The 57671-nt window shown below is 52.9% G+C and carries 54 protein-coding genes and 1 other RNA gene (2 of these 55 only partly in view); 12 read left to right on the forward strand and 43 right to left on the reverse strand.

The window, feature by feature from the left end:
- Window positions 1-460 carry the 5' portion of a lysophospholipid acyltransferase family protein gene (locus tag R8377_RS04520; protein WP_317642304.1) on the reverse strand. Its footprint begins 224 nt before the window's first position, so only the first 460 of its 684 coding nucleotides appear in the window; it begins with the start codon at window positions 458-460; its stop codon lies off the left edge, out of view.
- Window positions 461-498: 38 nt separating this feature from the next.
- Here R8377_RS04520 and R8377_RS04525 point away from each other — a divergent pair, with 38 nt between their 5' ends.
- Window positions 499-1083: a hypothetical protein gene (locus tag R8377_RS04525; RefSeq protein ID WP_317642305.1), complete on the forward strand. Its 585-nt coding sequence runs from the start codon at window positions 499-501 to the stop codon at window positions 1081-1083.
- A gap of 28 nt (window positions 1084-1111) precedes the next feature.
- Here R8377_RS04525 and secA read toward each other — a convergent pair whose 3' ends face one another.
- Complete coding sequence (gene secA / locus R8377_RS04530; protein WP_317642306.1) at window positions 1112-3988, reverse strand: preprotein translocase subunit SecA; 2877 nt, start codon at window positions 3986-3988, stop codon at window positions 1112-1114.
- Between the two features lie 386 nt (window positions 3989-4374).
- Window positions 4375-5031: a ribosome hibernation-promoting factor, HPF/YfiA family gene (gene hpf / locus R8377_RS04535; RefSeq protein ID WP_317642307.1), complete on the reverse strand. Its 657-nt coding sequence runs from the start codon at window positions 5029-5031 to the stop codon at window positions 4375-4377.
- 184 nt (window positions 5032-5215) lie between these two features.
- On the opposite strand from hpf, the gene rnpB reads away from it, so the two are divergent.
- Window positions 5216-5579: RNase P RNA component class A (rnpB, locus tag R8377_RS04540), an RNA gene on the forward strand.
- Here rnpB and R8377_RS04545 read toward each other — a convergent pair.
- The 10 genes from R8377_RS04545 to miaB all read right to left on the reverse strand — a co-directional run bounded on the left by R8377_RS04545 (window position 5573) and on the right by miaB (window position 16123).
- Complete coding sequence (locus R8377_RS04545; RefSeq protein WP_317642309.1) at window positions 5573-6379, reverse strand: regulatory protein RecX; 807 nt, start codon at window positions 6377-6379, stop codon at window positions 5573-5575. The genes rnpB and R8377_RS04545 overlap by 7 nt on opposite strands.
- 10 nt (window positions 6380-6389) lie before the next feature.
- Window positions 6390-7553 (reverse strand): recombinase RecA, encoded by a 1164-nt coding sequence (gene recA, locus R8377_RS04550; protein ID WP_317642310.1) that lies wholly within the window; start codon window positions 7551-7553, stop codon window positions 6390-6392.
- A 184-nt stretch (window positions 7554-7737) separates the two neighbouring features.
- Window positions 7738-7971, reverse strand: coding sequence for a DUF3046 domain-containing protein (locus R8377_RS04555; RefSeq protein WP_317642311.1), 234 nt, complete (start codon window positions 7969-7971; stop codon window positions 7738-7740).
- Between the two features lie 131 nt (window positions 7972-8102).
- Window positions 8103-8621, reverse strand: coding sequence for a helix-turn-helix domain-containing protein (locus R8377_RS04560; protein ID WP_317642313.1), 519 nt, complete (start codon window positions 8619-8621; stop codon window positions 8103-8105).
- Window positions 8622-8776: 155 nt separating this feature from the next.
- Window positions 8777-9334 (reverse strand): CinA family protein, encoded by a 558-nt coding sequence (locus tag R8377_RS04565; RefSeq protein ID WP_425604984.1) that lies wholly within the window; start codon window positions 9332-9334, stop codon window positions 8777-8779.
- Between the two features lie 82 nt (window positions 9335-9416).
- On the reverse strand, window positions 9417-10031 hold the full coding sequence (gene pgsA, locus R8377_RS04570) for a CDP-diacylglycerol--glycerol-3-phosphate 3-phosphatidyltransferase (RefSeq protein WP_317642315.1): 615 nt from the start codon (window positions 10029-10031) through the stop codon (window positions 9417-9419).
- Between the two features lie 133 nt (window positions 10032-10164).
- Window positions 10165-12966 carry an FtsK/SpoIIIE family DNA translocase gene (locus R8377_RS04575; RefSeq protein WP_317642316.1) on the reverse strand — a complete coding sequence of 934 codons (2802 nt, stop codon included), beginning with the start codon at window positions 12964-12966 and terminating at the stop codon, window positions 10165-10167.
- A gap of 123 nt (window positions 12967-13089) precedes the next feature.
- A complete protein-coding gene (locus tag R8377_RS04580) occupies window positions 13090-13584 on the reverse strand; it encodes a MerR family transcriptional regulator (protein WP_317642318.1) in 495 nt (164 codons plus the stop codon).
- Window positions 13585-13644: 60 nt separating this feature from the next.
- Window positions 13645-14694: a tRNA (adenosine(37)-N6)-dimethylallyltransferase MiaA gene (gene miaA, locus R8377_RS04585; RefSeq protein ID WP_425604985.1), complete on the reverse strand. Its 1050-nt coding sequence runs from the start codon at window positions 14692-14694 to the stop codon at window positions 13645-13647.
- Complete coding sequence (gene miaB / locus R8377_RS04590) at window positions 14678-16123, reverse strand: tRNA (N6-isopentenyl adenosine(37)-C2)-methylthiotransferase MiaB (RefSeq protein WP_317642319.1); 1446 nt, start codon at window positions 16121-16123, stop codon at window positions 14678-14680. The genes miaA and miaB overlap by 17 nt, the downstream gene beginning before the upstream one ends.
- A gap of 132 nt (window positions 16124-16255) precedes the next feature.
- Between miaB and R8377_RS04595 the strand changes: the two genes are divergently transcribed.
- Entirely contained in the window at window positions 16256-17038 is a 783-nt protein-coding gene (locus R8377_RS04595; RefSeq protein ID WP_425605038.1) for a GTP pyrophosphokinase, read from the forward strand.
- A 110-nt stretch (window positions 17039-17148) separates the two neighbouring features.
- Here the strand turns inward: R8377_RS04595 and R8377_RS04600 are convergent, their stop codons facing one another.
- Window positions 17149-17988, reverse strand: a complete 840-nt coding sequence (locus R8377_RS04600; RefSeq protein WP_317642322.1) for an aldo/keto reductase — start codon at window positions 17986-17988, stop codon at window positions 17149-17151.
- Window positions 17989-18187: 199 nt separating this feature from the next.
- Here R8377_RS04600 and R8377_RS04605 point away from each other — a divergent pair, with 199 nt between their 5' ends.
- Entirely contained in the window at window positions 18188-19000 is an 813-nt protein-coding gene (locus R8377_RS04605; RefSeq protein WP_317642323.1) for a Bax inhibitor-1/YccA family protein, read from the forward strand.
- Between the two features lie 84 nt (window positions 19001-19084).
- Here R8377_RS04605 and R8377_RS04610 read toward each other — a convergent pair whose 3' ends face one another.
- From R8377_RS04610 to R8377_RS04670, 13 genes are all read right to left on the reverse strand, one after another.
- Complete coding sequence (locus tag R8377_RS04610; RefSeq protein WP_317642324.1) at window positions 19085-21535, reverse strand: HAD-IC family P-type ATPase; 2451 nt, start codon at window positions 21533-21535, stop codon at window positions 19085-19087.
- Window positions 21532-22107 (reverse strand): type 1 periplasmic-binding domain-containing protein, encoded by a 576-nt coding sequence (locus R8377_RS04615; RefSeq protein WP_317642325.1) that lies wholly within the window; start codon window positions 22105-22107, stop codon window positions 21532-21534. Before R8377_RS04615 ends, R8377_RS04610 begins: the two co-directional genes overlap by 4 nt.
- A 105-nt stretch (window positions 22108-22212) precedes the next feature.
- Entirely contained in the window at window positions 22213-23472 is a 1260-nt protein-coding gene (locus R8377_RS04620) for a class I SAM-dependent RNA methyltransferase (RefSeq protein ID WP_317642326.1), read from the reverse strand.
- Window positions 23473-23587: 115 nt separating this feature from the next.
- A complete protein-coding gene (locus tag R8377_RS04625; protein WP_317642328.1) occupies window positions 23588-24292 on the reverse strand; it encodes a DUF3159 domain-containing protein in 705 nt (234 codons plus the stop codon).
- 3 nt (window positions 24293-24295) lie between these two features.
- Window positions 24296-25105 (reverse strand): DUF3710 domain-containing protein, encoded by an 810-nt coding sequence (locus tag R8377_RS04630; protein ID WP_317642329.1) that lies wholly within the window; start codon window positions 25103-25105, stop codon window positions 24296-24298.
- 88 nt (window positions 25106-25193) lie between these two features.
- Entirely contained in the window at window positions 25194-27185 is a 1992-nt protein-coding gene (locus tag R8377_RS04635) for a dipeptide ABC transporter ATP-binding protein (RefSeq protein ID WP_317643709.1), read from the reverse strand.
- Between the two features lie 41 nt (window positions 27186-27226).
- Window positions 27227-28216 (reverse strand): ABC transporter permease, encoded by a 990-nt coding sequence (locus R8377_RS04640; protein WP_317643710.1) that lies wholly within the window; start codon window positions 28214-28216, stop codon window positions 27227-27229.
- A gap of 23 nt (window positions 28217-28239) precedes the next feature.
- The gene (locus R8377_RS04645) at window positions 28240-29166 is read right to left on the reverse strand and encodes an ABC transporter permease (RefSeq protein ID WP_317642330.1); all 927 of its coding nucleotides are present in this window, start codon (window positions 29164-29166) and stop codon (window positions 28240-28242) included.
- 195 nt (window positions 29167-29361) lie between these two features.
- On the reverse strand, window positions 29362-31026 hold the full coding sequence (locus R8377_RS04650; protein WP_317642331.1) for a peptide ABC transporter substrate-binding protein: 1665 nt from the start codon (window positions 31024-31026) through the stop codon (window positions 29362-29364).
- A gap of 182 nt (window positions 31027-31208) precedes the next feature.
- A complete protein-coding gene (locus tag R8377_RS04655) occupies window positions 31209-32882 on the reverse strand; it encodes a peptide ABC transporter substrate-binding protein (protein ID WP_317642332.1) in 1674 nt (557 codons plus the stop codon).
- Between the two features lie 127 nt (window positions 32883-33009).
- The gene (locus tag R8377_RS04660) at window positions 33010-34662 is read right to left on the reverse strand and encodes a peptide ABC transporter substrate-binding protein (RefSeq protein ID WP_317642333.1); all 1653 of its coding nucleotides are present in this window, start codon (window positions 34660-34662) and stop codon (window positions 33010-33012) included.
- 493 nt (window positions 34663-35155) lie between these two features.
- Window positions 35156-36817 (reverse strand): peptide ABC transporter substrate-binding protein, encoded by a 1662-nt coding sequence (locus R8377_RS04665; protein ID WP_317642334.1) that lies wholly within the window; start codon window positions 36815-36817, stop codon window positions 35156-35158.
- A 209-nt stretch (window positions 36818-37026) separates the two neighbouring features.
- Window positions 37027-38025 (reverse strand): tyrosine recombinase XerC, encoded by a 999-nt coding sequence (locus R8377_RS04670; RefSeq protein WP_317642335.1) that lies wholly within the window; start codon window positions 38023-38025, stop codon window positions 37027-37029.
- A gap of 86 nt (window positions 38026-38111) precedes the next feature.
- On the opposite strand from R8377_RS04670, the gene R8377_RS04675 reads away from it, so the two are divergent.
- Window positions 38112-38366: a DUF6725 family protein gene (locus R8377_RS04675; RefSeq protein ID WP_317642336.1), complete on the forward strand. Its 255-nt coding sequence runs from the start codon at window positions 38112-38114 to the stop codon at window positions 38364-38366.
- Between the two features lie 52 nt (window positions 38367-38418).
- Here R8377_RS04675 and R8377_RS04680 read toward each other — a convergent pair whose 3' ends face one another.
- The 13 genes from R8377_RS04680 to msrB form a co-directional block, all read right to left on the reverse strand.
- Window positions 38419-39474, reverse strand: a complete 1056-nt coding sequence (locus tag R8377_RS04680) for a prephenate dehydrogenase (protein ID WP_317643712.1) — start codon at window positions 39472-39474, stop codon at window positions 38419-38421.
- A 23-nt stretch (window positions 39475-39497) separates the two neighbouring features.
- Entirely contained in the window at window positions 39498-40511 is a 1014-nt protein-coding gene (locus R8377_RS04685; RefSeq protein WP_317642337.1) for a prephenate dehydratase domain-containing protein, read from the reverse strand.
- Window positions 40508-40975 (reverse strand): alcohol dehydrogenase, encoded by a 468-nt coding sequence (locus tag R8377_RS04690; RefSeq protein WP_317642338.1) that lies wholly within the window; start codon window positions 40973-40975, stop codon window positions 40508-40510. The genes R8377_RS04685 and R8377_RS04690 overlap by 4 nt, the downstream gene beginning before the upstream one ends.
- Before the next feature lie 150 nt (window positions 40976-41125).
- A complete protein-coding gene (typA, locus tag R8377_RS04695) occupies window positions 41126-43051 on the reverse strand; it encodes a translational GTPase TypA (protein WP_317643713.1) in 1926 nt (641 codons plus the stop codon).
- A 98-nt stretch (window positions 43052-43149) separates the two neighbouring features.
- On the reverse strand, window positions 43150-43824 hold the full coding sequence (gene scpB, locus R8377_RS04700) for an SMC-Scp complex subunit ScpB (protein WP_317642339.1): 675 nt from the start codon (window positions 43822-43824) through the stop codon (window positions 43150-43152).
- Window positions 43821-44630: a segregation and condensation protein A gene (locus R8377_RS04705; protein ID WP_317642340.1), complete on the reverse strand. Its 810-nt coding sequence runs from the start codon at window positions 44628-44630 to the stop codon at window positions 43821-43823. Before R8377_RS04705 ends, scpB begins: the two co-directional genes overlap by 4 nt.
- A complete protein-coding gene (locus R8377_RS04710) occupies window positions 44627-45466 on the reverse strand; it encodes a ParA family protein (protein WP_317642341.1) in 840 nt (279 codons plus the stop codon). Before R8377_RS04710 ends, R8377_RS04705 begins: the two co-directional genes overlap by 4 nt.
- Window positions 45467-45627: 161 nt before the next feature.
- A complete protein-coding gene (xerD, locus tag R8377_RS04715) occupies window positions 45628-46554 on the reverse strand; it encodes a site-specific tyrosine recombinase XerD (protein WP_317642342.1) in 927 nt (308 codons plus the stop codon).
- 101 nt (window positions 46555-46655) lie between these two features.
- Complete coding sequence (rplT, locus tag R8377_RS04720; protein ID WP_317642343.1) at window positions 46656-47039, reverse strand: 50S ribosomal protein L20; 384 nt, start codon at window positions 47037-47039, stop codon at window positions 46656-46658.
- Between the two features lie 69 nt (window positions 47040-47108).
- Window positions 47109-47303, reverse strand: a complete 195-nt coding sequence (rpmI, locus tag R8377_RS04725; protein WP_317642344.1) for a 50S ribosomal protein L35 — start codon at window positions 47301-47303, stop codon at window positions 47109-47111.
- The gene (infC, locus tag R8377_RS04730) at window positions 47284-48030 is read right to left on the reverse strand and encodes a translation initiation factor IF-3 (RefSeq protein WP_317643714.1); all 747 of its coding nucleotides are present in this window, start codon (window positions 48028-48030) and stop codon (window positions 47284-47286) included. Before infC ends, rpmI begins: the two co-directional genes overlap by 20 nt.
- A gap of 307 nt (window positions 48031-48337) precedes the next feature.
- The gene (locus R8377_RS04735) at window positions 48338-48550 is read right to left on the reverse strand and encodes a hypothetical protein (RefSeq protein ID WP_317642345.1); all 213 of its coding nucleotides are present in this window, start codon (window positions 48548-48550) and stop codon (window positions 48338-48340) included.
- A gap of 225 nt (window positions 48551-48775) precedes the next feature.
- Window positions 48776-49744: a peptide-methionine (R)-S-oxide reductase MsrB gene (gene msrB / locus R8377_RS04740; RefSeq protein WP_317642346.1), complete on the reverse strand. Its 969-nt coding sequence runs from the start codon at window positions 49742-49744 to the stop codon at window positions 48776-48778.
- Between the two features lie 182 nt (window positions 49745-49926).
- Between msrB and R8377_RS04745 the strand changes: the two genes are divergently transcribed.
- The 3 genes from R8377_RS04745 to gap all read left to right on the forward strand — a co-directional run bounded on the left by R8377_RS04745 (window position 49927) and on the right by gap (window position 52390).
- On the forward strand, window positions 49927-50700 hold the full coding sequence (locus tag R8377_RS04745; protein WP_317642347.1) for a thiamine diphosphokinase: 774 nt from the start codon (window positions 49927-49929) through the stop codon (window positions 50698-50700).
- Window positions 50701-50755: 55 nt separating this feature from the next.
- Window positions 50756-51148, forward strand: a complete 393-nt coding sequence (locus tag R8377_RS04750) for an arsenate reductase family protein (RefSeq protein ID WP_317642348.1) — start codon at window positions 50756-50758, stop codon at window positions 51146-51148.
- A 186-nt stretch (window positions 51149-51334) separates the two neighbouring features.
- Window positions 51335-52390 (forward strand): type I glyceraldehyde-3-phosphate dehydrogenase, encoded by a 1056-nt coding sequence (gene gap / locus R8377_RS04755; protein ID WP_317642349.1) that lies wholly within the window; start codon window positions 51335-51337, stop codon window positions 52388-52390.
- Between the two features lie 122 nt (window positions 52391-52512).
- Here the strand turns inward: gap and R8377_RS04760 are convergent, their stop codons facing one another.
- The gene (locus tag R8377_RS04760; protein ID WP_317642350.1) at window positions 52513-53109 is read right to left on the reverse strand and encodes a DedA family protein; all 597 of its coding nucleotides are present in this window, start codon (window positions 53107-53109) and stop codon (window positions 52513-52515) included.
- Window positions 53110-53307: 198 nt separating this feature from the next.
- Between R8377_RS04760 and R8377_RS04765 the strand changes: the two genes are divergently transcribed.
- Window positions 53308-54273 carry an aldose 1-epimerase family protein gene (locus R8377_RS04765; RefSeq protein ID WP_317642351.1) on the forward strand — a complete coding sequence of 322 codons (966 nt, stop codon included), beginning with the start codon at window positions 53308-53310 and terminating at the stop codon, window positions 54271-54273.
- 99 nt (window positions 54274-54372) lie between these two features.
- A complete protein-coding gene (locus R8377_RS07840; RefSeq protein ID WP_099327425.1) occupies window positions 54373-54447 on the forward strand; it encodes a 50S ribosomal protein bL37 in 75 nt (24 codons plus the stop codon).
- A 115-nt stretch (window positions 54448-54562) separates the two neighbouring features.
- Here the strand turns inward: R8377_RS07840 and R8377_RS04770 are convergent, their stop codons facing one another.
- Together R8377_RS04770 and R8377_RS04775 are read right to left on the reverse strand one after the other, a co-directional pair.
- Window positions 54563-54856 carry a hypothetical protein gene (locus R8377_RS04770; RefSeq protein WP_317642352.1) on the reverse strand — a complete coding sequence of 98 codons (294 nt, stop codon included), beginning with the start codon at window positions 54854-54856 and terminating at the stop codon, window positions 54563-54565.
- A 98-nt stretch (window positions 54857-54954) separates the two neighbouring features.
- Window positions 54955-55575, reverse strand: a complete 621-nt coding sequence (locus R8377_RS04775) for a sigma-70 family RNA polymerase sigma factor (RefSeq protein WP_425605039.1) — start codon at window positions 55573-55575, stop codon at window positions 54955-54957.
- Window positions 55576-55704: 129 nt separating this feature from the next.
- Here R8377_RS04775 and R8377_RS04780 point away from each other — a divergent pair, with 129 nt between their 5' ends.
- Window positions 55705-56466: an exonuclease domain-containing protein gene (locus R8377_RS04780; RefSeq protein ID WP_317642353.1), complete on the forward strand. Its 762-nt coding sequence runs from the start codon at window positions 55705-55707 to the stop codon at window positions 56464-56466.
- A gap of 132 nt (window positions 56467-56598) precedes the next feature.
- Window positions 56599-57671: the 5' portion of a UDP-N-acetylmuramoyl-L-alanyl-D-glutamate--2,6-diaminopimelate ligase gene (locus R8377_RS04785; RefSeq protein WP_317642354.1), read on the forward strand. It continues 505 nt past the right edge of the window; the window shows 1073 of its 1578 coding nt (coding positions 1-1073); its start codon is at window positions 56599-56601; the stop codon falls past the right edge of the window.

Genomic DNA, 57671 nt, shown 5'->3' on the forward strand with positions numbered 1-57671 from the left:
GCGTGCCAATGATGGCGGTGGGAATAATGGGGCTGCCAGTTTCAAATGCTAAGCGGGCCATACCAGTGTGACCACGATAGAGACGACCGTCTGGGCTACGAGTACCTTCCGGATGAATACCGAAGACGTGGCCCTGGTCGAGCACCTGTCGAGCAGTTTCGAGGGCTCCCAGAGACTTAGAACCGCCAGAACGGTCGACGGGGAATACACCTACTGAAGTGAACCACCGTTTTTTCAGACGCCCCTTAAGTCCTGTGCCGTTAAAGTATTCATCCTTGGCCATAAAGTGAATCATGCGCGGGCTAGCAAGCGGCAAGAGACCATCGTCTATGACTGCCAGATGGTTCGAGGCAATGATGACCGGCCCCTGAGTTGGAATATGCTCCGCCCCTTCCACGCTCGGTTTGAACCAGAATCGAGCCAGTGGTCCTAAGAGCTTGACGTAGAACCGGTAGTTCACAGAGCCTCCCTTGTGTAACAGTCCAAGCCGAGTAGCGGATGACTTCCACCACGGTTACTCTTAGACGTATGACCCAGCACAAGAATAGCAACGACGATGACAAGCCTCAACACTCAGCAGATTCTTCTCAATCCAGTGGCAGCTCAAGTGATGACTCTTGGCAAGCATTTGTGAGCGCACATAGTGACGATTTAAGCGATATTGAATCCTCGCACACTGCCAAACGATTCGAGCGCAAGGCCCGAAAAGATAGCAAGAAAGCAGCCCTTAAAGCTAGTGACTTGGACCACTCTGCATTCGTGTCCGCAAGTTCGGGAGCAGGCCGCGGACCCCGTGATTTTTCGTCTAGTTGGCTAGATACCGACCAAGTGATGGACCAAGCCAGCGATTTTGTGCCACCAAACCCTCAGCTGGGCCACCCTAGCGCCGCAATCGTCTTATATGCTCTCTTATCGCTCATTGGGGTCATCGGCTTGGTAGCGGCCCTGTTTGCGCCTCGCCTGCCCGGCATTCTTGGACCCATTTTCGCCCTATGCACCCTCATTGGCGTTGCTGGGCTCATATCCAGCCGGAAAGACTTCAGGTATAGCAAAGACCCCGGCGATGATGGCGCCAGGGTCTAATGTTTATATGCGGTCTAAGAGAACTTGACTACTTCTCGTTCTGACCGTGGCACATCTTGTACTTCCTGCCCGAACCGCAAGGGCAGGGAGCGTTCTTAGAAGTGCCGGGGTAAGTCTTGCCGTCTGACCAGGGAGTGCGATCCTCCTCAGCCTTTGGGCGCTTGCTCACAGGAACAGCCTTCTCGGCATGGCTAATAGGTTCGGGGCCTACGATACCGGCCTCGTCGTCCTCATCTTCGGATGCTTCCTGAGCTTGGCTCTCGGCAGCTTCCTCGACATCAGCACTCTCGTCGACTGTATCTGGATCTTCGGGAGCTTCGTAGCTGACTTCCTCAGCCTCATGAGCACCAATCTCAGCATCCTGATCGTCGTCGATTTCGTCCATGTTTTGGTCGCTTTCAACGACCTTATCGAGGTCAACGTTGAAGAGCAGCTGGACGCTTTCCTCCTTGATAGCATCAATCATGGAGTTGTACATCTGGAAACCCTCGCGCTGGTACTCAACGAGCGGGTCACGCTGGCCCATACCACGCAGACCGATACCATCCTTAAGGTAATCCATCTCGTAGAGGTGTTCACGCCACTTTTGATCAAGCACCGAGAGCACAACACGTCGTTCGAGCTGACGCATGGGCTCTTCGCCAATCTCGTCTTCGCGATCTTGATACTCGCTATCGGCATCTTCAATGAGCTGCTTAAGCAGAGCTTTCACAGCCTTATCACCCTTGAGCTTGTTTACCGACTCCTGAGCTTCCTCTTGATCAAGTCCGATCTTGTAGAGGCTGTCTAGAGCCGTCCATAGGCCTTCCCAATCCCAGTCAGCAGGCTTGTCAGAACCCTTTTGGGCACCACGAACATAAGACTCGATAGTATCGTGCAGGAAGCGCTCAATATCGCTGCGGATATCTTCGCCTTGGAGCACGGCCTGACGCTCGGCATAAATAACCTTGCGCTGCTTGTTCATAACGTCGTCGTACTTCAAGACGTTCTTACGAATCTCGTAGTTGCGCGATTCGACCGACTTCTGTGCGTTGCGCACACCCTTAGACACAGACTTGGACTCGATGGGTTCGCCTTCAGGCATGCCCTTAGACAGCACACGAGCCACCAGCTGTGTGTTGAACAAACGCATCAAGTCATCTTCCAAGCTCAGGTAGAAGCGGGACTCGCCCGGATCTCCCTGACGGCCAGAACGACCGCGCAGCTGGTTATCAATACGGCGAGACTCGTGACGCTCGGTACCCAAGACATAGAGGCCGCCAAGTTCCACAACTTCCTCGTGCTCGTCCTTGACTTGCTCCTTAACCTGCTCAACAGTCTCGGGCCACAGCCGCTCGTAATCTTCCGGCGTGTCGTCAGGAGAATAACCCTGATCTTTGAGCTTTTGGTCAGCCAAGAATTCAACGTTACCGCCGAGCATAATATCGGTACCACGACCAGCCATGTTGGTAGCCACCGTTACGGCACCCTTACGACCTGCCACAGCAACGACGCCAGCTTCCTTAGCATGCTGCTTGGCGTTGAGAACCTGATGGTCAATTCCTGCGACATCAAGCAAAGAAGAAACAACCTCAGAAGACTCCACCGAAGCAGTGCCCAAGAGCACTGGCTGGCCGGAAGCGTGACGCTTGGCCACATCCTTGACGATTGCAGTCAGCTTTTCCTTCTTGGTACGGAAAATCAAGTCGTCTTGATCCTTGCGAACCATCGGCTTGTTAGTAGGAATGGGGAGCACACCCAGCTTATAGGTGTTCATGAACTCGGCAGCTTCAGTCTCGGCCGTACCGGTCATGCCCGAAAGCTTGTCGTACATGCGGAAGTAGTTCTGCAAGGTGATGGTCGCGAAGGTCTGGTTCTCAGCCTGAACTTCTACGCCCTCTTTCGCTTCGATAGCCTGGTGGAGACCCTCGTTGTAGCGACGACCGTGCAGCAGACGACCGGTGTGTTCATCAACAATGAGCACCTCGCCACCCTGAACCACGTAATCGCGGTCCTTCAAGAAGAGTTCCTTGGCCTTGATGGCGTTGTTGAGGTAACCAATGAGAGAGGTGTTGTTGGGCTCATAGAGGTTGTCGATGCCTAAGAAATCCTCAACCTTGGTGATACCGGGGTCGAGAATACCGATAACCTTCTTTTTCTCGTCGACATCGTAGTCTTCGTCGCGAGTCAGCTTGGGAGCTAACTTAGCGAACTGACGGTACCAACGAGTGACATCGCCCTCAGCAGGACCAGAGATGATCAACGGGGTACGGGCCTCATCAATCAGAATTGAATCGACCTCATCGACGACAGCGAAGTGGTGTCCGCGCTGCACCAAATCGGCCTTGTCCCAAGCCATGTTATCGCGCAGGTAATCGAAGCCAAACTCATTGTTGGTACCGTAAGTCACATCAGCTTCATACTGCTTGCGACGCTCAGCAGGCTTCTGGTCCGTGATAATGCAACCAACGCTCATACCCAAGAAACGGAAAATGCGACCCATGAGCTCGCTCTGGTAGCTGGCCAAGTAATCGTTGACGGTAATGACGTGTACGCCCTTACCCTCCAAAGCATTCAAGTAAGCCGGCAAGGTAGCCACCAAGGTCTTACCTTCACCAGTCTTCATCTCAGCGATGTTGCCCCAATGTAGGGCAGCGCCGCCCATGAGCTGCACGTCGAAGTGACGCTGCCCCAAAGTCCTCTTAGACACCTCACGCACCGTAGCGAAAGCCTCAGGCATCAAATCGTCAAGCTTCTCGCCCTTGTCTAGGCGTTCTCTGAATTTGGCGGTCTGACCTTTGAGCTCTTCATCGCTCATCGCGGAGATCTGATCCTCCAAAGCATTGGTCTCTTTCGCCACATGCTCCAGTTTATGAAGCTGGTGCCCCTCACCCATGCGAAGGATCTTGTCCAAGACTACTACCACGTTGCGCTCCCTATGGTTCTTCCCAACAATACTCAAATCTAGCCCAGTGGGTCCAGCTAGGCTCAAGCCTTCCCCATATTACGCGGCCTGCAAGATTTTCTCTAAAATAGCATCTTACCCGAACAAAACGCCGCCCAGTTTGACCGTAAAATTCGTATATTCCAAGCCACGAATGGCGCGCGTCTTGGGCCACTCATGTGCTTCGGCGGCATAGTCTTCAGGACTCAATGATCTGATGAATGCATTACTGCTTGCTGAGTGAGACCTGAGTGTATATAGTCCATCACGTGCAAGAGCAGGTGCCTCGGATTTTCGGGACACCCGCTCCTACACTCTTACTGGATTGAGCTACACAGATAGTTTGCTCTGCTTGGTCAATTCATGGCTTACTTTATATGGTCCGGCGTGTCGATTTCAAAAACACCGTAGGACCAGCCGTGCCTGCGGTAAACCACAGATGGCCTGTTTGTCTCACTGTTAACAAAGAGGAAGAAGTCATGACCGATGAGTTCCATTTCATAGAGTGCTTCATCGATACTCATGGGCTCTGCGATGTGCAGCTTGCGTCGAATCACGATAGGAGTATCGCCCACTTGCACTTCGACAGATTGCCCTGGACCTAAGTCTGAAGCCATGGCATCTTGTTGAGCGGAATTGCTTGGATTTGTCTCCTCGACAGGTTCTTCAAGTTGATCAACGGCAATGTCGAGAGGCAGAGGCGCACGGTCGAGTCCCCGGCGATGGTCCTTGCGACGGTCACGTGTGCGACGCAGGCGAAGGGTGAGCTTATCGAGAGCCCTATCGAATGCAGAAAACTCATCTGCGCTCGAAGCCTCTGCTCGAACCACAGTCTTACCAGCAATGACGGTCATCTCAACGCGAGTAGCTGAATCAGCCTGGCGGGGATTTCCTTCATGAGTGAGCACAACTTGGACGCGCTGGGCATCAGGCGCTATTGCGGTCACACGATTCATCTTATTTTCAACGACATCGCGGAACTTTTGCTTTATCTGCGTGTGGCGCCCTGTGATGACAATATCCATGTGGACCTCCTTGTTTGAAACGAGTTCAACTCGTTGCGTACCCCAGCGAGCTTCACCAGCTACCGGGTTACCACTTCATTGTAGTCGATAGAGTTGGGAAACGTCTGTGCAATTACTGTAGTTTCACTCGACGCTAGTTTCACTCAGACACGCGGTGGACAATCATCGGCTAAGCTAAGGAATGTGAGACTCCTCGATGGTCGCGGCAGTTGCAAAACTGCTGAGGAACTTCCGGGCTCCGCAGAGCACGATGGCGGATAACGTCCGCCCAGGGTGACCTGAGAGAAAGCGCAACAGAGAGCAGACCGCCCGCTTGGTTTTCCAGGCGAGTAAGGGTGAAAGGGTGGTGTAAGAGACCACCGGGCTACTGGTAACAGCAGCCGCAAGGCAAGCCTCATCGGGAGCAAGGCCAAGCAGAAGGCGTTAAGGGTTGCTCGCCCTTGCCTTCGGGTAGGCCGCTAGAGCCTGGCGGTAACGTCAGGTCGAGATGGATGGCCATCCGTTCCTTCTAGGAACGACAAAACCCGGGGTATGAGGGGTCTCACATTTCCTCAGTTTCTACATCAGTGAAAACTTGCGCTGCAACTTCTTGTAAAAGCGCTGGATTATGGCCCTTTCGCCCTCCAGCTGACCAGAAACGACGCTTGCGCACTTGTTGATCTAAGCCTTGAGTCTTCTTGGCTACAGCCCTTCCCAAGGAGTACGCAGAGTCGACGAATAGACCGCTGCGGGCAGCTTGCCCTACTACAGCTGCTGCAACCGGTTGACTGACTCCCTTGCGAGTCATTTCCATCAAACTTCCACGCTCTCCCAAATTTCGGCTCAGACAGTAGCGAAGGTAAGATTCGGCATAGGCTTGATCGTCGACTAAACCTAGCTCTTCTAATCGATCAACCGCCCGCTCAACAACGGCAGCATCGTAACCTTTAGCAAGCAGACGCTCTACCAAGGCTTGCCGGGGTCGAGCAGCAGCATCAAGCAAGGTCAGACCAGCTTCTTTACATGCATCCTCGTCGAATGGATCCTTAGGGCCAGTTCCGGCAGAGTTGCCCCCGCGAAAACCGAAACCACCCTGTTTAGCCTGCCTGTTGCGCCGCCTCTTTGACTTGAATCGACGACTCTTACTCTTGTCATTTTCTCTAGGCAACTGTCCAAAGCTGCCTAGAGAGAGAACTCCTGAGGATTGAGATTGCGGTGCCGCCTCTATGTGATCTTGACCATCATCTGCTGCTTGATCATATACACGCAGCTGTTTAACTTGGTGAGCGCTTGCCACGTTATCAGGTGTACCGCCATCCTGCTCGATACGAGCAGGATGGACCTTAAGGAAGGTGGAAGCCTCGATCATGGCTAGTCTTTCAAGAAGCTTGAGCCGCTGCTACTGGCTGTCCTTTGCCGCTAGCAGTGGGTGCCGCCTTATCCGCATCCGCAGACTTGTCGGCTTCGCTTTCAGTCTCGCCTTCACCGTTTGAAGTAGCTGCCTTCAAACCAAAAGCGACTTTCACCTTATCTTCGACTTCCTGAGTCAAGCCAGGGTTGTCCTTCAAGAACTGACGAACGTTCTCGCGGCCCTGACCTAGCTGATCTCCTTCATACGTAAACCAAGAACCAGACTTCTTGATAACGTTGGCTTGCAAGGCCATATCAAGTACAGAGCCTTCTTTGGAGATGCCCTCGCCGTAGAGAATGTCGAACTCGGCAATCTTGAAAGGCGGAGCCATCTTGTTTTTGACGACCTTCACCTTGGTACGGTTGCCGACTGCGTCATCGCCGTTTTTCAAGGTTTGAATACGACGAATATCCATACGTACTGAGGCGTAGAACTTCAAAGCCTTGCCACCAGTAGTGGTCTCAGGACTACCAAAGAATACGCCAATCTTTTCGCGCAACTGGTTAATGAAGATAGCAGTCGTGTTAGCCTGCGCTAAAGCACCGGTCATCTTACGCAGAGCTTGGCTCATCAGCCTAGCTTGCAAACCAACGTGGCTATCTCCCATATCACCGTCAATTTCAGCTTTAGGCACCAAGGCTGCAACCGAATCGATGACAATGATGTCGAGCGCACCTGAACGAATCAGCATGTCAGCAATCTCAAGCGCCTGCTCACCGTTATCTGGCTGAGAAACAATGAGAGAGTCAGTATCCACGCCCAGCTTACGGGCGTACTCAGGGTCGAGAGCGTGCTCGGCATCGATAAATGCTGCCACTCCCCCGTTCTTTTGAGCGTTCGCCACAGAATGCAGAGCCAAGGTAGTTTTGCCTGAGGATTCGGGGCCGTAGATTTCTACGATGCGACCTCGGGGCAAGCCACCGATACCCAAAGCCATGTCTAGGGCCAGAGAACCCGTGGGCACAACTTCTACATCTTGTACGGGCTTGTCTCCCAAGCGCATGGCAGAACCCTTACCAAAGTTCTTCTCCACCTGCGCCAAGGCGGTATCTAGAGCAGCCTTGCGCCGAGGGTCCATGCTATCCAGGTCTTCTACCTTAGACTTGCCCTTGCTGTTTGCTTGATGTGCCATACGGCTCTCCTTCATCAATAGTGCTTGCAGTCCACCCTAATCGCAGGCTCAGCTGAACTGCTAGCCTAAGGTAGCGATGTGGTCGAATGTGAATACTTATCCACAATCGGCTTTACTGCACCGTTCTTTCCCGCTAAGTACTGAGTATACCCGAAGACACGAACAAATGTTCGAACGTTGCGCCCTAGGCGGCAGGCAACGGTGGCGCATTATGATCCTTTCCCCAACGCTGGGAATCGGGCACCTCCATCTGATCACATAATACATTCCAAATCACACGAGGCTCAATACCCCCATCCAAAGCCTCCTGCACCGTCATGGAGTCCAAACGGGCCAACCGCTGGTCTTGCGCCAAGCTGCGGCCGTAGACCCGTCCAAAAACTTCTTCTACCAAAGCCCAGAATTCACGTTCTTTCACAATTCACCAGCTTAGAACACATACCACGACACACGAAACGCCCAACTCAAACGAGCCGGGCGTTTCACGACAATTCTTAATGCAAGCCACAAAGCCCATGCACATCGGACCAAGCGGGCTTATCGGTCAGATTAATTCTGGTGAGATTCCAAGTAGTCAGCCACTAGACGCAAGGTCTGGGGAACCCCTAGGCCCAAAGCATCTGCAATAGAACTTAGTAGTTCGGAGCTTGCTTCCTTTTGACCGCGCTCTACCTCGGAGAGGTAGCCCAAGGAAACACCGGCCTTTTCGCTGACTTCGCGTAAGGTCTTGTGATCATTGGTGCGCAGCTCACGCAGCACGTGCCCTAAAGCTTCCCTAAGGGAAACCTCTTGAATTACCTGCTGATTCTGACGACTTTGAGTAGCATCTTGTTGAGTGGCACTCACGCCATCTTCTTGCATCCACATTTTATTCAGACTTGCCTGGCGTTCTTCTTTTGCCTTCTTAGCGGCCCGAGCACGAAGCACCTGCTGCTGGGCAAAAGCAACCGCCCTACGCTGAGCCGGAGTTAAATCTCGTACACGAGCATTCTGGTCGCGGGTGGGAACCGCAGGATTGAGTTCGAATGTGTCCTTGGACCTGGTCAACACGGTTTCTACCTTGTTCATCACAGCCCCTTTCGCCATATCGTATTCATCGTCACTATGCTCAAACGCTGAGGGCTTACTTTTATTCCCAGCACGAAACTTGTTTCGGAAATTGTGAGCTATATCACATTATGGTTCAGTCGATATGGCGCTGTCGGGCAAGCGAACGGGCTTGTTCAGGCATTGAGCAATTGGAAAACCCTGCGCAGCAGTTGAAGAACCGTACTTCGGCGAACTGCTTCGCGCGAGCCTTGTAGCTGCAACTGCACCGAGCACAAGCAATAATCGCCCGCAAGAGTGCCCGCTTGAGGACTGCGAACCAATCGAGCCGGCACTGCCATACCCACATATACCAATCCCGCAGGCTGCCCATTGTCAGGACCAGGACCAGCGACACCAGTCGTTGAAAGCCCTAGCACAGCGCCCTCGTGGCCTTGTTGAGTGTAGAGCTTGGAAGCACCAAGAGCCATTTGCTCAGCTACCTGCGGGTGCACCGCTCCATGAGCATCCAACAACTGCTGGTCAACCCCCAAAACAGAAGCCTTAGCAGCAATATCGTACGTCACGGCCGAGCCCAAAAAGACATCAGACGCACCAGGAATGCGAACAAATGCATCGGCGAGTAAGCCGCCGGTCAACGACTCGGAAGCAGCAAGAAAGAGCCCATGACGACGGCAGGCAGCCAAAGCCATACGAGCCAGCTCATCGCACCGCCCTTGTAAGTCATCACTCATAGTTTTCCTCAACATTCACAGTCAGGCCCGAACTCTGACCCTACGACACGAAGATACTATCTAGACACGAGGAAACGGTAACTTAGCGCCGCTTACCAAAGACTCCGTAGAGATATTCGCCGCCCGAGTATAAACAGAGCACAAGAGCCAGCACAATGATGCCCTGAGTCAGCGGTAAGTACCAAGAACCCACCGAGCGCAGCGGAGCGATCAACATGGCTAGGCCTGTAAACTCGAACAGGGTCTTGAATTTTCCTGCCGGGGAAGCAGCAATAACTTGTCCGCCTCGGTCGATAATAAAGAAACGCAAAACAGTAATGCCAATTTCGCGCAGCAAAAACAGGATAGTGGCCCACCACCACAGTTCGCCGAATATAGAAGCAATCACTAGGGCCGAGATAATAAGCAGTTTATCGGCGATAGGATCCATAAGTTTGCCTAATTCGGTTACTTGATTGTATTTACGTGCCAAGTAACCGTCGAGCTTATCTGTAGAAGCTGCCACGATAAAAAGAGTGGCGGCAGTCCAACGCATACCCAGACTGTTCTGCCCCCAAGCACCAGATCGAGCATATAACACGATAAACACCAGCACCAGAAGAATGCGAATGTAGGTCACAAAGTTGGGTGGGCTATTCCACCCATCTAGCAGAGAGTGCTTATGTTCACTCACTGTGGACTGCGAATCGTCCTGCATTACCTCTCCTCAAGTCTGTCTTTATCACTTCGTCTTCTAGCCTGCCGCTGGTGGATGCTCAGCCGAAACGGCGCTAATACGTCTTTCAGCTATCCTAGCCGTTCGCACAGTGAGACAAGCCTGTCATCGCACATCACGCCTCTCCAATAGATGAAGCGTCGCCACGAATAAAGGCCAAAGCCTCTTGTAGCTGCGAAGGTTGTATTAGCACTTCACGCGCTTTAGAACCTTCCGAGGGGCCTACAATACCACGAGATTCCAACAGATCCATCAAACGACCCGCGCGCGCGAAACCGACCCTGAGTTTGCGCTGCAGCATGGAAGTGGAACCGAACTGATTAGTAATAACCAGCTCGGCAGCTTGCAAGAGCTCGTCCATATCGTCGCCAATGTCTTCAGCGACTTCTTTTTTCTTGTCTTGCGTCTGTGCCATTTGCTCGATATCTTGCCGGTACTGAGGTTTACGCTGAGTGCGTACAAAATCAACGGCCTTACGAATCTCTGATTCAGAGACCCAAGCACCTTGCACACGAGCGGGCTTAGCCTGCCCCATAGGAAGGAAGAGCGCATCACCTTGGCCGATAAGGGTTTCAGCTCCAGTGGCATCCAAAATAACTCGTGAATCTGTAGAAGAGGAAGTGGCGAAGGCCAAGCGGGAGGGGATATTAGCCTTAATCAGACCGGTAACCACATCGACCGAAGGGCGCTGGGTAGCCAACACCAGATGCACACCAGCAGCGCGAGCTAACTGGGTAATGCGCTGGATAGAGCTTTCCACATCATTTTTGGCGACCATCATCAGGTCGGCCATCTCGTCGACGACAACCAACAAATAGGGGTATGGCGCTACCTTGCGGTTAGAGCCAGCGGGCGCATGGACTTTACCGGCGCGCACTGCTTGGTTGAAGTCTTTAACGTGGCGGAAACCAAAGAATTGCAAGTCATCATAGCGAGCGTCCATCTCTTTAACCACCCATTCCAGAGCCTGAGCAGCCTTCTTAGGGTCAGTAATGATGGGGGTCAGAAGGTGAGGAATACCGGCATAAGCGGAAAGCTCCACGCGCTTAGGATCGACCAAGATGAGGCGAACCTGCTCAGGAGTAGCCCTCATAATCACCGAAGTGAGCATGGAGTTCACAAATGATGACTTACCAGAACCCGTAGCGCCTGCCACCAGCAAGTGGGGCATCTTAGTCAAATCGGCGGTAACGTAGTGACCTTCTACATCTTTCCCAACAGCAGAGAGCATGGGATTATCTTCGGACTGGGCCTCTTGGGAGCGCAAGACATCGCCCAAGTGCACAATTTCCCTATCTACGTTAGGGATTTCAATGCCAATAGCTGACTTTCCTGGGATTGGCGAAAGGATACGCACGTCTGAACTGGCCACAGCATAGGCGATATTGCGCTGTAAGTTGGTGACTTTTTCAACCTTGACACCATGACCAAGCTCAACCTCGTATTGGGTCACTGAAGGTCCGCGTAAGAAACCTACCACCTTTGCGTCAACATCGAACTGATGGAAGGTGGATTGCAAGGCCTTAATAACACTGTCGTTGGCCTGGGTTCTAGCTGCGTGAGGTTTACCACGGACCAGCAAATCGTTCGACGGCAACACGTAAGGAGTCAGGTTGGCCGTCTCTATAGGCCGCTCCCCTTCACCATCATCACTGCTAGGGCCAGGTGTTTGGTCCGCGACAGCTTCGCTATTGGGAGCACTACCTTCTTCAAGCTGTTGAGCAGCAGCAGCGGCAGCAGCCCAAGGATCACTGGAGCCAACGCCCGACAGTTCTTCCTCGCTGATGGCAGGCTCATTGCTTTCCTGCGCAGGAGACTCAGGCTCGAGATCGGCGGGCGAATACCCAGTTGCTATAAACTCAGTGGCTTGTGTAGGCATTGCGATATCGGCAGTTTGCCCGCCGAAGTCTATTGTCGGCTCAGGGTCGACCTCAAGCTGGGTTTCATCGGCCTCACCATGAATTTGAGCAGCCCTGTCGAAGGGGTCATCTGCCTCGTAATGGTCCAGACCAGCTCCTCCCTGCCCCTTGTTCTTACGGTGGAAGAGCCGTTTGAACCAGTTGCCCTGAGCAGATTGCGGCCGAGATTGAGTCTGCTCACTACTGTGGTCATCGTCGTTGTGAGAAGGCACACCCGGTGCGAAAGCAAGCGTATCCTCGCCTACTCTAACCTCGTTGGGATAGAGTTCATCGTCGCCCTCTGCACTGTCACCTTCCTCGCTCTTGTGCGCGCCGAGATAAGAGGCAAGAGGAGCAATGAGTGAATCGATATGAACGTTGAGGACTAGCAGAAGTGAAAACAGCGCTAAGACTACGAAAATAATCGTGGCAAATACCTTGGAAAGCCCCCAGGCCAGAGGCGATCCGATAGCAAATCCTAAAAGACCGCCGGAGCGGCGTACCTGTCCCAAATCAAAACGGCGAGTCGAGGAAGCCATGACAATATCGAGAACGGAGCAAACCGACCATAGGAGCAAGAACAGGCCACCCAAGGAGTGCCCATTACCCGAGCCTTTGCCCGAATATGCAGTCAACCTCCAGAAAGCCCACATCAAGACTAGGGGCAGGATGACACTAGGCAAGCCCAGAGCAGCGGAAGCGATGAAGTGAAGACCACGCCCCAATGGTCCGTCTACCCGGAACCACTCAGAGGCACAGAATAGGATAGCTCCGATAAGCAGTAGGAAGCACAAACCATCTTTACTATAGGCCGGATCGTACTGCTCGCCACCAGTGAGAGCGCGTACACCTTTGCCCAGCGTTCGCGGCAACCACAGCAGTACCTTATGCCAACCGGACTCTACTGCTGGCTCATTGCTGTCTGTACTTCGGTTGCGTGAACCCGCACTCGAACCGCGCCCTTTGGTCTGAGCCCGGGAACGAGAGTTGTTTTTATCTGAGGCGTTCTTACGTGTCATAGCTCTTTCAGATTAGCGGAAAGCTGGCTGCATGTGGCTCCGGCTTGTCGAGCTTGCACAAAGAATTCTTAAAGCAGCATTTCACACTTCTGTGGAAGCTTTCAAACAGCCAACACCATACGGTTATGCCTGCAAACGAGAACTTTTGCGTTGGCGAGCGAAAGCCCGCAATGCTTCAATGACGCTTTCCCCCCTGTCTAATACATCCTGCGCCTCTTGGTAATCTTCTCGCCCTATGGCCTGCCAGTAGTGAGTTTTCACGTCCACATACTTTCGACGCAACTGCAATTCTTCGAGCTCACGATCTAAGCGCTCAGCTTGCACGGCCAGTAACTCAACCTCACGTTCAGCTCCTTGAGCGCCCTTAGCACGGTTCTCCAGATATTCACGCATATTGTTGAGGGGCATGCCTGTGGCATTCAGACAAGAAATGGCAAGCAGCAAATCCACATCTTCGTCATTGTAAGCTCGGTGTCCACTGCTTATGTCGCGTTCAATCGGCCCTATGATACCTATATCTTCGTAATAACGCAGCGTCGATTCAGGCAATCCTGAGATAAGGGATGCCTCTTTAATCGTGTGTCGGACCGGAGCAAGAGTAAGCGTAGATGAATCCATATATCGTATTGTAAGAACTTCAAGTACTCGAAGTCAACTGCTGATTATTCATTGCTCATTTCAGGCACTTACTACGGATCCAAGAGGATGTCTGGCCACCCTGGTTTGCGCCTGCGCATCTATAACATCAAAAGCACCGCGGTCAGCTTCATCAACCAGAACCAAGGCTTGCTCTATAAGGTTGGAGCTAAGAGCATTAAGCCAATGAATGCGTGGATCTCGGCCGAACCAGCCCATCTGCTTGCGGGCTAAGCGCCGGGTCTTCTGCGCAATAAGATCGAAGGCCTCATCTTGACTTATCTGGCCATCCAAATAGGCCTCGACCTGTTCATAGCCCAAGGCTCGTGCCGAAGTTTCTCCCAAACGCGAGCGCATAGATTGTACTTCCTCAATGAACCCCTTACTGCGCATGAGTTCAGTTCGTAAGCCAATCCTTTTGTCGAGTTCATCGCGGTCTAAGTCTAGGCCAATTTGCACAGAGTCAATCACATAGCGATAGTGGGGCAAGGATGCTGAGTAAGGCTTCCCCGTAATTTCCATCACTTCCAGAGCCCGGATAGTTCGGCGCTCGTTTCTAGGGTCCATATGTTCAGCAGCCTGTGGGTCTCGCTCTTGCAGCTCTACAAACAGCTTGCCCGCGCCTTCATGCTTTACCCGCTCTTCTAACCGCTGGCGTACGGCTGGGTCGGTGCCCGGAAAGCTTATATCGTCAATTGCAGCTCGAGCATACAAACCTGAGCCTCCGACCAGAATCGGCCGCACGCCGCGAGATTGCAGTTCGCGAATGCACTGGCGAGCCAACTCTTGGAAGCGAGCCACACTCATTACTTCTTCCGGCTCAACTATATCTATCAGGTGGTGAGGGACCGCTTCGCACTCCTCAAGACTTGGCTTAGCGGTGCCGATGTCGAGTCCTCGATACATCTGATAGGCGTCTGCGTTGATAATTTCAGCCGATTCTCCACGCTTGGCGAAAGCTTGTGCCAGCTGGATTCCAAGTGATGTCTTGCCCGAAGCTGTTGGCCCCACAATGGAGATAACGCGCGGCTCACTCTCCCCCGCTCGCTCTCCTGAAGACTCTTGCGTCATCGATTCAGTGTTGCACAACATACGTTTGCCCCCGCTCAGGCTTTGGATCTGCAACCAAAAAATGTTTACCCGATTCAGTTACGGTGCAAGTCACAAGATCTCCAACAGCTAGCTCGCTCTTCCCTTCCGGTACACCCACGTGTACCAAGATGCCACCGCGCTCGCGCCCTGTCATTCGGTGAGTATTCTCATCTCGACGACCATGCTGCCCAGAAACCATCACTTCCACGTCTCTACCCACGAAAGCATCAAGCCCTTCTTGGGTAATGCGCTCCTGCAAGGCCAGCAGTCGCTCGAATCGCTCCTGCACGAGCTCCTTGGGCAGCTGCTCCATAAGCGCTGCTGGGGTGCCTGGTCTGGGCGAATACTGGAAAGTGTAGGCAGAAGAGAAACGGACTTGCTCCACCACGTCTAAGGTCTCTTGGAAATCTTCCTCGCTTTCGCCAGGGAAGCCCACGATAATATCGCTGGTAATCTGCGCATCGGGCATGGCCTGACGGACCTTGGAGAGCACAGAGAGATAGCGATCCTTGCGATAAGAGCGCCGCATAGCACGCAAAATCCGATCACTGCCTGATTGTAAGGGCATATGAAGCTGGTGCATCACATTAGGAGTTTGAGCCATAGCTTCGATGACTTCGTCGGTGAAAGCCGCCGGATGAGGAGAAGTAAAGCGTACTCGCTCTAAGCCAGGAATGCTGCCACAAGCCCGTAGCAGCTTGGGGAAAGCATAACGGTCTCCCATGGAATAGCCGTAGGAATTCACATTCTGCCCCAGCAGGGTTACTTCCTTAGCTCCGGCTTCAACGCAACGATTTACCTCTGCTAAAACATCCGCAATAGGGCGGTCTCGCTCCCTACCTCGTACTGCCGGAACTATGCAGAAGGTGCACGTATTGTTGCACCCTACCGAAATGGAGACCCACGAGGAAGTCTTCGAGGTGCGTACAGTCGGCAGGTCTGAGGGGAAGAGCGAGAGCTGGTCACTTACTTGAACCTGTGAGCTCTGCCTGACACGGGCCTGCTGCAAGAGCTCTGGCAATACTTCAATATTTTTCGTGCCGAACACTGCGTCGACCCAAGGAGCTCGACGAGCAATCTGTTCCCGATCCTTTTGAGCCATGCAGCCGCCAACCGCTATTTGCGCCTGAGGATTGAGTCGTTTGAGATGGGCCCACTTGCCTATGGTGCCATACATGCGTTTACTGGCATTTTCCCTCACCGCGCAAGTGTTGAGCACCATCACGTCGAGATCTCGAGCTTCGACCTGCTCTTGGCTGGCTGGCCGGTAGCCTTGGGCTTCCAAAACGCCTGCGATGCGCTCGGAATCATGCACATTCATCTGACAGCCTAATGTGTGCACATAGTAGAGACCTTGACCCCTATCTTCGCTTGATTGGGGGCCAAAGTTCATCTGACGTTCGCCTTGCGTCATCATGCCTTCGTTCATATTAGCCGATTCTACTGCCAGCCCTTGCCGAGCCCAATGAGCGCACATTTAGACAGGGCCAGGTTGCATAATGGGATAGCCGAAGCAGCCAGCCAGGAGGCTACCCAAACCGGCTCAACTAGGGAGGCGAATGTGATTCTCGAACGCGGCAGTGCGGTCAACACATCCGAGATACGGCAACGCTTAGAAACTCTCGACAGCCAACACTTGGCGAATTTATCAGCCGGAGAAATGGTTGAGTTCGTTGATTTGATGCAGGTTTACGAGGGCGCCATGCGCGAGATCTCAACCAAACTCGAAGTTTTAGACACCGAGTTCCAAGTGCAGTTTTCGCACAACCCCATCCATCACATGGAACGGCGGTTAAAGACCGCGAATTCGCTCATTGGCAAGCTGGAACGCAAGGAACTACCAATCACCGTCGAATCGGTAAAAGACCATATCTTTGACGTCGCCGGTATTCGAGTGATTTGCAACTATCGAGACGATGTCTACTCCGTTTCGCGATATCTTTCCGACCAATCCGACATCCAAGTCTTACGGGTCAAAGACTACATCCGCAACCCCAAGCAAAACGGATACCGCAGTCTGCATATTATTTACGCAGTACCAGTCTTCCTCACTTCTGGCCCTCATTACACGCCTGTGGAGGTCCAGTTCCGCACTATCGCTATGGATTACTGGGCCAGTTTGGAACATCAGCTGCGCTACAAATCAGACCTGCCCGATGCCCGCCTTGCTGAGCATTCACAAACCCTGCTAGACTGCGCCCGCTCTCTGCAAAATGTCGAAGTACAAATGCAGTCCATCCACCGCGATATTTCTGGTTCTCCCCAAGAGCAGGAAAGTGATGATGAGATGCTTGAACATTTGCGAAGTTTAGGGGAAGAACAGCGCGGCAAAGGCAATAGCTAGCCTCTGCCCGATTAGCAAAAACTACTGCCATTACATACACAAACGTTTGGGCCGGACTATCGCGCTAGTCCGGCCCAAACTTATACGCTGGAAAGCAGCTTACACGTAAGCTAGAAGTTGAAGTTATTCGGGTCTGCCCCAACGCGCTTGCCCGTGTTCAAAGCAGCAATGGCAGCCATATCTTCATCAGAAAGCTCAAAATCGAACACGTCAAAATTCTGCTCAATGCGCTCTTGGTGAGTGGACTTAGGTATAACGATAACCCCACGCTGTAAGTGCCAGCGAATCACTACCTGCGCAGCTGACTTGCTGTATTTCTCGCCAATTTCAGCGAGCTTTGAATTACTTAAGAGATGGGTTCCGCTGCCGCCCAGCGGGCTCCAAGCCTCCACATCAACACGCAAGTTGCCGTGGCAGTAATCAACCAGCTCTTGATTAGTGAAGATAGGCGAAGACTCAATTTGGTTTACCACCGGCTTGAGCGAGGAAATCGAATGCAATTCCTCAAGATGGTGTTGCTCAAAATTGCATACTCCGATAGCCCGCACCCGGCGCTCATTATAGAGTTCTTCCATTGCCTCCCACGCCTTCTGCCAGCCTTGCGCCGGCCAATGGATGAGATAGAGATCAATGTAATCAGTGCCCAGTAAATCCAAGCTCTCCTCGAAAGCCTGCCGGGTTCGCCCCGCCCGTATGGCATCATTCCACAGTTTGGTGGTCACGAACACATCTCTACGCTTTAAGCCCGACTCGCGAATGCCCTGCCCCACTGATGCCTCGTTTTTGTATGCGCGGGCGGTGTCAATATGGCGGTACCCAGCTTGCAGAGCCCAGCGCACCGCGTCAACTGTTTCACTACCATCCGGAGTTTGGAAGACGCCCAGACCTAATTGAGGTATAGACACGCCATTGTTGAGTTTCACCATAGGCTGCTGCATATCTGCTTGCATTGAGCACTCTCCTTGCTGTTGCTAACTACCTTGTCGTATTCGAGGCTTACTCCTATCCTAGGCTCCTCCGGCGCTGCTGGCTAGCGCTTTGTCCACTTTCGGTCAGAGCACACTCTCAGGAAATTACCGGGTAAATCCGCTAAAGTGGTTCATATACCAAGATGACTCGCAGCTATACAGAGTCAGTTAGGAGGAGCTCATGACATTTGGTCGCCAGCCCCAGAACAATGGGTACACCAACCAGCAATACCAAGGCAACCCCAATTACCGGGCCCAACAGCCCTACGGTTTCAACAACGACAGCACTGCTGCAATACCCACTCAGAGCGCTTACTCGTACGAGCGCGCAGAACATACTTCTATGACACGCGCATACGGCGAAATGGCAATCGGCTTACTCGTCACTGCCGCAGTAGCCTACCTCACTTACGCTTCAGGCTTACTCTACAGCTTCATACGCACCACCGGCAGCTTGGGGTGGATAGGCCTGTGCATCGTGCAGGTAGTCTTTGCCATTAGCTTGTCGGCCAAAGTCATGCAGATGAAAACCTCCACCGGCCGCCTCATGTTTTACGCATACGCAGCGCTCATGGGATTCACGCTCAGCTCTGTGTTTGCTATGTATTCTGTGCCCACCCTCTTGGTCGCTCTCGTAACGAGCGCAGGATTCTTCTTCTCACTAACCATGCTCGGTTTAACCACAAAAAAGAACATGCTGGGCTGGGGTTCTATCCTCATGGGCGCTCTCATCGCGCTCATCGTCGTGCAGGTAGCTCTGCTCTTCATAGCCCCCTCCAACACTGCTATGAAAGTAATCGCCACCCTAGGCATTGTGCTGTTCTCAGTATTAACTATGCATGACGCTCAGCAGACTCGCGCTATTTTTGCCAACTACCGCAATCAGGGCACCGATGTTATCGAGCGTGTTTCTATCCTGTGCGCTCTGAACTTGTACTTGGACTTTGTGAACTTGTTCTTGTATATCTTGGAAATCTTCGGCGCTCGCAATTAAGGCATTTCTTTCTCTTACTCAATCGCCCCTTCACCACTGATTCTTAAAGTGGTGAAGGGGCGATTGCCATGCAGTCTGAACTACTCAATCCCGCCGATGCTGGAGCTTGGCAATACAGCCCGGCAGCAGACCTACTGCCAATCCCATGACCGCCAGCCCGTAAACCACTCCAGCAAGCGTCGCAAGAGCCGAACGCCCAGTAGGCAAGACGATAGCGAAGAAATGGGCGACGAACGGTATGCAAGCTCCTATCACACCAGCTACAACAAAGAGCGCTACTAAGATTCCCCGCCAAGAGTGCAGAGGTTGAGCAACCCGAGCTAACACCAAGATACCCATAGCGAAGAGGACGATGGCACAGACGGTACGTAGCTGAGCTAAGTCGTTAGCATTGCGCAAGTTCCAGCCCATGAAGCCCGGCAAACACCAAGCCATCGTTAGCACTACTAGGGCCGTAGCAATGCCGCCAGGCAGAGCGAAAGCCACGACTCTCTTGAGAAAACCGGGCTTGTAGCGCCGCGTATTGGGAGCCAAAGCCAGGAAGAAGGCGGGCGTACCAATAGTGAGCGCACCTATATACGTGATGTGACGAGGCAAGTAAGGGAAGGGAATGGCGCTCAGTACCACACCCAGTGAAATCAGAGCAGAATACACGGTTTTGACCAAGAAGAGTCCTGAAACGCGTTCCATATTGGCCATCACCTGACGGCCTCGAGCCACCACGTCGGGCAAGTGAGAGAACTTTGAATCGACCAATACCACTTGAGCTACAGCCTTGGTAGCAGGCGCGGCATTACCCATAGCGATGCCTAAGTCAGCTTCTTTGAGCGCCAAGGAATCATTGACGCCGTCACCAGTCATAGCGACCGTGTGCCCGCCCAAGTGTAGAGCTTGGACTATGGCCTTCTTTTGCTCTGGCAGGACCCTGCCGAGCACGTCTATCTCTTCTAGAGCCTTGGCGAGTTCAGCTGTGTCTGTGGGTAACTTGCGAGCATCCATAGCCCGAGGCTTACTCGATCCAGTGAGTTCGACCTGTCCAGCAATCGCCGACACTGTAGCGGGGTTATCTCCTGAAATAATACGGCAGCGCACCCCCTGCTCACGGAACCAAGCCAAGGTCTGCTGGGCGTCCTCACGAATGTGCTCCGAACAAGTAATGAGTGCTTCTGGTTGCAAGCGCTCAGGCAAGACTGCGTCTTGGTCATTACAAGTCGTTCCAGCTGACCGAGCTAGCATTAGGACTCGGTATCCTTGGTCAGCAAGGGCTGTAACCTTACCCTCAATGTGTGGAAACACGCCTTCTTGAGATGCAAGCAAAACCTCAGGAGCTCCAAAGTACCAAGTATTTCCAGAATTGTCCGTTATGGCACTCCATTTGCGCGCTGACGAGAAGGGAATACGCGTGGGCACGTTCTCAGAAGGCTGTATCTGGCTCAGTCCTTGAAGAATAGCTGAACCTGTAGCATTAGGATTCTCTTCATGGGATACATCTACGAGGGCTTGTTCAAGGGGAAGCAGCGGCCCCTGCCCTAGATTAATTATAGAGTCGTAGACAATGCCACCATCGGTAATAGTGCCGGTCTTGTCTAAGTTCAAAGCATCAACCCGAGCCAGTGTCTCGACCGATTCTAGCTCCTGAACCAAAGTATTTTGACGAGCTAAACGGATGGCAGCCAAGGCAAAATTAAGTGAAGTTAAGAGCACGAGACCTTCGGGAATCATTCCCACCACGCCGGCCACAGCTGAGACAACAGCCCCCCGCCAAGCACCGCTCGCTACGGCTTCCTGCAAACCGCCAACCGTGTGCAGCTGCGTCCAAATCAATAGGACACACAGCGGCACTACGACGAAAGTCATCACCCGCAAAATCTTGTTGATGCCCTCGTTTAAGTCCGAATGTGTTTTCTTGTAGACCTTGGCTTGAGCCGTGAGCTTGGAGGCGTATGAGGATGCACCCACGGCAGTGACTTCAACCAAAGCGAGGCCGGAAACCGCAGTAGAGCCCGAATACACAAGGTCGCTCTCAGTTTTACGGATTGTCCGAGACTCACCGGTGAGCATGGACTCATCCAGCTCCAAACCCCATGTTTGAACAATCGTTCCATCTGCGGGAAGCTGATCCCCAGAACGAACCCAGAGCAAGTCCCCTTTGACGATTTCGTCGTGAGGCACCCGCACATCTTGCCCGCCTCTTCGCACAAAGAAGTCCGAGGCCACTAGAATCGACAGTTTATCGAGCGTACGCTTAGCTTTGAGCTCCGTAGCCACACCGATGCCAGTATTGATAATGATAATGATTCCAAATACTGCGTCTTTCCACTGGCCAGTAATCAGCACTACAATCATGGCAGCGAAAATGATTCCATTGAACAGGGTGAACACGTTTGCTCTTACGATTTGACCGAGCGTTCGCGAGCTGGCATCTTTCGACGCGTTGACCTGACCTGCGACCACCTGCTCTTGAACTTGCGCCGAGCTCAAGCCCGATTCAGCTACTGACGGGAAAGAGGGCTGGCTGGTATTCGGCGTACTCACAGTTGTTCCTCCAGTTGGTCCTGAGGCTCATGCTGACTCATGTCATCTTGCAGGCTGACCATTTGCGAACGTACATGCTCACGGTCATCAATAATCGTTTGTAAAGCTCTGCCCAGAGGCACGGCAGTCGGGTCATCCCTGTCTATGGTGAACTGGGCAGCGAAGAGTTTCGTATCCTGCGGCTGGTAGCCCTCCCCCAGCAATACCACAGCAACTCCGGCCTTACGAGCTTTGTTGAGAGTCACGTTCCAATCCCCCAAAGCCATACCTTCTATGAGAATCGCATGTACCTTACGGGCCACCGCATCTTTAACAGCTTGCTCTTGGCTGCGTAAATCGTTGGCGTCTGCGTAATAGGCTTTCATCCCATTGTGTTCGAGAAGACTACAGATTTGCCGGTTGGTAGCTTGCATTGCTTCGCGCTCCTTTTGAGCTGCGGGAGCAACAATTAATACGCTGGCATTGGAACGATCGACACCGTCATGCTCAACGGTAATGCCCGGCTGCCAAGTATCCCCTACTGCTCGACCGCGTGGAGCACAGCCGCCCAAGCACAACAGTAATAAAGACAAGCATATACAAACGGCAAGGCTTCGAGCGCGCCGACTTCTTATAAAACTGCCCTGGCTATGCATCATGACAACTGATTGTAACCAGGGCATGTTTCGAGTCTGCTCTCAGCGGGTGAACACCGCCAGGGTCTCCACATGATGGGTCATGGGATAGATATCGAAAGCTTGAACGTAATCCAAGTTGTAGCCAAGCTCGGTCAAGGTTGCGCTATCGCGGGCCAAACTGGCCGGATCGCAAGCCACGTAAGCCACTATGGGCGCTCCCGAGCGAGCAATCTGACGGCAGACTTCAGCTTTGGCACCAGCCCGTGGCGGATCCAAAACCACTGCGTCTGGCCGAGATAATTCTTTGGGCAGTCCTGAGGCCAGTGTCTTCGCCACGTCGCCAGCTAGGGCCGTTACGTTGCCAGAAACACCCGCTACTTGAGTGTTGTGCCGGGCCTGAGCTACAGCGATGCGCGAGCCCTCAATGCTGGCCATGCGAGTGTTAGGCCCAGTCAAGCTGGCCAAGGGCAGGGTAAAGAGACCAGAGCCGGAATACAAGTCCCAAATCACCGGCGATTTCTCTGTATTCAAACGACTTTGCACTGCCTCAATAACGGCATTGGCCAGCAAAGCCGGAGCCTGCCGATGAATCTGCCAGAAGCCAGAAGCGTCTACCTCGTAGGTAAAGTCTTGACCACCAACCGTGACCACTTCTTCGAGCTTGCGCCTGCCAGCCTTCACCTTTTTACCCAAGATAAGAGCAAAGTTATCACCCTGCCCTATCCGCTCGTGTTGAGGCAAAGCTAAGCGGATAGGAGTTCCTGGCTCGATACCGCCGTTCCACACTCCAAGTTGGCTCGCCATATCGTTGAGCTCACGCGTGGCCAGAGGCATCTCCTCGATAGCGACCCGCTCGTGAGATTCCCTACGACGCATTGAGGGGCGTCCGGATTCATCGGCGATGAGGTCAATACGGGTCCGCCAATACAGGCCCTTACGCTCTTCATCTCCTGCTGCCCTCACTACAGGCACAGTAGTATCAACATGACCTAGTCGACTCATTTGCTCTTGCACTACTGCTTGTTTCCAGGCCAACTGCCCAGGCAAGCTCACGTGTACAAGGTCAGCCCCGCCCACGCCACCTCCCCAAGCCAGAGGGCCCGCAATGGGCCAAGCTGGGTCGACACGCTCAGGACTCGCTTCCAGTACGCGAGTTACCTCACCGGTAAGGAAACGGCGCTTGGAGCGGATTGGTAAATCGACGTTTACCTCAACCAACTCGCCAGGTAAGGCAAAGCGCACAAAGATAACTTGTCCGTCTATGTGGCCTACACAGCGCCCTTGGTCGGCGTAGCGTTCCACGCGAACAGTTACTTGCATACGGTCCTCCCCGCTGAGCGTTGATACCGCTCAAATCTTGTGTTTTTGTTTTGGTCGTCATCTGCTATGTTTGCTTTCGCCTAGCATAGCCATTGGTAAATATAGCTGGACCAGCTTAAAGCGCGCCCTCGTCTTCTTCGCTCTGCGCACTACGCTCGCCACGATGATGGTCATGATAAGGCTGGGCTATCCACAGCCAAGACAGCCATATCACGAAAGCAAAGAGTGGCAATCCCATAACCAGCCGGGCTGAACCCAACCAAGCTAATCGATGATTAAGGTAGAGTGGCAATTGCACTAAGAGACGAGCCGCAAACATACCTATCCACAAGAGCGTTGCCCGCCAGTAGGCCTGATACAAAGCCCTATCCCGCCGCCATTGCTCCAACCATTTTTTAAGGCCAGATAATACCGGCTCACGCAAGTACTCCACAAGCAGGCCCAGGCCGGGAGCTCGTAGTAGCAGGGTCAAACAAAGCCCAAGAATCCAAGCCACATTCGTAATGAAACCAGGCAGATAATAGTTCCTAGCGTCTCTTGACAACCAAGCCCACAGTAGGCAAATCGCCATAGCAAGAATGCCGGTCAGTGCTCCCAGCCAAGATTGCCGCTGGACTAGCCGTAGCAACAACTGCAGCAGAGCAAGTCCTCCAGACACCGCAACAGTGAGCTGCAAGTTGGATGTGGCTAAGAACATGACAAGAAAGACCAGCCCAGGCAAGAGGGATTCTGCGATACCGCGGGCACCGCCTATGGCTTGATAAACGTTAAAGTCTTCAGAGCCAAGCGCCGCAATGCCGGTCTTTGCTTGTTTACTCACTGATTAGCGCACCTCAGAGAACATGGGTCCACGAGACAGCGTCGTTTTAACTTCCGTCTGCTGGTCACTATCGAAGGGGCCGGTGGGCTTGCCGGGGATAGACGCAGAGGAGTCATCACCTTCTGACTCTTCCTTCTCAGCTGCCCGCTGGTCAGGAGTGATGGGCTGGTGCATAGGAATCAAATCGCGAGGTGCCAATGGCTCTTCGCCACGGTCTACTACTATGTTGGAGAAGTATGTATCTAGAGTCTCGCGTTCCTTGCCCTTGCTGGCAGCAGGTCCGGAGAAAATACCGCGTAACATCCAGCGCGGCCCATCAACGCCCACGATACGGGTGGTGAACTCCTTACCCTTGACGGTGACGGGAAGCATGAGCTCGGTACCAAAGGTTCCCTCAACTTCACGAGCCTTAGGATTGCCTGCCTTCAAATCATGGCGTACGGTGTCCCACAGCCCTAAGGTCTTAGGAGCAGCAAAAGCTTCTACTTCTAGGCTGGACTGCCCATAGGAGATAGTGGCACCCATAATATCACCTGATTGGCCGTTGGCTTTGATACGCAGTTCAATACCTTGCAGATAGGGCAGATTGACAGCACCAATATCTAGATAGTCATCGTAGTTGACAACCTCTTCATCGTTGACATCCCAAGGACCGCGAGTAATGCCGCGCTCTTGGTCGAGATCAGAGTCCGACGCTTGCTCATCTTCTACTGACTCACTCGTATTCTCTTGCGATTCTTCTGTAATCAGGCTCTTGCTGTCTTGCCCTTCATCATCGCTCTTATGCTTCTTACCGAAACCGAACCATCCCATTATTTCCTCGTTTCTTCAGGAACGCTATCTACCACATTAGCAAAAGAGGAGGCCGACTACGAAGCCGACCTCCTCTTTCTTCCAAGCCTTAGTCTAGACCCAAACTCAGCTTGCCGCCGGGGATAGCCTCCAAGAGGTCCCTAGTATACTGCTGCTGCGGATGTTCGAAGACTTCATCGGTGGTGGCGTGCTCTACCAACTTGCCGTGCTGCATGACCACTACTTCATCTGCAATCTGGCGAACTACGGCCAAATCGTGGGTGATGAAGAGATAGCTCAAACCACGCTCTGCCTGCAAATCGTTGAGCAGGCGCAGCACCTGATCCTGCACCAACACGTCGAGTGCCGACACGGCCTCGTCGCAGATGATGACATCTGGGTTCAGAGCCATAGCTCGAGCGATAGCGATACGCTGACGCTGACCGCCGGAGAGCTCGTTGGGATAACGACCCATCACCGAAGCTGGCATTTCTACCATTTCGAGCAGGTCTTTCACCCTCTGCCGGCGCGACTTCTTATCACCGATACCGTGAATGCGCAGCGGCTCTTCAATAGAGCGGTAGATGGAGTACATCGGATCCAAAGAACCGTAAGGGTTCTGGAATACCGGCTGCACATGGCGTCGGAAGTCAAGCAATTGCTTGTTATTGAATTCAGCCGTGTCTTCGCCCTCATAGATGACCTTGCCGGAAGAGGGCTTAAGAAGGCGCAGAACCATGTTTGCAACCGTCGACTTACCCGAACCCGACTCGCCCACGATAGCCAGCGTTGTACCGCGTTTGACCGAGAAGGAGACATCGTCTACAGCCTTGAAGAGTTCCTTCTTGCGAGGCAAACGGAACTCACGGGTCAGATGCTCAACGGTAATGATGTGCTCACTCTTTTCGAGCGCCTGCTCACCCTTAACGTGATGCTCCATCAAGCTTTCAGCATCTTGGCCGTGCTCTTTGGCTGAGATAATACGCTGAGAAGCGAGGGAGGGAGCAGCGTTTACCAGTCGCTTGGTATAGGGATGCTGGGGATGCTGAAGCACATCGAGGCTGGGACCAGACTCCACTACCCTACCCTTGTACATCACAACGATGTGCTGGGCGCGCTCAGCAGCCAAGCCCAAATCGTGAGTAATGAAGAGCACAGCAGTACCCAAGGAGTCAGTTAAACCTTGCAAGTGATCCAGAATCTTCTTCTGAACAGTCACGTCGAGAGCCGATGTGGGCTCGTCAGCAATCAGCAAGTCAGGTCGAGAGGCCAAGCCCATAGCAATCAAAGCACGCTGACGCATACCGCCAGAGAACTCATGCGGATACTGACGGGCACGAGTTGCAGCATCCGGCAGACCAGCCTCAGACAACAGACCAGCTATACGGTCATCCATGTCAGAACCGTTGACGTACTTCTTGGCAATAGCCCAAGCTTCGTCGTCACCAACGCCTGCCTTAATCAGGCTCTTGGCTACGCCCCAGCGAGTTTCCGAGCCCGGATCCCACTGAGCTTGGAACACTTCCATAGCCTTGTCAGGATCAGTCTTCCCAGCTGCGACCACTGCCTCACGGGCAGCTACGAGCAAGTCGGGTAAGTCCTTGGAAGCAATGAAAAGCTCATCTTCCTCAGTCTTCAAGGTCACGTCTTCAGCAGAGGCCAACATTTTAGCCAGCTGAGAACGCTTCTCCTTGCTCACATCCATATGGTTAGCAACAAGAGCTTCCTTGACCTGGGCACCAATGCGCCACACAGGGTTCAAATTGCTCATAGGGTCTTGCGGAACAAGGCCAATTTGCTGTCCACGAATCTCTTCGTAGTCCTTACGACTCAACCCCACCAGCTCATGGCCGTGAAGTTTCATGGAGCCGCCCACGACCTTGCCGGTGCCCGGCAGTAAGCCAAGTACAGACATAGCAGAGGTGGACTTGCCTGAGCCAGACTCACCTACAATTGCCACCCACTGTCCGGGGTATACGTTGAAGGATGCATCGGTCACAGCGTGGACGGAACGGCCGTCGGCAGTAAAGTCGACCTGCAAATCCTTAACCTCAAGTAGGGGGCCATTGGACACCTGAGTCTCGAGCAGTTTGGACTGCATCGCATCTATTTGTGTTTGTTCACTCATGCTGTTCTCCCCACTCACGCCGTACGAGTCTTTGGATCGAGGGCATCCTTCACTGCATCACCCATCATGATGAAGGCCAACACGGTGATTGCCAGAGCTGCCGACGGGTAGAAGAGTACGGACGGATTAGTCCTCAATAGATTCTGGGCTGTAGAAATATCGCCACCCCAGGAGACAACGGACGAAGGCAAACCAATACCGAGGAAGGAAAGGGTTGCCTCAGAGACGATGTAGGAGCCCAAAGACATGGTCGCCATCACGATGACGGGTGCCAATGAGTTTGGAATGATGTGCCTGAACAGATTGCGCATGGGCGAAGAACCCAGAGCAGTCGAGGCAGTATTAAACTCAAGGTTCTTGGCTTCCAAAACCGCGCTTCGGGTAATACGAGCCATGTTGACCCAACCGAAAAGAGTCAGGGTAAACACAATCTTCCAGATGGACGTTGAAGTACGGAACATCTGCAAGAGCACGATGGCGCCCAAGAGCATAGGAATAGCGAAGAAGATGTCGGTTACACGACTCAAAATCGCATCAATCCAGCGGCCAAAGAAACCAGCGATTGCACCAATCAGTCCACCGAGTAATGTCACCAAAATAGTAGTCAATACGCCAATAGATACCGAGGTACGCGCACCGTATACTACTCGTGAATACACATCGCAGCCCTGGAGATCATAACCGAATGGGTGAGCTCCACTCCCGCTTTCCAGCGAATGCTCCAGATTGCAAGCCACAGGATCCTGCTTAGTAAACAGGGATGGGAACAAGGCCACGATAATAACGAAAACCACCAAGATAGCCGACAGAATAAAAATCGGATTCTTGCGCAGAGTCTTCCAAGCGTCGGCCCACATGCTCGTAGCAGGAGCCTCTTCATCGATGGAATCGACGTCGTGCAAAGGAGTTTTGTCTAAGGGTGCAACGAAGCGCTCCTGCCCAGGTAATGGATCTGGGAAGAAGACGTCGGCATTGGATTCAGCGGAACCGCTGTTCATAGTCATGTCTGTCATCAATCCTTCACCCCTCACGCGTACCGAATGCGTGGATCGAGTACCGCATAGAGCAAGTCGACTACCAAGCTGCAGACCACGAAGATCATCACCATGATGGTTACAATGGAGACCACTAGAGTACCCTCACCTCGCAGAATGGCTTGATACAGAGTATTGCCTACGCCCTGAATGTTGAAGATACGCTCGGTAATCATAGCGCCGCCCATGAGGCCGCCGATATCGGCACCCAAATAGGTCACCACTGGAATCAGGGAGTTACGCAAAATGTGGCGAACGGTAACCTGGAAGTTACTCATACCCTTTGCACGAGCTGTACGAACGTAGTCCTCAGAAATATTGGTTGAAATCTCAGTTCGGGTTAGCCGAATAATTGAAGCCATAGAAACCGAGCCCAGCACGATAGCAGGCATCAGTAGATCCATAAACCCGGGTTGCGCTCCAGCAGTGGCTGGCAAAATATGCCATTTAACACCAAACAGATACTGGAGGATGAAGCCGGTGACGAAGGTAGGCACAGAGATGAGCAGGAGGGAGATGATCAGAATAATCTGATCACTCCACTTACCCTTAGTCAAACCAGCAACGATGCCAAAGAGAATACCGAAGATACCCTCAAATACGAACGCCATCAGAGCCAAGCGAATCGTAACAGGGAAAGCCCTGCCGATAACGCTAATGACCGGCTGACCGGCAAAAGTATTGCCAAAGTTCAAAGTCAGCGCGTTCTTCAGGAAGAGGAAGTACTGGACGAAGAACGGCTTGTCTAAGTTGTATTCCGATCGTATCTGAGCGGCTACGGCTTGGTTGACCGGCTTATCTCCGAACATTGCGGCAACAGGGTCGCCTGGCAATGCGAAAACTAGCGCGTAAATCAACAGAGTCGTACCGAGAACAACAGGAATCATCTGCAGAATTCGTCGCAGAAGATATTTGCCCATCGGCTTTTTCTCCTTTGCAATTCGCAGGCAGGATATGCGTGTTTCTTCCGCCCGCACAAAAACACTGTTAGCAGTCTACCAGCAGCACCCAACCAAAACGGTTACAAATGCTTCAAACTGCTGGTTGGTGCAGTTTGAAGCCAACGTCTAGTGGTGGTCTTAGGCCGCAGATCGCTGCGGCCTAAGACCACAGTTTTACTTAGTTAAGTCCCAATAAACTGGGGTGCCCTTCCAAGTAAATGCAAACCCATGGATGTTCTTTGCAGCCACACCCTTGGCATTGCCGTAATACAGAGGAAGAGTTGGCAAATCCTTGAATAAGATCTCCTCGGCCTGCTGATAAATCTTATTCGCAGAGTCGGTGCTCTTAGCTGCTGCTGCCTTTTCGAGCAGAGCATCAATCTCGGGATTCTTGTAATCGCCGTGATTAGAACCATGACCATCTGCAGCAGCAGAAGAGAACTTGGGCTTCAAATAGTTCTCGGGTGAGGGATAATCAGGCTGCCAACCGGTACGGAAAGCGGTGTTGTTAGCCGCAAACGTACGCTTGCTGATATTGCCATTAAACTCGCTGAAGGTTGGGATAGGAGTACCCGCTGCTTCAATACCGAGCGTGTTCTTGATGGAGTTGGACAAAGCATCGTAGACATCTTTGTGACCGCCATCGGCGTTGTAAGCCATCTTGAAGGATTCGTCTTCACCCCAAGGACTAATCTTGTTGGCCTGTTCCCACAATTCCTTGGCCTTCTTGGGGTTGTACTTCAAGACATCAGAACCCTTAAGATCCTTAGAATAACCAGGAATCGTAGGAGCAATGAAATCAGTTGCAGGCTTGCCTGTACCGCCAAGCACCTTATCGACTAGCTGCTTGCGGTCGAACGACATGGAGATGGCCTGACGACGCAGCTTGCCTTCTTGATCCTCGCCGAAGTGCTTAATCGTCGTGGGGATGGTGATGAAGTGGAAAGCTGCACCTGGTTCAGACTTTGCCTGTACCGTTGAGTCAGTCATAAAGGTCTTCAAAGCCGAGGTAGGAATGCCGTCAGATACGTCTAGGTTGCCGGACTGCACATCTGCATATGCAGAGGCAGGATCAGAGTAAACCCTGAACTCCAAACCACCATTCTTAACCTTAATTTCGCCCTTGTAATCGGGATTCTTGACCAGCTTAATGGCCTTGTTGTGCTCCCAAGATTCGAACTTGTATGGTCCTACCGAGACAGGGTTCTCGCCAAAGGCCTTGGTGTCCTTATAGAACATTTCTGGCAGCGGAGCATACGAGGTATACCCAACCAAGATGGGGAAGGTCGAAGAAGGAGCGTTCAAATCCACACTGAAGGTCTTATCGTCGATGACCTTTAAGCCCGAAAGCTGCGCATCTGGATCAACACCCTGCTTTTGCAGTTCGTCAAAGCCCTTAATGGGGTTGAAGAAGCTGGAGCTCAACTGAGCATTGCTGGAGTTAGCACCCCAAGACCAAGCGCGAGTGAAGGACTTGGCAGTAACGGGAGTACCATCGGTAAACTTCCAGCCGTCCTTAATCGTAATCTTGTACTGAGTCATGTCAGCATTAGGCTTGATTTCTTTGGCAATCTCATTGATAGCACGGCCCTTTTCATCGAAACGAACCAGCTTCGAGAACAACATGTCGAGGGGGTTGCCACCACCAACCTCATTGGTATTGCTAGGAATCAGAGGCTTGGAAGGCTCCGAGCCGAAGACACTAATAATCGCGTTGGTAGAGCCGTCCGACTCGACCTTCTTATCCGCATCGCTGCTAGTATTTCCACAGCCACTGAGCACCATAGCAAAGGAGCAAGCTGAGGCTACTAAGAGCGCTATACGTGAGTTCTTGTTCATAAGCGTAACTTTTCTAAGAGTATCTACGGGGGGGGGGTGCAACATGATCCCTGCTGCAAGATACGCCGGGAAGAGATTTTTGATCTGTTCCCCAGTATCAACTCAATGAGAGGTTCTACCTCTATTGAAGATCATAGGGTGGGGGCCAAGAGCAAAATTCTCAACCCCCTAGTACCTCAACCTTACTTGGTGAGGTCAGGATAGGAAGGTGTGCCCTTCCAGGTGAAGGAGAAGCCCTGCACGCTCTTACCAGCAGCGCCCTTGGCATTGGAATAGTAGAGAGGGATGACAGGAAGATCTTCAAGCAGAATTTCTTCAGCTTCCTGGAAGATTTTGTTGGCCTCGTCAGTGGTCTTGGCGCCAGAGCCCTTAGTTACGAGTGCATCGAACTTGGGGTTCTTGTAGTCGCCATCGTTAGAACCATTACCGTCAGCGGCGCCCGAGGTGTACAAAGGCTGCAAGTAGTTTTCTGGCGATGGGTAATCGGGCTGCCAACCGGAGCGGAAGGCAGAGTCCGTGAACTTACGGCTACTCACGTTGTTACGGAACTCCTTGAAGGTCGGTAGAGGATTGCCCTCGGCCTTGATACCCAGAGAGTTCTTAATGGAGTTAGCGAAAGCGTCGTAGATGTCCTTATGTCCACCGTCGGCGTTGTAAGCCATCTTGAAGACATCAGCCTCGGTCCAAGGGCTAATCTTGTTAGCTTCTTCCCAGAGCTGCTTGGCCTTCTTGGGGTTGTACTTTAAGACATCAGAACCCTTGAGGTCCTTAGAATAACCAGGAATCGTAGGAGCAATGAAATCGGTAGCGGGCTTGCTGGTGTTGGCCAGAACCTTGTCGATGACTTGGTTGCGGTCTACAGCCATAGAGATAGCCTGACGACGCAACTTACCTTCTTGGTCCTCACCGAAGTGCTTCATGTAAGTAGGAATAGTAAAGTTCTGGAAGACAGAGCCGGGCTTGTTGATAGCCTGAATAGTCTGGTCGCTTTGGAAGGTCTTGATAGCTGAGGAAGGAATCGTATCCAGCACATCCAAGTTGCCTGCTTGTACATCTGCGAATGCAGGCTCAGTATCGGTGTAAGCGCGGAACTCAATGCCACCATTCTTGACCTTGACTCCACCCTTGTATTCAGGGTTCTTAACCAGCTTAATGGCCTTGTTATGTTCCCAAGACTGAAGCTTGTACGGACCATTGGAAATCGGCTTCTCGCCGAAAGCCTTGGTGTCCTTGTAGAAGGCTTCAGGCAGTGGCGCAAAAGCAGTAATGCCTACCTGAATGGGGAAGGTTGAGGAAGGATCAGTCAGATCGACAGTAAAGGTGTGATCGTCGACAACCTTGAGACCAGAGAGTTCTGCATCGGCAGCAACACCCTTAGTCTGAAGCTCATCGAAGCCCTTGATGTTGCCGTAGAAGCTCGAAGCCAACTGAGCGTTGTTGATATTGGCTCCCCAAGACCATGCCTTAGTGAAGGACTTAGCAGTCACAGGTGTGCCATCGCTGAACTTCCAGCCATCCTTGATAGTGATCTTGTACTGCGTCATGTCGGCATTGGGCTTGATGTCCTTAGCGACTTCGTTGACAACCTTACCGTCAACGTCGTAACGAACCAGCTCTGCAAACATCAAATCCAGAGGATTGCCGCCGCCAGTTTCAATGGTATCGCTAGGAATTAAAGGCTTGGCTGGCTCAGCACCGAAGACACTCATAATAGCGTCGGTTGTTGATGCATTCTTAGCATCGCTTGAGGGCTTACTCGAATCATTTGAGTCGCCCGCTCCACCGCAGCCGCTGAGCACGAGAGCCAGCGAGCATGCGGAAGCAGCTACAAGCGAAAACATTGAAGATTTCTTCATCTTGCTCTTCTTCCTCTATGAGGTACTACATGTTCTTGCTGCTGGCGAAAGTGGAGGTTACCACTTTCTAAGCTGGTAGTTGGAGAACTTCTGCTCCCCAACTACCAGCACCCCGTCTAGTACCGAATCATTTTGTTAATTCTTCGTAGACAGGTAAGTTCTTCCAATTCATAGTAAACCCGCCGACATTTTTCGCTGCTGCGCCCTTAGCATTGGCGTAGTAAAGCGGAACTGACGGCAAGTCGCCCAGTAAGATTTGTTCAGCTTGCTGGTAGACCTTGTTGGCTTCGTCCACGCTTTTGGCTTGGGCTGCCTTGGTCAACATGGCATCAAACTGGGGGTTCTTGTAATCGCCATCGTTGGAACCATTGCCATCAGCAGCCGAGGAGGCGTACAGAGGCTTGAGGTAGTTTTCAGGCGAAGGATAATCAGGCTGCCAAGAGGAGCGCAGGGCGGAATCGCGATACTTGCGCTGACCGACGTTATTGCGGAACTCAGAGAAGGTAGGTACAGGCGTTCCTTCAGCCTTGATACCTAGTGTGTTCTTGATGGAGTTAGCAATAGCGTCGTAAGAGTCTTTGGCACCGCCGTCGGAGTTGTAAGCAAGCTTAAAGGTCTGTTCAGCAGGCCAAGGTGAAATAGCGTCTGCCTGTGCCCACAGCTCCTTAGCTTTCTTAGGGTTGTATTTCAGGTTATCGCTGCCCTTGAGGTTCTTGGAGTAACCAGGAATCGTTGGAGCAGTGAAGTCGGTAGGTTGCATAGCCAATCCGCCCAATACCTTGTCGATAATCTGCTTACGATCAATCGACATGGAGATAGCTTGACGGCGAAGCTTGCCTTCTTCGTCCATCTTGAAGTGGTCCATGAAGCCGGGAATGGTAAAGCTCTGAATGACTGCACCAGGCTCATTGTATGCCTGTACGGTGGCATCGGACTGGAAGGTCCTCTGAGCCGAAGTCGGAACGGAATCGATAACATCAAGGTTACCAGCCTGTACGTCAGCAAAACCAGCGTCCAAATCAGAGTAGGTTCGGAACTCAAGGCCACCGTTCTTTACTACTGCTGTACCCTTGTAGTCTTTATTCTTGACCAACTTGATGGACTTATTGTGTTCCCAAGACTTAAAGTTGTACGGCCCCACAGTGACCGGGTTCTCGCCGTATGCCTTAGTGTCCTTGTAGAAGACCTCGGGCATTGGAGCATAGGCAGTGTAGCCAATGAGAATGGGGAAGGTCGATGAGGGTGATTTCAGATCGACGGTGAAGGTGTGGTCGTCGATAACTTTGAGACCAGAAAGTTGCGCATCACTAGCAACTCCGGGCTTCTGAATCTCGTCGTAACCCTGAATATTGTCGAAGAAAGAAGCGTCGAGCTGGGCGTTACTCACGTTTGCGCCCCAAGACCATGCCTTCGTGAAGGAGGAAGCGGTGACGGGAGTACCGTCTGAGAACTTCCAGCCGCTCTTGATGGTGACCTTGTACTGAGTCATATCTGCATTGGGCTTAATCTCTTGAGCAATCTCGTTGTGAGCCTTGCCGCTCTTGTCGAAGCGCACCAATTTAGAGAACATCATGTCAAGCGGGTTTCCACCGCAAGACTCACCAGTATTGCTGGGAATCAAGGGCTTGGCCGGTTCGCATCCATAGACAGAGATAATGGCATCAGCACTTGAGGCCCCGGAATTTGCATCCTGGCCGGTACTGCCACCGCAAGCAGAAAGCGCTAAAGCTAGCGCACATGCTGATGCTGCAACTATGGTGAGCTTCGGGCTCTTCTTCATACTGTGAATCTTCTCCTTGAGTACGCATCTTCTACGTTGTGCGCCGAAGATGGAAACTTTGGCTAGCTTTCTTGTATAAGGTTTGCTTATACGAAAAATGCTAATGCACCTATTGTCTTACGTAAATGTTTCGTGCGCAAAACATGTTTTAAGCACTCTAACAGACATGGAAACTCGTTAGCAAACCGCCAGTAATCGTGCCGATGCTTCCAAGCAATATAGGTTGTCAATAGTGAGGCTTTGTAAGGTCTTACTAGGCACAGATCCCAATCTTTGTAAACAAGAGACAGCGTATAAAAGGACTGACAGAAGTGGTACACTCTCAGTTTTTAATTGTTACGGGGAAGTTACTGGAGCAAACAGTTTCAGCTCATAGCTAGCCCGAAAACAAAGAGTGTGGGCTGTCTCCACTGTCTGGAAATAGCCCACAGTTTGACTAATGCGTATTACTGCGCCCACCACCGGGGAGTGAAGCAACACGCTCTGTATGTAATTACTTGCTAGTTACACTTGCCATCCAATAGACGGGGTAGGTCTGCCAACTCATCTTGAAGTCCTTAACCTGTTTGGAAGCAACGCCTGTGCGATTGAGGTAGTAGAGAGGAATGCCGGGACAATCTCTAAGTAGTATCCCTTGAGCCTTGGCATACAGACCGTTTTCTTCCTCGGCGTTAGCGGCTTTCGCTGCCTGCTTAATCAGATTGTCGAACTCAGGATTCTTATAATCAGTGTCGTTAGCACCCTTACCGTCGGCAGATTCTGAAGCATAAATCGGCTGTAGATAGTTTTCTACTGATGGATAATCAGGAGTCCAACCAGCATGGAAGGCACCGGTCATCTTACGAGCAGTGATGTTTTGACGATACTCTTGGAAGGTTGGAACAGGTACATCTTCCGTATTAATGCCAAGGTTGCTCTTCACCATGTTTGCTACAGCTTTGTAAACGGACTTGTAGCTTGATTCATCGGCATTGTAACTGAAGGTTAGCTTGTAGTCGCTAGGAATAGTCGAGATCTTGTTGGCCTTTTCCCACAGCTCCTTAGCCTTCTTGGGATTGTAGGTAATATTCTCCTTGTTTTCCAAATCGGTAGTGTAGCCAGGAATAGTTGGTGCAGAATATGCGGCAGCAGGTGAAGCAGTGTTGTTTAGAACCTTCTTGCAAATGGACTCGCGGTCAATAGACATGGAGATAGCCTGACGACGCAGGATGCCTTCTTCATCTTCCTTGAAGTGTTCGAGGCTCGAGGGGAGAGCGACAGCAGCAATACTAGAACCAGGCTTGTTGTAGGACTGAACATCGCTTTCAGTGGTGAAAGTCTTACTAGCCGAAGCTGGAACATTTTCCATCAAGTCAAGATTGCCAGCCTGAATATCTGCATAAGCAGCATCAGAAGAGGTGTATATCTTGAACGTTATACCGCCGTTGCGAGGCTTGAACTGCCCCTTGTAGTCGGGATTCTTTACCAACGAGATGGACTTGTTGTGTTCCCAAGACTGGAACTTATATGGACCATTGCTCACTGGGTGCTCGCCGAAGGCCTTGGGATCCTTATAGAAAGATTCGGGCAGCGGGTCGAAAGCATCATAGCCAACCTTGATGGGGAACACGGAGTCTGGCTGAATCAAATCTACGGTAAACGTCTGATCGTCAATCACTTTCAAACCGCTCAGCTGAGCATCAGACTTTACACTTGTGTCTTGCAGCTCCTGATAGCCCTTAATAAGCGAGAAGAAGCTAGCGCCCAATTGGCCGTTAGCCGCGTTTGCAGTATAGCTCCACGCCTTTGTAAAGGAAGAAGCAGTGACTGGAGTGCCATCCGTGAATTTCCAACCCTGCTTGAGCTTAATGGTGAACTGGCTCTTATCAGCATTTGGCGTCAAAGATTCAGCGACCTCATTGACCGATTCACCGTCTGGAGTTACACCAACCAGACCGGAGAACATCATAGATACAGGCCTGCCGCCGCCACGCTCGTTCGTATTTCCAGGAACCAGCGAGTTCTGCGGCTCTGTATCGAAAGCTGTAATAATTGCGTTTGGGTCACTCTTAGAAGATGAGTCAGCCCCATCGGCCGCTCCCCCGCAAGCACTCAAAGATAAGGCCACAATGCAAGCTGCGGCGGTGATAGTTATCTTTTGTTTTGTATTGTGCACGAATACAATCCCCTTCTTCAATGTACCGATATAGTCACAACCGGTGTCCCAATACCGATTTCGAGGTCAACAGAGGTACACATCTGCAACTTCGTTAGAGGACATACTATGCACTCATCGTTACACAATGTTCAAAAGTGTCCACGTGGTGGACACTTTTATAACTCACCAGCTTCTTACCACTACCGGCAGCGGTCCGTACCTTCCCTTTAGGCTCGGGGAAAGGCCAGATCGTAGCGCTGGCGAAGTTGTTCAATGGAAACGTGGGTGTAACGCTGAGTAGTGCGCAGAGAAGAATGCCCCAGCATTTCCTGCACCTCGCGCAGGTCTGCTCCCCCATCAAGTAAGTGAGTTGCAGCAGAATGACGCAAGGCGTGAGGTGAAATAGAAGGCAAATCTGCTTCCTGAGCCAGTTCGTGAACAACTTGACGAACCTGCCGCTGGCCAATTCTGCGCCCTTGGAGCCCTAAAAAGAGCGCAGACTCACTACTCGCAGATCCAGCCGCATTATTATGGTCAGCTAGAACAGGGCGTCCTTGAGATAGCCAGACCTCGATTGCTTTACAAGCCGGCAGGCCAAAAGGCACCACTCGTTCTTTAGATCCCTTACCCATCACCCGCACCGTACGCTCGCTCATAGTGAGATCGCCTAAGTCCAAGCCCGTAAGCTCGGCAACACGCATGCCAGTGGCGTACAGCAGCTCAAGCATGGCCCGATTGCGTACCTCTACAGCCTGCTGGCGGACCGTGCGCTTGATGCGTGGCTCTTGTGCTTGCTGCACATCAGGATTGCACTCTCCCCCATCTACATTTTGCATCTGTTCAGTGTCGTCCTGCGCTCGTTTCATCAGTTCGCCTGCCTGCTCATGGCTTAAAACCTGCGGCAAATGCTCAGGAATGCGCGGAGTGGCCAAAATCGCAGCTGGATTGTGGTCAAGAAGCTGTCTATCTTCTAAGAAAGCGAAGAACTGACGAATTGCAACCGTCTTGCGGGCCATCGTGGAGCGGGAATGATTGCGCATCTCGTGAGCCATCCACGAACGCAATGTCTCTATTGTTACAGCGTCCAAATCAGTGAATCCCCTCAACTCCATTAAGTGAAGGAACTCGTCTACGTCAATCCGGTACGCTTTAACAGTATTAGCACTCAAACCTTGCACCCGACTCATGTGCTGGCAAAATGAGTCGAGCTCATCATCAAAGCGCATCGAAACCTCCTTGGGGTTTACCTTCATTCTAAACTGAAAGGGGCGAATCTGCATGGCTGTGAGCACAAACAGGTATAGTAAGGGCCATGAAACTGCCTCAGCAAATGCCCCAGGGAGCCAGAATTGTAGTCCGCGTACAAGCTGGCATAGACCAGCAAGACGGGCGTATGAAATATTCGGATTATATAGGGCACGTCAAGAGTTGGAACGGTGAAATTCTGCAACTCACCCGAGATCCCGCAGCCAATGGGACGCGACCTGCACAAGAGGTAAGCATCCCAGCAGCTAGCATAGTTTCGCTAAAACCTATTCCAGAGCGGCGCTATCCTTTCGGACGTTAAGATGGCAGCCACAAATAGGGTGTATAAAACGCGAGCCTAAAGGTAAGTATTATTACCAGCTCAGTGCAGGCAACACTTGAGCTTCATGGGTGGTCAGAAAACGCACAATCTGCTGGCCTCGGCGGGCTGAGTCTGCCAACTCCTGTTGCCAGTTTTCATCGCTTAACGACAGCGACTCCAATTCGGGCATGCGCGCGCAAGTTTGCCGCTCGTTCTGGGCCGTCTTGTAATTTCTAAAAGGTTGCGCGGAGGCAAAGAAAGCAGCCAGTTCTTGGCTGGATTCACTCGCCTGCGTAAGGCTCACACCGTTTTCTAAATCACCTGCAATGCGCTCTAGCTTTGTTGAAAGTTGACGAAGCAGAGCAGCTACATTACTGGAGTCTTCCACGACCATAGCCTGGGTGCGTTTAGGATCGGTAAGCGACACGCGGGTCATATCCCGCCAGGAACCAGCTGAGAGCGCGGCAGCTACTTGGCGCTCCGGGGAAGCAGCAAGCAAGGAAGCCAGAGCGGTCGCAACTACGTGAGGCATGTGCGAGATTAGCGCAGCACAACGGTCATGTATTGCGTCGTCGACGCAAATCAGCCGGTTACCAGCGCCTTGAGTGACCATATCGGCCACTGTTAGAAAGCGGCTCATATCGCTGTGCTCATCTACGCTTAAGGCCCAGAGCGCGTCTGCAAAAAGCTCGGGGTCGGCAGCTGCGAATCCAGAACGCTCGTTGCCGGTCATGGGATGGGCACCAATGTATTGACTCCCCAATCCGGCAGCAACTACTTGCTCTCGAACCTGCCCTTTTACGCTACCGACATCGGTCAGAGTGGTGGCCTTGGGTAAGACCGGGCTTAAACGCTCTAGCATGACAGGCATGGCTGCTAAGGGTGTGGCTAGAATCAAGACGTCGGGCTTGCCCTGAGCTAGCTCCTCCAGCGTGTCGACAGTGTGAATTCCCTTGGCTTGGGCAGATTCATAAGGTTTGGAATTGTGGTTCCACCCTATGACATAGCGACCGCGCTGCACCAGGCGCTCGGCCAAGGAACCTCCGATAAGACCTAAACCAGCAATTCCGATTTTATGGGCCGACGTTAAAATCGGAGATGGGGCCATCCCGGGCAGGGGATGCATGTTGTCTACCACAATAATTCCTCCCGTATTACTGCTACCGACTCAGCCGTCTGCGCTAGGTCTAAGCGCTCTACTCCGCCGGTTGGGAGCATACACTGGTCTACTGGCGGATTGGGACGAATAGTGCGCGGGCATACAGCAAGCGTTTTTAGCCACACATCGTGCCTAGTTAAGTCTTCCATTAAAGACCGTAATTGAGGCTCCCAAGGAGCCGCGTCGAGGCTGACCACAAACGAATACGTGCCATCATAGCCTTTAATTGGCCGAGACATGAAGGATGTCATATTCAGACCAGCGTCTCGCACTTGGTCGAGCACATTGGCCAACACGCCCGGGCCTGTTTGGAACGGAATCAGAGCCAGAATAGATTCAAAAGCGGAAACTTGATCTCCGCTATGCCCGCTAGCCTGTTCGCAAGCCTGAGCTAAATCGGCTACCTGGGCGCGCGGGGCTAAGAGCACAAAGTCTGTGTGGGCACCCTTATAATCTTGAACGGCCTGGGCATAGGTTTCCAAACCGTAGAGAGAGCCGCAAATACGAGGCCCTAAACCAATCTGATGAGGCGCTAAATCACGGCAAGCGGCCGCATTTGAAGAGGCAGGCTCCGGATGCAGACCATGCTCCCCCACGAACGTTTTGCACTGTGCTAAACCATGTGGGTGAGCGCTTACCTGGGTGAGATTGTCATGATGAGGCAAGACAAACGCGTCAAAGACGATGTCAAGGCTAATCTTAGCGAAACCGGCAGTATAGCGAGCGTTGATAAGTGCGTCCATATTGGGAACGACTGTGCCTTCGACGTTGTTTTCCCACGCCAGAATGCCCAGGCCGTGGCCGGCTTCCACTTCGCTGACGATAGAGGCAGCTTGATCCAGAGCTACAAGCGAGCAGGCCTGCCCAGTTGCGCGACCGATAAGATTGCTGGCTTCGAGAGCTGACTGGTGAGTAAAACTGCCTTCAGGGCCCAAGTAGTAAAGATTACGAGCTTGTGCTGACGATCGTTGAGCACTAATGGTCATGCTGGTTCACTCTCAGTCGTGAGTGCTGCTTGGGCAGGAGCTGCTTGCAGAGGTTCGCTGCTATGGTCTGCAAACCAGCGTGCCGGGAACAGCAGTAGGAGCACTTGCAGCAGAAGAGCGCCAAACATCCATATGGAGCCTGCATTACGGTCGAAGAGAGTAGTAAAAGCGGGGCTAGCGATGGGAATCAGCACGTCGCCTCCGGGTCCATAGCCCATGAACAGCCAAATGATGCCGCAGGCGCCTATGATGTGTAAACCACTACCGATGATGCCAGCAACTAAGCGGGCCCACCAAGAGCTGGAGAGCAAGAGCACGAAAGCAATAATAAGACCATAGGGCACTGGCATGGTAGCTCCCATCCGGTGAGAGAGAGTGCCGATAAGCCCTGACAGGGCACCGACTACCAAGGATGCAAAGTAGCTCCAAGGCTTCATCGATAAGGCTATGCGCTGTGTACTCATGCTTCCAGAATATCCCTATGCTTCAACCTCACAGCCGAGGTTTGGCCCATCATATACTAAAACAGCCGCTCCTCAGGCACTTAGCTGGAACTAAGAACGAGCGAAACGGCTGCTTCACACTAGATGCTCACCACAAGCGAGCAATCACACTTACTTCTTGTTTTGGTTGGCCCTACGCTGGCGAGAGTTCCACTTGTACCACTCATTGCGGTCCAAGATAATCTTGCGCAAGCGAATGGACTCAGGAGTGACCTCAACGCATTCATCTTCGTTGGCGAAGTCCAAGGACTCTTCCAAGCTCATCTGGATGGGAGGAGTCAGCGTCTCCAAGACATCTGCCGTAGCGGAACGCATGTTGGTCATGTGCTTCTCGAGGGTGACGTTGATGTCGAGGTCGCCGGGCTTGTTTGTCACACCCACGACCTGGCCCTCATAGACAGGAGACTGAGGAGTAACGAAGAAGTTACCGCGAGCCTGAAGCTTCTGCATGGCGTAAGGGCTTGCCTTACCAGCGCGGTCGGCCACCATAGAGCCGTTCTGGCGGGTGGAAATCTCGCCGGCCCAAGGAGCGTAACCTGCCGAGATCGACGAAGAGATGCCGGTGCCACGAGTAGCAGAAAGCAGAGCGGTACGGAAGCCAATGAGACCGCGAGAAGGCACGGTGAACTGCATGCGTACCCAGCCGGAACCGTGGTTGCTCATGGAGTCCATACGGCCCTTACGCTCAGCCATCAGCTGAGTAACAGCGCCCATGTACTCTTCGGGCACGTCGATAGTGTCATTCTCCATAGGCTCATTGAGCTTGCCGTCGATAGTCTGGGTAACCACCTGAGGGCGGCCCACAGTCAGCTCATAGCCTTCACGGCGCATCTGCTCAGCCAAGATAGCCAGAGCGAGCTCGCCGCGGCCCTGAACCTCCCAAGCGTCAGGACGCTCGGTGGGGATGACCTTGATGGAGACGTTACCAATGAGCTCGCGGTCAAGGCGATCCTTGAGCATGCGGGCAGTCAGCTTGTGATCCTTACCCTCAGTGCCGACCAGCGGGGAATCGTTGGTGCCGAAGGTCATGGAGATAGCAGGTGCGTCGACGTGAATCAAAGGCAGGGGCTGAGGATTTTCAGGATCGACAATAGTCTCGCCAATCATGATGTCGTCGACACCAGCCACAGCTACGATGTCGCCGGGGCCAGCTTCTTCATCGGGCACACGATCCAAACCTTGCGTGCGCAAAATCTCAGTCAGCTTGAAGCGCTCAACGCTGCCGTCGGTACGAGACAGACCATACTGAGCACCCTTCTTGAGGGTTCCGTTGTAGATACGAACCAAACCCAAACGGCCCAAGTAATCAGAAGCGTCGATGTTGGTAACGTGAGCCTGAAGGGGTGCACCCTCCTCGTATTCGGGAGCGGGAATGTTTTTGAGCATGGCCTCAAAGAGGGGCTCAAGATTGTCGTTATCGGGCTCAGATCCGTCGGCAGGCTGGTTAGCCGAAGCCTTACCGGCCTTAGCAGCGCAGTAAATAACTGGCAGATCGAGCAGGGCATCCAAGTCGAGGTCAACGCCTTCCTCACTCACATCTTGAGCCAAGCCCAAGAGGAGGTCGGTGGATTCAGAGACCACTTCGGAAATACGAGCATCGGGGCGATCGGTCTTGTTGACGCACAAAATCACCGGCAGCTTGGCTTCCAGGGCCTTACGCAGCACGAAACGGGTCTGAGGCAGCGGACCTTCGGAAGCGTCTACTAGGAGCACCACACCGTCAACCATGGAGATACCGCGCTCCACTTCGCCACCGAAATCGGCGTGGCCGGGAGTATCAACAACGTTGATGGTGATGCCATCAGACTGACCAAGCTCAGCAGCTACAGGACCGCTGTACTTGATGGCCGTGTTTTTGGCCAGAATCGTAATGCCCTTCTCGCGTTCCAAATCATTGGAGTCCATCACACGATCAGGCACTTCCTCACGCTCGGAGAAGACATGCGACTGCTGCAGCATGGCATTCACCAGGGTCGTTTTACCGTGATCCACGTGTGCCACGATTGCTACATTACGAATATCTCCACGTACCGCCATCAAAACCTCATTCTTCATTGCTGCTCAACTCTTGGCAGACAAACCTTCACCATGATACTTGCGAGAGTTGACAGAAACTGCTCACTCTCGCCCTCAAACTAGTTTTCAGCCTCGCTCGCCTCAGAAATTAAGGGACTCGGGACTGCCGGATGCTGCGCCATCTCCTGCACAGCGGATGCTTCTTCGGGCAAGAATGGTGCCAGAGAAGGGAGCTGGTCAACCGAGTCGATGCCCATCTTCTCCAAGAACAGAGCAGTCGTAACCAAAAGAGCTGCGCGCGTCTCAGGATCGACCCCCTCCTCTCGAATCAGGCCGCGGACCAGCAGGGAGCGCATCACACCATCAGAATTAACGCCGCGAATACCGGCCACTTGCGCGCGGGTGATGGGCTGACGGTAGGCCACAATAGCTAGAGCCTCCAAAGCAGCTTGGCTCAAACGAGCGCTTTGCCCATCGGTAAGAGAGGCAGCAACTACCTCTTGGTAGGCAGGATTGCTGGTATAGAGCCAACCACGAACCGACTTGCGCAGGCAATAGCCGTGACCTTCGCTCTCGATACGCTCAGCAAGAGCATTCAGGCATGCTTCAACCTCAGCAGGATCGACCCCAAGAATGCGACCCAAATCTTCGCCCGGTTGGGGCTGTTCGGCAGCCATCAGCACTGCTTCCAGGCAAGCCGGCAATCCCCCAGGAAAGTCTTCAACACTATAGTTAACCGCCTGCGTGAGTTCTTCTTGCTCTTGCACTGGCAGCGCTTCTTGAGTCTGGCTCATGCGAAATCCCCTTCACTCATGCGTAGGCTCTCATCGTTGTCGTCTTTCCCAATCCAGCGCAAATACAAGGGGGCATAGGGCCCCTCCTGCTTATATTGGACATCTTGCTGGCGGAAGAGTACCAATACTGCCAAAAATCGGGCAACAACTTCCATACGAGTGCGCGCATCGCCAATAATCTCAGCAAAAGCAACCGGCTTGCCTGACTCGTGAATGAGCCGCTGGCGCACAACAAGTGCCTGCTGTCGCAAATCAACGAGCGGCACGTGGAGCTGAGCCACACTCACCTGACTCGCAGGTGCGTTGGTAATAGCATTGGCTGCTAACTGGGCTAACAGCTCAGCGGTGATGGTCCACTCTAATTCTGGCAGACTCGCAGCCGTATGCTCGTCGATGTGGCCCAAGTGAGGAAAAGCGGCCGCGTTGCGCTCCAACTCTGAGCCGAAGCTCATAGCCGCCTCTTTGAAAGCCTTATACTGCAAAAGACGAGCGAAGAGCAAGTCTCTCTCGCGCAATGCCTCGAGTGTCTGTTCATCTGCTGGAGAATCCGAACGATCTGGTAGTAAAGCCGCACTTTTGGCCTCTACCAAGATAGAAGCAACATCGAGGAAGGAACTGGCCTCTTCCATACTCTTCGAGAGGTCCAAAGCGCGCACGTAGCGCAAAAACTCCTCAGTAATCGTACCGAGGGAAATTTGGGTCAATTCCAAGCGTCGGTTGGCGAGCATGCCCAGCAAGGCATCGAATGGGCCTTGGTAGACATCTAAGTCGACTGAGAAGGCGCTGACGCTCTCCTGGGCACTCACGCCACTATGCCGCGCGCAATCAGTTCGCGAGCTACCTCACGGTATTCCTTGGCTGTCTTGTGCTGAGGAGCATACTTGGTAATCGGAGCCCCAGAGACAGTCGCATCAGGCAGCTTGATAGAGCGGGTGATAACCGAGTGGAAGACCTTCTCTTGGAAGGCCTCGTAGATGCGCTGTAGAACTTCGTCGGAGTGCAAGGTGCGGGTATACATGGTGACCAACACGCCGTAGACCTGCAAATCTGGGTTAATACGGGTGCGCACCTTTTCGATAGACTGCATGAGCAGAGCCACACCACGCAGGGCAAAGAACTCCGCTGCGACAGGAATAATCACACCGTCTGCGGCTGCGAGTGCATTGACTGTTAAGAGACCCAGAGAGGGCTGGCAATCCACAATGATGAGATCGTACTCATTCATGAGGGGCTTAAGCGTCGAAGCGAGCACCTGCTCACGACCCACCTCGGTGACGAGCTGCACTTCGGCTGCCGAGAGGTCGATATTGGCAGGAATCACGTCTAAATCATCGAAACGAGTATGCATGACTACTTCGTGCACATCCATATCGGGATTGAACATGGCTGTATAAATCGTAGATTCTACGTTGTTGGCATTGATGCCTAAACCTACAGTCGCGGCTCCCTGCGGGTCGAAATCTACAATGAGCACCCGTCGGCCGTAGGTACTGAGAGCACCACCGATGTTAATAGAGCTGGTCGTTTTACCGACACCGCCCTTTTGATTGCACATAGCGATGACACGGGCAGGGCCGTGCTGGCTCAAAGTCTGAGGGGCGTCGAAAGTCTCGTATTCGCGTCCTAATAAATCCGTAGGCATACTCTTACCCTACCAACATCCATATATGAGGGCCAAGTTGGACTCTAGCTGCCGCAGATTACCTAGCCTTCAGGTCCAATGCAACCCCTCTTACGATTCGTGTACCATTCTAGTATATTCGCACCTCCCACCACAGCAACAACTATCTAGGATTAAGTACATCACCTGGCTCGAGGATGGGCCGTTTGATAGGCCTCGATTAAACGCTGCGGGCTCACGTGCGTATATATCTGAGTGGTGGTCACAGAGGCATGTCCTAAGAGTTCTTGCACGGTGCGCACGTCCGCTCCCCCAGCAATCAAATGGGTTGCAAACGAGTGTCGCAGAGTGTGCGGGTGAACCGGGTGTGTAATGCCTGCACGCTCGGCTGCAGTTTGCACTACTAACCACACTGATTGTCTTGAAAGTCGCTTACCTCTCTTATTCAAAAAGAGAGCACTCATTTCGACTTCTTTCTTCGCTTGCCTCTGAAGGCTAGGCCTGCCGAGGTTGAGGTAAGCTTGCAAGGCTCGCAGGGCATAAGAACCAACCGGAACTAAGCGCTGCTTTGAGCCCTTGCCCATGAGACGAGCCAAGCCTTGGTCTAAGTCGACATCTTCCACATTTGCAGCCACCGCCTCTGAGACTCGACAGCCTGTGGCATACATGAATTCCAAAAGAGCCCTATCTCGCAAAGACACCGGATCAGTGCTCTCCCCCGGTGCAGCAGCCGCTAACAACTGGGATACCTCTTCGATTGAGAGTACATCTGGTAAGCGAGATGCACCCTTGGGAGCTTTGACCGATTGGGAAACATCTGAATCCAGTAGCCTTTGCTCAAGTGCAAAACGGTGGAGTTCGTGGACTGCCGCTAACCTGCGGGCCTTACTCGCTGCTGATTCATCTTCCAAAGAAGCAACAAAATCTTCGACATCTTGCTTGCTGACCTGGTCTAGGGAAGCAATCCCGCGCTGGCTCAGCCAGTCGGTATAGAGCTTGAGATCGGATTGGTAGGCGCTGACAGTCGCGCTCGCTAAGCCACGTTCCACACCCGTGTGGACGATAAACTGCTCCACTAGGGGCTCAAAAGCTGTGGGATCTGTGCTCATACTTGCAGTCTAATAGGCTGACCATACTATACAAAAAGACCCCGCACTAGGCAGGGTCTTTTTAAGCAACAGCAGCCAAACTTGGCTACTATCAGACAAACTCAGGCAGCAAGCGGAGCGTTCACATCGGCAGGCAGAGCCTTCTTGGCTTCCTCAACGATGGAGTTGAAAGTCTCGATGTCGGAAACAGCCAACTCAGCCAGTGCGCGACGGTCGAGCTCAATGCCGGCCAGACGCAGACCCTGGATGAAGCGGTTGTAAGTGATGCCCTGTGCGCGGCAGGCAGCGTTAATACGCTGAATCCACAGCTTACGGAAATCACCCTTGCGAGCCTTGCGGTCGCGGTAGTTGTAGTTAAAGGAGTGTAGGAGCTGTTCCTTGGCCTTACGGTAGAGACGCGAACGCTGACCACGGTAGCCAGAAGCCCTCTCTAGTACGACCCTGCGCTTCTTGTGGGCGTTCACTGCCCTCTTGACACGTGCCATTTGAAATTCCTCAGCTTTCTAAAAAATCTTGCAGACGTAACCAGTTGATGGTGCAACAAACCAAAAGGCTTACTTGCTCAGCATCTTCTTGATGTTCTTGGCCTGGCTTGGTGCGAGCACTGCATCACGCGAGAGGGCGCGACGCTTGCGAGCCGACTTGTGCTCAAGATTGTGGCGCATGCTGGTTCCAGCCTGCATGAGCTTGCCCGAGCCGGTGACACGGACGCGCTTAGAAGCGGCTGAATTACTTTTCATCTTCGGCATTGCTGCCCTCCTTGGATATTGTCTTCTTCGTGGAAGTCTTTGCTACGGCAGGCTCAGCGTCGATGCGTTCAACTTCGCGCTGCGCCTCCTGCTCGGCTTCAAGCTTGACGCTCTCGCCTTCCTGCTTAGCTGCAAGACGAGCGGCCTGACGCGCTTGACGCTCAGCACGGGCCTGGTCGCCACGACGGCGCTGCTCGGACTGTGTTTGTACTTTCTTGCCCTTAGGAGCGAGCGTCATAATAATATTGCGCCCTTCCTGCTTAGGAGCAAACTCAACACTGCCCAATTCAGCGACTTCATCTGCCAGTCGACGCAAGAGTTCAACACCGCCGATTGGGCGGTACTGCTCGCGACCACGCAGCATGATGGTGACCTTGACCTTGTCTCCAGAGTTCAAGAAGCGCTCAACATGCCCCTTCTTGACCTGGAAGTCATGCTCGTCAATCTTTAAGCGGAATCGGATTTCCTTAATTTCAGCCGTCGTTTGATTACGACGGGCTTGGCGAGCTTTGACCTTTTCGGTGTACTTAAACTTACCGTAATCGATGAGCTTGGCCACTGGGGGCTTCGCCTGGGCAGCCACCTCAACTAGGTCGAGGCTAGCTTCCTTAGCCAGGTTAAGGGCCACTGACGTAGCAATAATCCCCACCTGTTCACCGTTCGGACCGATCAGACGTACCTGTGGGGTGCGTATCTCGTCGTTAATCCGTGGTTCGTCGCTAATGATGACTCCTTCTTATACTTCGTGTATGCGAAGCTTCCGAAGGTCAGACTAGCCTACTGACGCAAGCTAGAGCCGCAATAAACTCACGCTTACCGCTGGCCAGCAGAATCTAATACACACTCTGCTCTGTACAACCCGAAGCCATAAGAGGCTTCCAGGTGGGAAGTTCCGCTTTCTTGATTGCTCAAGCTCTAAGCACTCTACCACAGCCCCTAGGACTTATCAGCACCCGCCCAAGACCAGCCCCAGACTCAGTCCGGCTTCTGGCCTTGCAGTTTAGAACTATTAGCTTCCGGTCCGCCCTGAGAATCTATGCGCCCTTGACATTTTCCATCTTCTCTTTGGTCCAAAAGCCATCGCCCAAATCAGACAAATCTCCAGACAACTGCCCCGACATATCGCCTAGGTTCGGCTCAGCCTGCAAAGTACGACCGTCCGTCATACTCTCATGAACGCAGAAGACGAATAAGAAGGACGTAGCCAGCAATACACATACTGACAGTATATTAAGTACTTTTCTCATAATCCGCTCCATTCTATCCGCCGTCTGCTAGCCTGCGCTTATCTTAAGTTTTACCTTGTGTCTATTAGTACCAGTACGAACTAGCCTACGGCAATATACTGAACAAGAAACATACCCCGCACTCAAGGTATAAGTGCAACGAGCTGGTTTCTTTATGGATGGCAGCCCCCAAGCAAAGCGCCAGTAAACCCACTGACACTTTGCCCTGCCGTGCAGGTAATTTAATTAGGCCTGGCCGTCAACCAGGGGCAAGTAGTCGCCGTAGCCTTGGGCTTCCATGTCTTCTTTGGGGATGAAGCGTAGGGAGGCTGAGTTCATGCAGTAGCGTAGGCCGCCTCGCTCCTTGGGACCGTCGGTGAAGACGTGGCCCAGGTGGGAATCGCTGATTGCGGTGCGCACTTCGACCCGGGGGCGACCGAAGAGCTTGTAATCGGTGCGCTCTTTGAGGGTGTTGGGGTCGATGGGCTTGGAGAACGACGGCCAACCGCAGCCTGCGTCGAACTTATCAGTCGAAGAAAACAGGGGCTGCCCGCTCACCCGATCCACGTAAATGCCAGGTCGGAAGTTGGCATCGTAAGCATTCTCAAAGGGTCGCTCGGTGGCGGCCTCCTGGGTCACCTCGTATTGGAGCGGATCCAAGGCCCAAATTTGCTCGATAAAGCGCTGCCTACTGGCCACGCCCTCAATCTTCTCAGCCGATATATGGCAGTAGCCGTTAGGGTGCTTTTGCAAATAGTCTTGGTGGGATTCTTCGGCTTTGTAGAAGTTCTTCAACTCCTCAACTTCTACAACTGGCTCCTTGCCGCTGCGCTGGGCGAGTTCCGAAAGAGCCCTGAGGAATACCGGCTCTTGGTCAGCGCGGTAGCCTGGCTCCCAGTACAGACCCGAACGATACTGGCGCCCCTTATCGTTGCCCTGCCTATTGAGCGAATAGGGGTCAATAACGTCAAGGAAGAGCAAAACTAGCGTGCGCAAACTCACCATTTGCGGGTCATATATTACTTCTACAGCTTCGACCGCGTCCGTGCGCCCGGAGCACACTTGCTCGTAGGAGGGCCGCTCCAGCTGAGATTGAGCATAACCAACTGACGTGGAACGCACGCCAGAAACGCCTTGCATATAGCGCTCAAGACCCCAGAAACAGCCACCTGCCATGTATACCGATTCGAGTTGTCGCTCCTGATTGCTGCCCATACTGCCCCTCGTTCCCTTGTATGCATGTATCAATAAGTACTGTATGCAACTGCTGCGCTTTCTAGACTATTCCCTCTTGCACTCTCAGCAAGTGCTTGGGCGGGCTTTCCTCCGTGGGCACATACGGCTAGTCTAAAAGCACCGTATGTAAGTCGCCTGAGCGGCAAGAAAGGTGGGGCCACATGGACGAGGGCCGGGCAGCAGACAAGACCTGCCTCATTTTTGGGGCTGGGCATTACTATGACGAGAGCACACCTCTTCCTGCGCATGACTTTCTCATAGCCGCAGATGGTGGGGCTGACCATGCACGCCAAGCCGGACTCCTTCCGGATATAACAGTGGGCGACTTCGACTCCATTACTGCCGCTCCTGCCATCGATGGCAGTCATATTGCACTGCCCGCAGAAAAAGACGACACCGATATGATGGCCGCCCTCAAACTTGGCTGGGAACACGGCTACAGACGCTTTCATATATATGGTGGGCTCGGCGGGCGTATCGACCACTCAATCGCCAACGTAGCGACCCTGTGTTTGCTGGCGCAATCAGGCGGAGTAGGGGTGCTTCACGGCGAGGGCACTGCAGTCAGCGCTATCTGCAAAGGCAGACTCTCCTTCCCTGCTTGGGATTGCACAGCAGGCACTATGTTCTCTGCTTTTTCAGCTTCAGATTGCGCGCGTGGAGTCAGTGAGCAAGGATTCAAATATGAGCTTGACCATGCCAGCATGGATATGGTTATGAGTGAAGGATCTGGGGTGAGCAACGAATTCATCAGCAACCAGCCGGCCCAAGTCAGCGTGGAGCAGGGCACGCTCATTGTTACTTACCCGCTGTGCGCTCCCGAGCCAATCTGGCACAGTCAGCAGCCAGCAGTGCCCAGCCTCGGACACTTAGACGAGCACGTCTCGACCCACTTACGGGCAGCACGAACCACTCCTAGCAGCTCTGAGCAATGACTCGCTTCCAGACTCCGGCAATACACCCACTGCCGAACCATTGAAAGGTACACACATGACTCTCTCTTCGCCCGAACAAGCTCTTTTTGTATGCTATCCGCGCTGCTCCACTTGCGCCAAAGCACGCACTTGGCTCGACGAACACAAGGTTGCTTATACCGAGCGTGACATCAAGACAGACAACCCGACCTATGAGGAACTCAAGCGTTGGTTTGAGCTGAGCGGACTACCTGTCAAGCGATTCTTCAACACTTCGGGCATGTCATACCGGCAATTGCCTCCTGAGAAGCGCCCGGATGCTCTCAGTGGCGACGAAGCTTTGCGCTTACTGGCAACTGACGGCATGTTGGTTAAGCGCCCTATTTTAGTTGTGGGTGAGCAAGCGTTAGTGGGCTTCCGTCTGGATGATTGGGAGGAACATGCGAACACTGAGCCGAACGGAAAATAAGCGTTTTAGCACAAAAAGTACCACTTTTTTGCTCAACAGAATTGTGCGTTTTCCTTGACGCTGAGGGCGTTATTGTGTTTGTTCGAAGTACAGGCGGCGCACTAGAATATGACGTGTTACATAAAAAGGCCGTAAGTAATCGTGCCGTCGGCACGCAGCAAGCGGCCAGCCTATGAGGGAGTATAAATGACAGTAAAGATTGGTATCAACGGCTTCGGTCGTATCGGTCGCCTGGCTTTCCGTCGTATTTTCGAGCTGCAGCAGCGCGGCGGCGATGCTTCAAACATTGAGGTCGCAGCCATCAACGATCTGACCACGCCTTCGATGCTGGCCTACCTGCTCAAGTACGACAGCACCCAGGGTCCCTTCCGTCACGACGACGGCACCCCGGTTGAGGTCTCCTCCACCGATACCGCCATCATCGTAGACGGCAAGGAATACACCGTCTATGCCGAGAAGGATGCTAACAACATTCCTTGGGTCAAGAACGACGGCGTTGACTACGTACTGGAGTGCACCGGCTTCTACACTTCCGCTGAGAAGTCTCAGGCCCACCTGAACGCTGGAGCCAAGAAGGTTCTGATCTCTGCTCCTGCCAAGGACGAGACCACCCCCACCGTGGTTTACGGTGTCAACCACGAAATTTTGAAGCCTTCGGATAAGATTATTTCCGCTGGCTCCTGCACCACCGGCTCCCTGGCTGCCATGGTCAAGCTGCTTGACGACAAGTTCGGCATCCGCATTGGCTTCATGACCACCATCCACGCCTACACCGGTACCCAGATGCTGCTCGACGGCCCCCGTGGCAAGAACGGCCGCGCCAACCGCGCAGCTGCCATCAACACCATTGAGCACTCCACCGGCGCCGCCAAGGCAATCGGCCGCGTTGTGCCTTCCGTGGACGGCAAGCTCCAGGGCCACGCTCAGCGCGTAGCTGTTCCCGATGGCTCCGTCACCGAGCTGACCTCCGTCTTGAACAAGAAGGTCACCGCTGAGGAAATCAACGCAGCCTTCAAAGAAGCCTTCTCCGACACCGATTACTTCGGTTACAACGAAGACGGCATCGTCTCCTCCGACATCATTGGCGACACCCACGGCGGTGTCTTCGATGCCACTCAGACCGACGTGAACAACGCCGGCGACGATCAGCTGGTCCGCACCGTCTCCTTCTACGACAACGAGAACGGTTTCACCTCCAACATGATCCGCACCCTGCTCTACTTCGCTGAGATTGGCGAGTAAGCATAACTAGGTCACACTAGTTACAGTTTGCAAGGGCTCAACCTGCTGGCAACAGCGTGGTTGAGCCCTTTTCTTATATCTTGGCAATTTCCCTACCAAGTTCAAAGGTCTTTGTTGCAAGCTCAATGATGCTTAGCCACTACTTTCATCAAGACATCGCACAGGCTACCAACTATCATCCCTACAACGAAGCCGATAACCATCACAGCAAGAGGATTATTGCTCAGCCAGCCGGCAGCAAGATAACCCAAAGTCCACATGTAGATGGACCACAGAAGGCCGGCGAGCGCGGAGAGGGGCAAGTAGCAGCTGAGCGGATAGTGGGCTGCGCCGGCAGTTAGGTTAATCACCGTACGCCCCGAGGGCACGAACCGGGAGGCAATGGTAAAGAAGCCGCCGCCGTATTCAAAAGAGCGGTGGGCCCAAGAGATGACAGTCTTGCCAAGTGAGCCTTGGAAAAATACTATCTTGCTGAGTGGCACAGCTCGCCCCAGCCAATACGTAGCAGCGTCTCCAGCCATGAACGACAGTGCGCACACTAAGAAAACCGCCAGAGGCAAGGGCTGGCCCTGAGCGCGAAAGGCTGAAGCCGCCGTCAGCACCAGCAGCTCTGTGGGAATAGGAATAATAAGCGCGTCAAAAAATGCTGCGAGCCCTAAAGCCCACAGTCCCCAGCCCGAAGAGAGTGCGGCCAATAGCCAAGCGTTCAACGCTCCCATGGCCACTCCCCTCCAACGCTCTTCCTATGAACACCACTATACAAGTGCATGCAAGCGCTCTCAGCACAAAACACCGCAAGCCTCAACAAAACTCAGTCGCGAGATACCAACTTGGGGATAGCAGCATTGCCGGCACTCAGTTGGCGGCTGGCAGTAGAATGTGAACGATAACAAACCACTAGCTTTTGGGAGTCAATCATGAGCAATGATGCTACACAAACCGGTGCAGTAACGCCGCGCACCGGGCAGCAGTACACGATCGAGTTCGGCGATTACCGCGCTGTTGTTACACAGCTGGGAGCTACCTTGCGCAGCTTGCGCTATCAGGATCAAGATTTGATTGCCTCATTTGAGGCTGACGAGCTCATTCCCTGCTCGAACGGCAACGTATTGGTACCCTTCCCCAACCGCGTTGAAGACGGCGAATACAGCTTTGAGGGGCGCAGTTACCAGCTGCCTATCGATGAGCATGAGCGACGCAATGCTATCCATGGCTACGGATACCGCTACTACTGGCAACTGGAGAGCTTGACCGAGTCCAGCGTCACTCTCACTTGGCGCACTCCCGCCATCAAGTACTACCCCTTCGATTTGCTGGTGAGCGTGACCTACCAGCTAGACGAGCAGGGATTAACCATGACCACCCGCGCCCGCAACCAGGGCCAGCAAAACGCCCCTTGGGCTTTCGGCATTCATCCTTGGCTATCTAACGGGAAAGAGAGCCGTGGAGATGCCATAGAAGCCGATAATGAGGCATGCTCGCTGCTCATCCCCTGCCCCACGCATGTAAGCGTCAATGACCGACTTATTCCCACCGGTGAGGAAAAAGCTGAGGGTAAGTTTGACCTCCAAGATGGGCCCAGCCTCTCAGGTCGCTCATTCGACGATGCTTGGTGCAATCCTACCCGTGATGCTCAAGGCCGCTCCACAGCAGTCTTTACCCGCCCCGACGGCATTCGCATCAATCTGTGGGCAGATGAAAGCATTAAGGCCTGGCAGGTGTGCACTGGAACCGGCTTCGATGCCTCCTTCCGCCCGGCAGGTGTGGCAGTTGAACCGATGACTGCCTATGCCAACGCTTTGCGCACCGGAAAGGACTTGGTAGTTATCGAACCTGGTCAGTCCTACAGCAGCCAAGTAGGCTACCGGGCCGAGCGCATATAGAGTTCAGCTGGCCACATATCGCACATCGAGCGCACCCGGTCGCGTGGATGTGTGATAATGACTTGAGGCTTATTCGTAAAAGAAGCAAAGGAGTCCATCATGGGCATGCGCGGACGTAAGCGTAGGGATCGCCGCAAGAAGGCTGCCAACCACGGCAAAAGGCCAAACACCTGATCCTGAGCTCTCAGAGCACGAGATACACGTATGCCCGCTCACCAAGTCCAGCACTTGGCAAAGCGGGCATTCTTATATGCTCAATAAGAGCAAAGCACAGATAATAAAACTACACTTACACAGCCTTGCTTGCAGCAGTTTCGTCGGTGCTGTCAGCACCTTCAAGTTGGTCAAACATCCGTTGAAGACGCTCAATTAAGCAAGCAGGAGCGCATTCAGGGCGCAAGTAGGTACGCAATTGCTCAATTACTCGCCGCTCGGCTTCATCACAGCTACTTTGGAGATCGAAACAATCGCCTACTTGGACAGGGGCAGAATGGGGGGTTCGTGAGATATGCAGGCTGGCATGAGAGACATTCACCTGTCCGTCGTTACAGGCATAGTGACTCATCTCAATGCGAGTACTCATCTACGTAACCTCTCCTATTCAACTACCCAATAGTGTTATGGTAAAACCTATTAGCACCACAAAGCTACTATTTCCGCTTAAGGCGAGCACCAATATCCCTAATCGGGATTGGACTCAGCATTTCCCCGTGGTCGGTCTTTTACCGATTGACGCTTCACTGCCGTAGCCTTAGAGTCATTAACATTAGCACTATCTATGCCGTAGCCGCGATCTCTTGCGTATTTTTGCAGTTCTTCTCTCAGTTGGGCCCGAGCACGATTAAGTCGACTCATCACCGTGCCGATTTTGATTCCTTGTTCATCGGCTACTTGTTGGTAGGATTTGCCGTCGATAGCCGCATCTATAAAGACACGCCGCCGTTCGGGACTTAACTTATTGAGGGCAGCCATAATTTCTTCGGGAGCAAAAGCCTCTAGATACTCCTGCTCGGCAGATTTTAAGCCCTCTGGAGTATGCTCAGAAGCAGAATAAATGTCCCAGTCGTTATATTCGCCAGTAGAGTCATTCGCACGTTGGGGGCGGCGCTTGGCTTTGTGGTACTGGTTAAAGAAAGCGTTACGCTCTATCGTGGTCATCCAAGCTTCAAAGTTGCTACCGGGTTCAAAGCGATCGAATGCCTTAAATCCGCGTTCGAACGTATCTTGCACTAAATCCTGCGCATCTTGTGGATTGTTGGTTAACTTCATGGCCTGGCGGTACAGCACATCGACTGCGGGCATAGCGAGTTGCTCGAAGCGCTTCCTGCGCTCATCCAGCTCATTTTTTTTCGCCACAACTCTATTGTCGCACTGACGTGGACACTATGAGTTACGAGTGGGTGTTGTCACCCGAAAGAGGAGAATAGAAGAATGTCCGACACGCTTACGCCCTTCCAAGAAGCTCTTGCTGCTGCTCCGTCTCAAAATGATGAGACGACGTTAGCAAATTCTTGGTTGTTGGGGCTGGATACGGAGACCACAGGAATACACCCTGGCACAGATGCCATCGTTTCCGCTTGCCTAGTCTTGCGCAACCCTGAACTGGGTTATGAGGGCGATGCCGTAGCAGAGTGGGTAATCAACCCTCACCGTCATATATCTGCCGGAGCCAGCAAGGTCAACGGATTTACCAACGAGTTCTTGCTCGAAAACGGAGCCGAGCCTGCCGAAGCAATCGCAGAAATTGCCGGCCTCATCGCTCAAGCACAAACCAAGCGCATTCCTCTCTTAGCGTACAACGCTCCCTTCGATATCGACATGATTAACGGCGATGTGAGCCGCTGGTGCGCCGATCAGATGCAGCCGTTCGACTCTGCCGACATGCTCGTAGTAGATCCGCTAGTGATTGACCGCGCCATTTCGAACCGCCGCGGTAGGCGCTCTTTGGAATACACCACCGAATACTACGGAGTTCTCCCCCATGGCAACTTCCACAACGCTACCGCAGACACTATAGCGGCAGTCGACTTGATAAAGCCCATGACCACGCTCTACCCGCAGGTGGCTCGCATCAGCTTGGGCGAGCTCATGGAATGGGAGCGCAAGGCTCATGGAGACTGGGCAACGTCATATATGCAGTGGGCCCAAGCTAACGGCAAAACTCGCCATATGCTGAGCACGCAATGGTTGTAAACGAAGGATCAGCAGCTGCGAGAGGTCGTGTTGAGTCAAGGTTGCGTTAAGACCAACAAGTGGCCACGCTGTTGTGCTCTAGGGCGCTGTACACTGTGACTGACATGCCGAATGAGGAGGACATCAACGAGTATGACGGTCAGTTTGCGTACAGCGCTCAACATATTGCGCGATCACCAGCTTTTACGTGAGGTCATTACCCCTCAGGGTTGGGCGATTGACGCCAGCAGCTTGAGCCCCGAACTGCTGGATGCAAGCTACAGTGCAATCACCTACGACAGCAGGCAAGTCCAAGCTGGCGGCTTGCTCTTTTGCAAAGGGCGCTTTGAAACCCGATTCTTGGAAAGCATTGACCAAACTGGCTTAGGGGCTTACGTAGCCGAGCAGGACTTTTCTGACTACACTCAGGCCACCGGCATCATTGTTAACAACGTGCGCCAAGCCATGAGTCTTATCTCTGCCGAATTTTACGGGCGGCCCCAAGACGAGTTGAAAATCGCAGGCATTACTGGAACTAAAGGCAAAACGACTAGCGCTTACTACACGCAGGCAATAGTCAATGCTGCTTCTGGCGGCAAGGCGGCCCTGCTCTCTTCGGTCGATAATTGCTTGGACGGCAAAACCTACGTGGAATCAGAACTGACCACACCCGAATCTCTTGACCTCTTCCGCATGATGCGTCAGGCAATCGATAATGGCATGCAATACCTTGTAATGGAGGTCTCTTCTCAGGCCTATAAGGTCGATAGAGTCTATGGTCTTACCTTCGACGTGGGCGCTTTTTTGAACGTCTCCCCCGACCACATCAGCCCAGTGGAGCACCCGACTTTCGAAGATTACTTGTACTGCAAACGACAGATTACTTACAACAGCCGGCAGCTCATCTTGGGCGAAGACCAGGCTTACGCAGCTTTAGTGAAGCAAGATGCACAGCTTGCAGGTATTCCTGTACACACGTTCGCTGTACGAGATGCGGTCAGCACTGAAGCAGACTGGGTTGCTCTACCCCAGCAGAACAACCCCGATAGCAATAGCTATGAGCTCATACACGAGGGGCGTGAAGTTGGTGCTGTCGATTTGGCCATGGATGGGCGCTTCAACGGAGCCAATGCGGCCGCAGCTTTTGCTATTATCTCCAGTCTCGGCCTTACCGTTGACGAGCAAGCCTTAGCAGCTCTTGCCAAGATACACATTGACGGGCGAAT

Origin of the sequence: Bombiscardovia apis, assembly GCF_033095945.1 — a bacterium.
Lineage (GTDB): Bacteria > Actinomycetota > Actinomycetes > Actinomycetales > Bifidobacteriaceae > Bombiscardovia > Bombiscardovia apis.

Coding starts and splice junctions, on each gene's coding strand:
- R8377_RS04525 (WP_317642305.1), top strand. CDS start 499: ATGACTTCCACCACGGTTACTCTTAGACGTATGACCCAGCACAAGAAT.
- hpf (WP_317642307.1), bottom strand. CDS start 5,031: ATGGATATTGTCATCACAGGGCGCCACACGCAGATAAAGCAAAAGTTC.
- R8377_RS04545 (WP_317642309.1), bottom strand. CDS start 6,379: ATGATCGAGGCTTCCACCTTCCTTAAGGTCCATCCTGCTCGTATCGAG.
- recA (WP_317642310.1), bottom strand. CDS start 7,553: ATGGCACATCAAGCAAACAGCAAGGGCAAGTCTAAGGTAGAAGACCTG.
- R8377_RS04560 (WP_317642313.1), bottom strand. CDS start 8,621: ATGAACAAGGTAGAAACCGTGTTGACCAGGTCCAAGGACACATTCGAA.
- R8377_RS04565 (WP_425604984.1), bottom strand. CDS start 9,334: ATGAGTGATGACTTACAAGGGCGGTGCGATGAGCTGGCTCGTATGGCT.
- pgsA (WP_317642315.1), bottom strand. CDS start 10,031: ATGCAGGACGATTCGCAGTCCACAGTGAGTGAACATAAGCACTCTCTG.
- R8377_RS04575 (WP_317642316.1), bottom strand. CDS start 12,966: ATGACACGTAAGAACGCCTCAGATAAAAACAACTCTCGTTCCCGGGCT.
- R8377_RS04580 (WP_317642318.1), bottom strand. CDS start 13,584: ATGGATTCATCTACGCTTACTCTTGCTCCGGTCCGACACACGATTAAA.
- miaA (WP_425604985.1), bottom strand. CDS start 14,694: ATGTTGTGCAACACTGAATCGATGACGCAAGAGTCTTCAGGAGAGCGA.
- miaB (WP_317642319.1), bottom strand. CDS start 16,123: ATGAACGAAGGCATGATGACGCAAGGCGAACGTCAGATGAACTTTGGC.
- R8377_RS04600 (WP_317642322.1), bottom strand. CDS start 17,988: ATGCAAGCAGATATGCAGCAGCCTATGGTGAAACTCAACAATGGCGTG.
- R8377_RS04605 (WP_317642323.1), top strand. CDS start 18,188: ATGACATTTGGTCGCCAGCCCCAGAACAATGGGTACACCAACCAGCAA.
- R8377_RS04620 (WP_317642326.1), bottom strand. CDS start 23,472: ATGCAAGTAACTGTTCGCGTGGAACGCTACGCCGACCAAGGGCGCTGT.
- R8377_RS04630 (WP_317642329.1), bottom strand. CDS start 25,105: ATGGGATGGTTCGGTTTCGGTAAGAAGCATAAGAGCGATGATGAAGGG.
- R8377_RS04635 (WP_317643709.1), bottom strand. CDS start 27,185: ATGCAGTCCAAACTGCTCGAGACTCAGGTGTCCAATGGCCCCCTACTT.
- R8377_RS04640 (WP_317643710.1), bottom strand. CDS start 28,216: ATGACTATGAACAGCGGTTCCGCTGAATCCAATGCCGACGTCTTCTTC.
- R8377_RS04645 (WP_317642330.1), bottom strand. CDS start 29,166: ATGGGCAAATATCTTCTGCGACGAATTCTGCAGATGATTCCTGTTGTT.
- R8377_RS04650 (WP_317642331.1), bottom strand. CDS start 31,026: ATGAACAAGAACTCACGTATAGCGCTCTTAGTAGCCTCAGCTTGCTCC.
- R8377_RS04655 (WP_317642332.1), bottom strand. CDS start 32,882: ATGAAGAAATCTTCAATGTTTTCGCTTGTAGCTGCTTCCGCATGCTCG.
- R8377_RS04660 (WP_317642333.1), bottom strand. CDS start 34,662: ATGAAGAAGAGCCCGAAGCTCACCATAGTTGCAGCATCAGCATGTGCG.
- R8377_RS04670 (WP_317642335.1), bottom strand. CDS start 38,025: ATGCGCTTTGATGATGAGCTCGACTCATTTTGCCAGCACATGAGTCGG.
- R8377_RS04675 (WP_317642336.1), top strand. CDS start 38,112: ATGAAACTGCCTCAGCAAATGCCCCAGGGAGCCAGAATTGTAGTCCGC.
- R8377_RS04680 (WP_317643712.1), bottom strand. CDS start 39,474: ATGGCCCCATCTCCGATTTTAACGTCGGCCCATAAAATCGGAATTGCT.
- R8377_RS04685 (WP_317642337.1), bottom strand. CDS start 40,511: ATGACCATTAGTGCTCAACGATCGTCAGCACAAGCTCGTAATCTTTAC.
- R8377_RS04690 (WP_317642338.1), bottom strand. CDS start 40,975: ATGAGTACACAGCGCATAGCCTTATCGATGAAGCCTTGGAGCTACTTT.
- typA (WP_317643713.1), bottom strand. CDS start 43,051: ATGGCGGTACGTGGAGATATTCGTAATGTAGCAATCGTGGCACACGTG.
- scpB (WP_317642339.1), bottom strand. CDS start 43,824: ATGAGCCAGACTCAAGAAGCGCTGCCAGTGCAAGAGCAAGAAGAACTC.
- R8377_RS04710 (WP_317642341.1), bottom strand. CDS start 45,466: ATGCCTACGGATTTATTAGGACGCGAATACGAGACTTTCGACGCCCCT.
- xerD (WP_317642342.1), bottom strand. CDS start 46,554: ATGAGCACAGATCCCACAGCTTTTGAGCCCCTAGTGGAGCAGTTTATC.
- rplT (WP_317642343.1), bottom strand. CDS start 47,039: ATGGCACGTGTCAAGAGGGCAGTGAACGCCCACAAGAAGCGCAGGGTC.
- rpmI (WP_317642344.1), bottom strand. CDS start 47,303: ATGCCGAAGATGAAAAGTAATTCAGCCGCTTCTAAGCGCGTCCGTGTC.
- R8377_RS04735 (WP_317642345.1), bottom strand. CDS start 48,550: ATGAGAAAAGTACTTAATATACTGTCAGTATGTGTATTGCTGGCTACG.
- msrB (WP_317642346.1), bottom strand. CDS start 49,744: ATGGGCAGCAATCAGGAGCGACAACTCGAATCGGTATACATGGCAGGT.
- R8377_RS04745 (WP_317642347.1), top strand. CDS start 49,927: ATGGACGAGGGCCGGGCAGCAGACAAGACCTGCCTCATTTTTGGGGCT.
- R8377_RS04750 (WP_317642348.1), top strand. CDS start 50,756: ATGACTCTCTCTTCGCCCGAACAAGCTCTTTTTGTATGCTATCCGCGC.
- gap (WP_317642349.1), top strand. CDS start 51,335: ATGACAGTAAAGATTGGTATCAACGGCTTCGGTCGTATCGGTCGCCTG.
- R8377_RS04760 (WP_317642350.1), bottom strand. CDS start 53,109: ATGGGAGCGTTGAACGCTTGGCTATTGGCCGCACTCTCTTCGGGCTGG.
- R8377_RS04765 (WP_317642351.1), top strand. CDS start 53,308: ATGAGCAATGATGCTACACAAACCGGTGCAGTAACGCCGCGCACCGGG.
- R8377_RS04770 (WP_317642352.1), bottom strand. CDS start 54,856: ATGAGTACTCGCATTGAGATGAGTCACTATGCCTGTAACGACGGACAG.
- R8377_RS04775 (WP_425605039.1), bottom strand. CDS start 55,575: ATGCCCGCAGTCGATGTGCTGTACCGCCAGGCCATGAAGTTAACCAAC.
- R8377_RS04780 (WP_317642353.1), top strand. CDS start 55,705: ATGTCCGACACGCTTACGCCCTTCCAAGAAGCTCTTGCTGCTGCTCCG.